Source organism: Rhizobium sp. RCC_161_2, assembly GCF_041355235.1.
Lineage (GTDB): Bacteria > Pseudomonadota > Alphaproteobacteria > Rhizobiales > Rhizobiaceae > Rhizobium.
The window spans coordinates 223,345-278,814 of record NZ_JBFUPL010000010.1 but is presented as its reverse complement, the minus strand read 5'-3'; the positions used below and the strand labels follow the sequence as shown (position 1 = coordinate 278,814).

59 protein-coding genes, 1 tRNA gene and 1 pseudogene (2 of these 61 cut by a window edge) are annotated in these 55,470 nt (G+C 60.2%); 33 read left to right on the top strand and 28 right to left on the bottom strand.

Going from position 1 to position 55,470, the window contains the following annotated elements:
• The 14 genes from AB6803_RS24865 to AB6803_RS24800 form a co-directional block, all read left to right on the top strand.
• On the top strand, positions 1-144 hold the 3' end of the coding sequence (locus AB6803_RS24865) for a GntR family transcriptional regulator (RefSeq protein ID WP_174161970.1). It extends 582 nt beyond the left edge of the window; only the last 144 of its 726 coding nucleotides appear in the window; its start codon lies beyond the left edge, outside the window; it ends in the stop codon at positions 142-144.
• Between the two features lie 58 nt (positions 145-202).
• Positions 203-1,450 (top strand): MFS transporter, encoded by a 1,248-nt coding sequence (locus AB6803_RS24860; protein ID WP_012652772.1) that lies wholly within the window; start codon positions 203-205, stop codon positions 1,448-1,450.
• Positions 1,451-1,575: 125 nt separating this feature from the next.
• A complete protein-coding gene (locus AB6803_RS24855) occupies positions 1,576-2,382 on the top strand; it encodes an amidohydrolase (RefSeq protein ID WP_371111385.1) in 807 nt (268 codons plus the stop codon).
• 93 nt (positions 2,383-2,475) lie between these two features.
• A complete protein-coding gene (locus tag AB6803_RS24850; protein WP_007694608.1) occupies positions 2,476-3,132 on the top strand; it encodes a response regulator transcription factor in 657 nt (218 codons plus the stop codon).
• Positions 3,129-4,508: a sensor histidine kinase gene (locus tag AB6803_RS24845; RefSeq protein ID WP_371111384.1), complete on the top strand. Its 1,380-nt coding sequence runs from the start codon at positions 3,129-3,131 to the stop codon at positions 4,506-4,508. The genes AB6803_RS24850 and AB6803_RS24845 overlap by 4 nt, the downstream gene beginning before the upstream one ends.
• A gap of 102 nt (positions 4,509-4,610) precedes the next feature.
• Entirely contained in the window at positions 4,611-5,294 is a 684-nt protein-coding gene (locus AB6803_RS24840; protein WP_371111383.1) for an MtnX-like HAD-IB family phosphatase, read from the top strand.
• A 20-nt stretch (positions 5,295-5,314) separates the two neighbouring features.
• Complete coding sequence (locus tag AB6803_RS24835; RefSeq protein WP_371111382.1) at positions 5,315-6,736, top strand: aspartate aminotransferase family protein; 1,422 nt, start codon at positions 5,315-5,317, stop codon at positions 6,734-6,736.
• A gap of 4 nt (positions 6,737-6,740) precedes the next feature.
• A complete protein-coding gene (locus AB6803_RS24830) occupies positions 6,741-7,694 on the top strand; it encodes an arginase (RefSeq protein ID WP_371111381.1) in 954 nt (317 codons plus the stop codon).
• Positions 7,691-8,044: an EamA family transporter gene (locus tag AB6803_RS24825; RefSeq protein WP_371111380.1), complete on the top strand. Its 354-nt coding sequence runs from the start codon at positions 7,691-7,693 to the stop codon at positions 8,042-8,044. The genes AB6803_RS24830 and AB6803_RS24825 overlap by 4 nt, the downstream gene beginning before the upstream one ends.
• On the top strand, positions 8,041-8,916 hold the full coding sequence (locus tag AB6803_RS24820; RefSeq protein ID WP_371111379.1) for a fatty acid desaturase: 876 nt from the start codon (positions 8,041-8,043) through the stop codon (positions 8,914-8,916). The genes AB6803_RS24825 and AB6803_RS24820 overlap by 4 nt, the downstream gene beginning before the upstream one ends.
• Positions 8,903-9,718: an alpha/beta hydrolase gene (locus tag AB6803_RS24815; RefSeq protein WP_371111378.1), complete on the top strand. Its 816-nt coding sequence runs from the start codon at positions 8,903-8,905 to the stop codon at positions 9,716-9,718. Before AB6803_RS24820 ends, AB6803_RS24815 begins: the two co-directional genes overlap by 14 nt.
• A complete protein-coding gene (locus AB6803_RS24810) occupies positions 9,699-10,847 on the top strand; it encodes a GNAT family N-acetyltransferase (protein WP_371111377.1) in 1,149 nt (382 codons plus the stop codon). Before AB6803_RS24815 ends, AB6803_RS24810 begins: the two co-directional genes overlap by 20 nt.
• Positions 10,847-11,275: an EamA family transporter gene (locus tag AB6803_RS24805; protein WP_371111376.1), complete on the top strand. Its 429-nt coding sequence runs from the start codon at positions 10,847-10,849 to the stop codon at positions 11,273-11,275. The genes AB6803_RS24810 and AB6803_RS24805 overlap by 1 nt, the downstream gene beginning before the upstream one ends.
• Complete coding sequence (locus AB6803_RS24800) at positions 11,275-12,606, top strand: class I SAM-dependent methyltransferase (RefSeq protein WP_371111375.1); 1,332 nt, start codon at positions 11,275-11,277, stop codon at positions 12,604-12,606. The genes AB6803_RS24805 and AB6803_RS24800 overlap by 1 nt, the downstream gene beginning before the upstream one ends.
• Here AB6803_RS24800 and AB6803_RS24795 read toward each other — a convergent pair.
• The gene (locus AB6803_RS24795) at positions 12,547-13,395 is read right to left on the bottom strand and encodes a MipA/OmpV family protein (RefSeq protein WP_371111374.1); all 849 of its coding nucleotides are present in this window, start codon (positions 13,393-13,395) and stop codon (positions 12,547-12,549) included. The two genes, AB6803_RS24800 and AB6803_RS24795, sit on opposite strands and share 60 nt — an antisense overlap.
• Before the next feature lie 91 nt (positions 13,396-13,486).
• Here AB6803_RS24795 and AB6803_RS24790 point away from each other — a divergent pair, with 91 nt between their 5' ends.
• A complete protein-coding gene (locus AB6803_RS24790) occupies positions 13,487-13,630 on the top strand; it encodes a hypothetical protein (RefSeq protein WP_371111373.1) in 144 nt (47 codons plus the stop codon).
• Positions 13,631-13,632: 2 nt separating this feature from the next.
• On the opposite strand, the gene AB6803_RS24785 is transcribed toward AB6803_RS24790, so the two are convergent.
• The gene (locus AB6803_RS24785) at positions 13,633-14,274 is read right to left on the bottom strand and encodes a DUF1007 family protein (RefSeq protein ID WP_371111372.1); all 642 of its coding nucleotides are present in this window, start codon (positions 14,272-14,274) and stop codon (positions 13,633-13,635) included.
• A 230-nt stretch (positions 14,275-14,504) separates the two neighbouring features.
• On the opposite strand from AB6803_RS24785, the gene AB6803_RS24780 reads away from it, so the two are divergent.
• On the top strand, positions 14,505-15,932 hold the full coding sequence (locus AB6803_RS24780; protein WP_371111371.1) for an aldehyde dehydrogenase family protein: 1,428 nt from the start codon (positions 14,505-14,507) through the stop codon (positions 15,930-15,932).
• Between the two features lie 46 nt (positions 15,933-15,978).
• Here AB6803_RS24780 and AB6803_RS24775 read toward each other — a convergent pair whose 3' ends face one another.
• The 5 genes from AB6803_RS24775 to AB6803_RS24755 all read right to left on the bottom strand — a co-directional run bounded on the left by AB6803_RS24775 (position 15,979) and on the right by AB6803_RS24755 (position 20,844).
• Positions 15,979-16,305, bottom strand: coding sequence for a hypothetical protein (locus AB6803_RS24775; protein WP_371111370.1), 327 nt, complete (start codon positions 16,303-16,305; stop codon positions 15,979-15,981).
• Between the two features lie 373 nt (positions 16,306-16,678).
• Positions 16,679-18,052, bottom strand: a complete 1,374-nt coding sequence (locus AB6803_RS24770; protein ID WP_371111369.1) for a cytochrome c — start codon at positions 18,050-18,052, stop codon at positions 16,679-16,681.
• A gap of 44 nt (positions 18,053-18,096) precedes the next feature.
• Complete coding sequence (locus tag AB6803_RS24765) at positions 18,097-19,737, bottom strand: GMC family oxidoreductase (protein WP_371111368.1); 1,641 nt, start codon at positions 19,735-19,737, stop codon at positions 18,097-18,099.
• 146 nt (positions 19,738-19,883) lie between these two features.
• Entirely contained in the window at positions 19,884-20,435 is a 552-nt protein-coding gene (locus AB6803_RS24760) for a sorbitol dehydrogenase family protein (RefSeq protein ID WP_371111367.1), read from the bottom strand.
• A 334-nt stretch (positions 20,436-20,769) separates the two neighbouring features.
• Positions 20,770-20,844 (bottom strand) — tRNA-Gly (locus tag AB6803_RS24755).
• Positions 20,845-21,089: 245 nt separating this feature from the next.
• On the opposite strand from AB6803_RS24755, the gene AB6803_RS24750 reads away from it, so the two are divergent.
• The 4 genes from AB6803_RS24750 to AB6803_RS24735 all read left to right on the top strand — a co-directional run bounded on the left by AB6803_RS24750 (position 21,090) and on the right by AB6803_RS24735 (position 23,815).
• On the top strand, positions 21,090-21,599 hold the full coding sequence (locus AB6803_RS24750; RefSeq protein ID WP_371111366.1) for a prolyl-tRNA synthetase associated domain-containing protein: 510 nt from the start codon (positions 21,090-21,092) through the stop codon (positions 21,597-21,599).
• A gap of 157 nt (positions 21,600-21,756) precedes the next feature.
• The gene (trxA, locus tag AB6803_RS24745; RefSeq protein WP_371111365.1) at positions 21,757-22,734 is read left to right on the top strand and encodes a thioredoxin; all 978 of its coding nucleotides are present in this window, start codon (positions 21,757-21,759) and stop codon (positions 22,732-22,734) included.
• A gap of 221 nt (positions 22,735-22,955) precedes the next feature.
• A complete protein-coding gene (locus tag AB6803_RS24740; protein WP_371111364.1) occupies positions 22,956-23,618 on the top strand; it encodes an LON peptidase substrate-binding domain-containing protein in 663 nt (220 codons plus the stop codon).
• An 8-nt stretch (positions 23,619-23,626) separates the two neighbouring features.
• Positions 23,627-23,815: a Trm112 family protein gene (locus tag AB6803_RS24735; protein WP_047466290.1), complete on the top strand. Its 189-nt coding sequence runs from the start codon at positions 23,627-23,629 to the stop codon at positions 23,813-23,815.
• Between the two features lie 287 nt (positions 23,816-24,102).
• Here AB6803_RS24735 and AB6803_RS24730 read toward each other — a convergent pair whose 3' ends face one another.
• From AB6803_RS24730 to AB6803_RS24720, 3 genes are all read right to left on the bottom strand, one after another.
• Positions 24,103-24,990 carry a hypothetical protein gene (locus tag AB6803_RS24730; RefSeq protein ID WP_371111363.1) on the bottom strand — a complete coding sequence of 296 codons (888 nt, stop codon included), beginning with the start codon at positions 24,988-24,990 and terminating at the stop codon, positions 24,103-24,105.
• A 33-nt stretch (positions 24,991-25,023) separates the two neighbouring features.
• On the bottom strand, positions 25,024-25,722 hold the full coding sequence (locus AB6803_RS24725; RefSeq protein ID WP_371111362.1) for a hypothetical protein: 699 nt from the start codon (positions 25,720-25,722) through the stop codon (positions 25,024-25,026).
• Between the two features lie 408 nt (positions 25,723-26,130).
• A complete protein-coding gene (locus AB6803_RS24720) occupies positions 26,131-27,345 on the bottom strand; it encodes a ubiquinone biosynthesis hydroxylase (RefSeq protein WP_371111361.1) in 1,215 nt (404 codons plus the stop codon).
• Positions 27,346-27,428: 83 nt separating this feature from the next.
• On the opposite strand from AB6803_RS24720, the pseudogene tesB reads away from it, so the two are divergent.
• The 6 genes and pseudogenes from tesB (at position 27,429) to AB6803_RS24690 (ending at position 35,003) form a co-directional block, all read left to right on the top strand.
• Positions 27,429-28,312: pseudogene (gene tesB, locus AB6803_RS24715) on the top strand (acyl-CoA thioesterase II).
• A 213-nt stretch (positions 28,313-28,525) separates the two neighbouring features.
• Entirely contained in the window at positions 28,526-28,876 is a 351-nt protein-coding gene (locus AB6803_RS24710) for a P-II family nitrogen regulator (protein WP_012652738.1), read from the top strand.
• A 28-nt stretch (positions 28,877-28,904) separates the two neighbouring features.
• Positions 28,905-30,263, top strand: coding sequence for an ammonium transporter (locus AB6803_RS24705; protein ID WP_371111360.1), 1,359 nt, complete (start codon positions 28,905-28,907; stop codon positions 30,261-30,263).
• A 281-nt stretch (positions 30,264-30,544) separates the two neighbouring features.
• A complete protein-coding gene (locus AB6803_RS24700; protein ID WP_371111359.1) occupies positions 30,545-33,214 on the top strand; it encodes a DNA translocase FtsK 4TM domain-containing protein in 2,670 nt (889 codons plus the stop codon).
• Positions 33,215-33,353: 139 nt separating this feature from the next.
• The gene (locus AB6803_RS24695; RefSeq protein ID WP_371111358.1) at positions 33,354-34,004 is read left to right on the top strand and encodes an outer-membrane lipoprotein carrier protein LolA; all 651 of its coding nucleotides are present in this window, start codon (positions 33,354-33,356) and stop codon (positions 34,002-34,004) included.
• A 195-nt stretch (positions 34,005-34,199) separates the two neighbouring features.
• Positions 34,200-35,003, top strand: coding sequence for an exodeoxyribonuclease III (locus AB6803_RS24690; RefSeq protein ID WP_371111357.1), 804 nt, complete (start codon positions 34,200-34,202; stop codon positions 35,001-35,003).
• Positions 35,004-35,224: 221 nt separating this feature from the next.
• On the opposite strand, the gene AB6803_RS24685 is transcribed toward AB6803_RS24690, so the two are convergent.
• Together AB6803_RS24685 and AB6803_RS24680 are read right to left on the bottom strand one after the other, a co-directional pair.
• Positions 35,225-35,680 carry a cyclic nucleotide-binding domain-containing protein gene (locus AB6803_RS24685; protein ID WP_371111356.1) on the bottom strand — a complete coding sequence of 152 codons (456 nt, stop codon included), beginning with the start codon at positions 35,678-35,680 and terminating at the stop codon, positions 35,225-35,227.
• Positions 35,681-35,689: 9 nt separating this feature from the next.
• The gene (locus AB6803_RS24680; protein WP_371111355.1) at positions 35,690-36,373 is read right to left on the bottom strand and encodes a response regulator transcription factor; all 684 of its coding nucleotides are present in this window, start codon (positions 36,371-36,373) and stop codon (positions 35,690-35,692) included.
• A 148-nt stretch (positions 36,374-36,521) separates the two neighbouring features.
• Between AB6803_RS24680 and AB6803_RS24675 the strand changes: the two genes are divergently transcribed.
• Both AB6803_RS24675 and AB6803_RS24670 read left to right on the top strand, forming a co-directional pair.
• Positions 36,522-37,070 carry a L,D-transpeptidase gene (locus tag AB6803_RS24675; RefSeq protein WP_371111354.1) on the top strand — a complete coding sequence of 183 codons (549 nt, stop codon included), beginning with the start codon at positions 36,522-36,524 and terminating at the stop codon, positions 37,068-37,070.
• A gap of 151 nt (positions 37,071-37,221) precedes the next feature.
• Positions 37,222-38,052 carry an aldo/keto reductase gene (locus AB6803_RS24670; RefSeq protein WP_371111353.1) on the top strand — a complete coding sequence of 277 codons (831 nt, stop codon included), beginning with the start codon at positions 37,222-37,224 and terminating at the stop codon, positions 38,050-38,052.
• A gap of 80 nt (positions 38,053-38,132) precedes the next feature.
• On the opposite strand, the gene AB6803_RS24665 is transcribed toward AB6803_RS24670, so the two are convergent.
• Positions 38,133-38,522, bottom strand: coding sequence for an ester cyclase (locus tag AB6803_RS24665; RefSeq protein ID WP_371111352.1), 390 nt, complete (start codon positions 38,520-38,522; stop codon positions 38,133-38,135).
• Positions 38,523-38,593: 71 nt separating this feature from the next.
• The gene (locus tag AB6803_RS24660; protein ID WP_371111351.1) at positions 38,594-39,220 is read right to left on the bottom strand and encodes an NADPH-dependent F420 reductase; all 627 of its coding nucleotides are present in this window, start codon (positions 39,218-39,220) and stop codon (positions 38,594-38,596) included.
• Positions 39,221-39,320: 100 nt separating this feature from the next.
• On the opposite strand from AB6803_RS24660, the gene AB6803_RS24655 reads away from it, so the two are divergent.
• Positions 39,321-40,217, top strand: coding sequence for a LysR family transcriptional regulator (locus AB6803_RS24655; RefSeq protein WP_371111350.1), 897 nt, complete (start codon positions 39,321-39,323; stop codon positions 40,215-40,217).
• A gap of 40 nt (positions 40,218-40,257) precedes the next feature.
• Here the strand turns inward: AB6803_RS24655 and AB6803_RS24650 are convergent, their stop codons facing one another.
• Positions 40,258-40,785 carry a MarR family winged helix-turn-helix transcriptional regulator gene (locus AB6803_RS24650; protein ID WP_371111349.1) on the bottom strand — a complete coding sequence of 176 codons (528 nt, stop codon included), beginning with the start codon at positions 40,783-40,785 and terminating at the stop codon, positions 40,258-40,260.
• 83 nt (positions 40,786-40,868) lie between these two features.
• On the opposite strand from AB6803_RS24650, the gene AB6803_RS24645 reads away from it, so the two are divergent.
• Positions 40,869-41,771, top strand: a complete 903-nt coding sequence (locus AB6803_RS24645; RefSeq protein ID WP_371111348.1) for an EamA family transporter — start codon at positions 40,869-40,871, stop codon at positions 41,769-41,771.
• A gap of 68 nt (positions 41,772-41,839) precedes the next feature.
• Here the strand turns inward: AB6803_RS24645 and leuC are convergent, their stop codons facing one another.
• The 7 genes from leuC to AB6803_RS24610 all read right to left on the bottom strand — a co-directional run bounded on the left by leuC (position 41,840) and on the right by AB6803_RS24610 (position 48,299).
• Entirely contained in the window at positions 41,840-43,249 is a 1,410-nt protein-coding gene (gene leuC / locus AB6803_RS24640; protein ID WP_371111347.1) for a 3-isopropylmalate dehydratase large subunit, read from the bottom strand.
• Between the two features lie 69 nt (positions 43,250-43,318).
• Positions 43,319-43,453, bottom strand: coding sequence for a hypothetical protein (locus tag AB6803_RS24635; RefSeq protein WP_371111409.1), 135 nt, complete (start codon positions 43,451-43,453; stop codon positions 43,319-43,321).
• A 65-nt stretch (positions 43,454-43,518) separates the two neighbouring features.
• The gene (locus AB6803_RS24630; RefSeq protein WP_371111346.1) at positions 43,519-44,343 is read right to left on the bottom strand and encodes an amino acid ABC transporter permease; all 825 of its coding nucleotides are present in this window, start codon (positions 44,341-44,343) and stop codon (positions 43,519-43,521) included.
• 34 nt (positions 44,344-44,377) lie between these two features.
• Complete coding sequence (locus AB6803_RS24625) at positions 44,378-45,175, bottom strand: basic amino acid ABC transporter substrate-binding protein (protein ID WP_371111345.1); 798 nt, start codon at positions 45,173-45,175, stop codon at positions 44,378-44,380.
• Between the two features lie 214 nt (positions 45,176-45,389).
• The gene (gene rplS / locus AB6803_RS24620; RefSeq protein WP_371111344.1) at positions 45,390-45,944 is read right to left on the bottom strand and encodes a 50S ribosomal protein L19; all 555 of its coding nucleotides are present in this window, start codon (positions 45,942-45,944) and stop codon (positions 45,390-45,392) included.
• Between the two features lie 317 nt (positions 45,945-46,261).
• Positions 46,262-47,134, bottom strand: coding sequence for an ornithine carbamoyltransferase (locus AB6803_RS24615; RefSeq protein ID WP_371111343.1), 873 nt, complete (start codon positions 47,132-47,134; stop codon positions 46,262-46,264).
• Between the two features lie 193 nt (positions 47,135-47,327).
• Positions 47,328-48,299, bottom strand: coding sequence for a threonine/serine dehydratase (locus tag AB6803_RS24610; protein ID WP_371111342.1), 972 nt, complete (start codon positions 48,297-48,299; stop codon positions 47,328-47,330).
• Positions 48,300-48,398: 99 nt separating this feature from the next.
• Between AB6803_RS24610 and AB6803_RS24605 the strand changes: the two genes are divergently transcribed.
• Positions 48,399-48,860: an Lrp/AsnC family transcriptional regulator gene (locus AB6803_RS24605; RefSeq protein WP_371111341.1), complete on the top strand. Its 462-nt coding sequence runs from the start codon at positions 48,399-48,401 to the stop codon at positions 48,858-48,860.
• A 117-nt stretch (positions 48,861-48,977) separates the two neighbouring features.
• Positions 48,978-49,367 (top strand): hypothetical protein, encoded by a 390-nt coding sequence (locus tag AB6803_RS24600; RefSeq protein WP_371111408.1) that lies wholly within the window; start codon positions 48,978-48,980, stop codon positions 49,365-49,367.
• A 108-nt stretch (positions 49,368-49,475) separates the two neighbouring features.
• Here AB6803_RS24600 and AB6803_RS24595 read toward each other — a convergent pair whose 3' ends face one another.
• The 6 genes from AB6803_RS24595 to ffh form a co-directional block, all read right to left on the bottom strand.
• A complete protein-coding gene (locus AB6803_RS24595) occupies positions 49,476-50,210 on the bottom strand; it encodes a phosphotransferase (RefSeq protein WP_371111340.1) in 735 nt (244 codons plus the stop codon).
• Between the two features lie 468 nt (positions 50,211-50,678).
• Positions 50,679-51,371, bottom strand: a complete 693-nt coding sequence (trmD, locus tag AB6803_RS24590) for a tRNA (guanosine(37)-N1)-methyltransferase TrmD (RefSeq protein WP_371111339.1) — start codon at positions 51,369-51,371, stop codon at positions 50,679-50,681.
• Positions 51,372-51,378: 7 nt separating this feature from the next.
• On the bottom strand, positions 51,379-51,951 hold the full coding sequence (gene rimM, locus AB6803_RS24585) for a ribosome maturation factor RimM (protein ID WP_371111338.1): 573 nt from the start codon (positions 51,949-51,951) through the stop codon (positions 51,379-51,381).
• Between the two features lie 123 nt (positions 51,952-52,074).
• A complete protein-coding gene (rpsP, locus tag AB6803_RS24580) occupies positions 52,075-52,437 on the bottom strand; it encodes a 30S ribosomal protein S16 (RefSeq protein WP_007693780.1) in 363 nt (120 codons plus the stop codon).
• A 110-nt stretch (positions 52,438-52,547) separates the two neighbouring features.
• The gene (locus tag AB6803_RS24575; RefSeq protein WP_007693779.1) at positions 52,548-52,850 is read right to left on the bottom strand and encodes a chorismate mutase; all 303 of its coding nucleotides are present in this window, start codon (positions 52,848-52,850) and stop codon (positions 52,548-52,550) included.
• A gap of 18 nt (positions 52,851-52,868) precedes the next feature.
• Entirely contained in the window at positions 52,869-54,434 is a 1,566-nt protein-coding gene (ffh, locus tag AB6803_RS24570) for a signal recognition particle protein (RefSeq protein ID WP_371111337.1), read from the bottom strand.
• A 414-nt stretch (positions 54,435-54,848) separates the two neighbouring features.
• Here ffh and AB6803_RS24565 point away from each other — a divergent pair, with 414 nt between their 5' ends.
• Positions 54,849-55,470 carry the 5' portion of a hypothetical protein gene (locus AB6803_RS24565; protein WP_371111336.1) on the top strand. 341 nt of this gene lie beyond the right edge of the window, so the window shows 622 of its 963 coding nt (coding positions 1-622); it begins with the start codon at positions 54,849-54,851; its stop codon lies off the right edge, out of view.

Below are 55,470 nucleotides of genomic sequence, written 5' to 3'. Positions count from 1 at the left end.
CAGGCACGCCTGCTGGGGCTGGAACCGGGATCGCCTCTGGTCGTCATCGAACGCGTTGCCTTCGATCTGGAGCGACGACCCATTGAATGGCGGCGTTCACGCGGTCCCGCTGACCGCTTCCGCTACCACGTCGACATACGCTGATCTGTAACCTTTAGGAAAATGAACTGGCGCGCTGGAAAAAGGCGCGGGGAGGAGAATAATGTCTAATTGGTACAAGGAGTGCTCGCCGGTGGAACGCAAGACGTTCTGGGCGAGTTTCGGGGGCTGGGGTCTCGACGCCCTTGATGTTCAGATGTTCAGTCTGGCGATCCCGGCGCTGATCGTCGCTTTCGACATCACGAAAGCCGATGCCGGTCTCCTCAGTTCGATTACCCTGTTTTTCGGCGCTATCGGCGGCTGGTTCGGCGGAGCCCTCGGCGACCGTTTCGGCCGGGTCAAGGCGCTGCAGATCACGGTCGCGACCTTCGCGCTCGCCACGTTCGCCTGTGCCTTTGTCACAAGCTATAACCAGCTTCTGGTGCTGAAGGCGATCCAGGGTCTCGGCTTTGGGGCGGAATGGGCCTGCGGTGCCGTGCTGATGGCCGAAATCATCCGGCCGGAAAATCGCGGCAGGGCGCTTGCCGCAGTCCAGAGCGCCTGGGCGGTTGGTTGGGGCGTGGCGGTTCTGCTGTCCGCCATCGTCTTCACCTTTGTCGAGCATGAGATCGCATGGCGCCTGCTCTTCGCGTTGGGGCTGCTGCCGGCGCTTTTGATCATCTTCATTCGCCGCGGCATTCCTGAGCCGCGGAGGGCAACGGCGAAAGCCGACCAGCCGCCATTCTGGCAGACGGTTGCCGGTATCTTCCGTCCGGACGTGCTGCGTTTCACCCTGATTGGCGCGCTTTTCGGTACAGGGGCACATGGCGGCTATGCGGCGTTGACGACGTTCTTGCCGACTTATCTCCGCGAGGTTCGCCAGCTCTCGGTGCTCGGTTCCAGCGCCTATCTCGCCGTGATCATCGTCGCCTTCTTCTGCGGCTGCATTGTCAGCGGGATGCTCAGCGACCGGCTTGGCCGGCGCGTCAATGTGACCCTGTTCGCGGGTGCCTGCGTGGCGACGGTTCTGATCTACATCTTCGCGCCGCTGTCGAACTGGCAGATGCTGATTCTGGGCTTTCCGCTCGGTTTCTTCTCGGCCGGTATTCCGGCGAGTATGGCCGCGCTTTTCAGCGAGCTTTACCCCGCCGGCGTTCGTGGAACCGGGGTGGGCTTCTGCTATAATTTCGGCAGGATTGTCTCCGCCGGCTTCCCGTTGCTTGTCGGGTACCTGAGCGACAGGATCGGGCTCGGTCCGGCCATCGGTATCGACGCGGCATTCGCCTATTCCCTGGTGCTGGTCGCCGTATTCATGCTGCCGGAAACGCGGGGCAAGGTATTCGAGCAGCCATCCTCTTCGGCGCAATCATAGGCTTGTAACCGAATGTCGCGAGATACCACCATGATTGAAAGCTCAGTCACCGCCGCCGTGGCTTGCTTCTCGATGGCCCCGGATCCATGGTCTCCATGGGTCCGGGCCGCATAGCGATCAACATCATGACTGTATCCTCCTTTCGTATCGATACCCACGCGCATGTCTTTGACCGCAGGCTGAAGCTGGCGTCGGGCAGGCGCTACGCGCCGGAATACGACGCCCCCCTCAACGCCTATCTGCGTCAGCTCGACGAGAATGGGCTGACCCATGGCGTGCTCGTGCAGCCGAGTTTCCTCGGAACCGACAATTCCTATCTTCTCGATTGCCTGAAAGCGGCGGATGGTCGACTGCGCGGTATCGTGGTGATCGACCCCGGCACCTCGCTGGAGCAGCTCGTCACCTATGACAAAGCCGGGGTGGTCGGCATCCGTCTCAACCTCGTTGGACAGGCATTGCCGGATTTCTCGACGCAGGAATGGCGGGACCTGCTCGCGAAATTGAAGCCGCTCGACTGGCAGATCGAGATCCAGCGCAACGCCGCCGACCTTGTGCCGCTCGCACAAATGTTGGCGGACAATGGGATGAACGTGGTCGTCGACCATTTTGGCCTGCCCGATCCCAAGCTCGGCATCGCCGATCCGGGCTTCCGCGCCTTGTTGGCGCTCGGTGCCTCGGGACGGGTCTATGTCAAGCTCTCCGCTCCTTATCGCAATGGACCGGAAGGGAGAGATTTCGCCCGGCAGGCCTATCCCCTGTTGCGTCATGCCTTTGGTCTGGACCACCTCATGTGGGGCAGCGACTGGCCGCATACCCAGCATGAGGCGGCGCAGACCTATGCCGGCAACCTGGCTTTTTTGGATGAGCTGGTGACGGGCGAGAGTGAGAAAAGCCAGATTCTTGCTATGCCGCGAAATCTGTTCAAGTATTGAGCCGGTGCGCAAGCTCGATGGCTTTGCCACAAGGCCGCTCCAATTGCGGTTCACATCGGGTCCATAATTCCCATCGGCGAAGCGAGATCGACCGTGCGTGTTCTGCTAGTTGAAGACGACAATATTCTGGGTTCATCCCTGAAGAAGGCCCTGGAGAAGCACGCCTACGGCGTCGACTGGATGCGCGATGGCGAGTCGGGTCTCGAAGCGGCCCAGCATTCGGATTTCGCGGCAATCGTGCTTGATATCAACCTGCCGCGGCTCAGCGGCATGGAGGTCTTGCGAGGCATTCGGCAGAGGGGCAATTCGGTGCCGGTCCTGCTGCTGACGGCGCTTGATGCCGTACGCCAAAAGGTCGAGGGGCTCGACGAGGGCGCTGACGATTATCTGGTCAAGCCGTTCGATCTCGACGAGCTGCTGGCCCGCATGCGCGCTCTGATCCGCCGTCGCGACGGACGAACCGAGAGCGTCATCCGCTGTGGCGATATCGAGGTCGACCCCTCGGCGATGGTTGCCCGCAAGGGCGATGTCCAGGTTCACACCACGGCTAAGGAATTCCACCTGCTGAAGCTTCTGATGGAGCGCAGCGGCCGATATGTGACCAAGAACGATATTGAGTATGCGCTTTACGATGCCGAAAGCACGGTCGAGAGCAACACGATCGAGGTGACGATCTACAATCTGCGCAAGAAGCTCGGCAGCGATTTCATCAAGTCGATCCGCGGCGTAGGCTACATGATCGAGCGATGACCAATTCCACACTTACCCGCAAGCTTTTCCTCAGGATTGCGCCGGTCGTAGTGGTGACGATCATTGTAGTCGGCGCTTTCGCATTCAACAGCGCGACGCGCGAAATCGACAATATCTACGATGCCCAGCTTATAAACGACGCCAATATTATTTGGGGCCTGCTGCGCCGGCCGCTGGAAAGGGAGCCCGACCGCGCCCCGAGGCAGATCGACGATATCGATTTCAACATGGACAATCAGCTCGCCTTCAACGAGGACGCGGATGACTATGCCGATGCCCATATGTTCCGCGCCTGGGACGACGGCCATATCCGCTTCTACAGCAGCACGGCGTTCCTGTCGGATGTGCCGCAGCAGAAGGTCGGTTTCACCACCATCACCTATCGCGACGAGGAGTGGCGCGTCTATTCGCTGCCGATACCGAATTCGACGATCGTGATGGAGGTCGGCGAAAAGATCGCCCTTCGCGAAACGCTGGTTTCCAACATCTTGCTCAATCTCTTCTTTCCGCTGCTGGTGCTGGTGCCGGTCATCGGCTTTCTCATCTGGCTCGGCATCAACAGTGGTCTACGAACAATCCACGGATTGGTGCGCCAGATCCGCACCCGGTCGCCCGACGATCTCTCGGCCATTCCCGTCGAAGGCCTGCCCCGGGACCTGTTGCCGCTCGGCCGCTCGATCAACCAGCTTCTCGAGAAGCTTGGCCATTCCCTGACGCTCGAGCGGCGCTTCTCCGATCTTGCGGCACATCAGCTGCGTACCCCGCAGGCCAGCGTGAAGCTGTTGCTGCAGATGCTGGGCAATAGCGACAGCGAGCAGGAGCGGCAGGCGATCGTCGCCGATCTCGTTGCCAGCAACAACCGCGCCATCCATCTGATCGAGCAATTGTTGCGACTTGCCAGGGTCAGCCATCATCCTCTCAATCCGACGCCGGTGCTGCTCTATCATATGGTCGCATCGGTGCTGGCGGAGTTCGGCAACATCATCAACAGCCGGCAGCTCGATGTCGTGCTGCAGGGTGACGAGACGGCACAGGTCAAAACGGATGAATCGCTGCTGCGCATGATGGTCAGCAACCTCCTGGACAACGCCATCAAGTACACACCGGTCGCCGGCAGGATCGAGGTCATAATCGCCGCTGGAAGCGGGCTCTGGCTGATATCGATCAGCGATAGCGGGCCTGGTATTCCGCCCGACGAACGGGAAGCCGTCTTCCAGCGCTTCTACCGGATCGATACACTGCATACCGACGGCGCCGGACTTGGCCTGGCAATCGTTGCCGATACGGCGGACCGGCTCGCCGCCACGATAGAGCTGTCGACACCGCGCTGGGGCTCGGGCCTGCGTGTCGACCTACGATTGCCCAATACTGAATAGAGTCAACTTTACCACGATTTCATTTTCGCATCATTCTGCCCTCATGCCTGGCTCATCCACGGTTGTTAAACGCAACCCAAGGACAAGGCGAAAGGGCGTTTCATGCAGGTGTTTTGCGATTTTGATGGAACCATCTCCATCGAAGACGCGACGGATATGGTGTTATCCCGTTTCGCCGATCCAGAGTGGGAAGACATAGAGCGGCAGTGGAAACAGGGGCTGATGGGGTCGGGCGAATGCATGCGCCGGCAGATCGCCCTCGTTGAGGCGAGCCGAAGTGATCTCAACGCCCTGCTGGACACTGCGAGTATCGATCCCGGCTTTGAAGCGTTCCTGGCGTACTGCCGCGGCAGCGATCTGCCCGTTACCATCGTCAGCGACGGCGTCGACTATTTCATTCGTCATATCCTGGCGCGCCATGGCATTGGCGACATACCGATCGTTGCCAACGTGCTCAGCTATTGCCTTGCCGATGGCCGGGAATCTTATTCGCTCTTTCCGTCGCCGACGGCAAGCGGCTGCTTGTCCGGCTCGGGCGTCTGCAAATGCCGGGTCGTCAAGAGCCCCGATCTGCAGATCTACATCGGCGATGGGCGAAGCGATTTCTGTGTGTCCGACAAGGTCGATCTCGTCTTCGCGAAAGCCAAGCTGATCGACTACTGCGAAGACCGCGGCATTCCCTATGTCGCCTTCGAAACCTTCACCGACCTGCTTCCGAAAATGAAAGCCGTTCTTCCCAGCGTTACGCGCGGACAGCGCGCGCCGCTGCATTCCAAGACTGCATGAACAAGACCAAGAGGCATCTAATGAAAACCAATGTAGCCGAAGCCTTCAGTGGCGAGACGCAATTGCCGATCAAGTCCGAAGAGGAACTGCGTATCCTCGAGGAGGCCTATTGCTCCCACGGTGATACCGTCCACTACACGGCAAAACCGAAATTCTTCGAAGAATGCGAAGGCTCCTTCGTCTACGACCGGTCCGGGACGCCGTTCCTCGACCTGCAGATGTGGTACTCCGCCGTCAATTTCGGCTATCGCAACGAGCGACTGAACAACGCTGCGCATCGCCAGCTCGACCGGCTGCCGCAGGTCGCCTCGCAGTATCTGCACCGCGAAAAGGTGGAGCTGGCGGCGATGATCGCCCAGGACGCCGAGCGCAAGTTCGGGCACAAGGGCCGGGTCCATTTCAACGTCGGTGGTTCGCAGGCGGTTGAAGACTCGCTGAAACTGGTGCGCAACTATACCGGCGGCAAGAGCCTGATGTTCGCCTTCGAAGGCGGCTATCACGGCCGCACGCTTGGCGCTTCGGCGATCACCTCGAGCTACCGCTATCGCCGCCGCTACGGCCATTTCGGCGACCGGGCGCAGTTCATCGAGTTCCCCTATCACTTCCGCGGCCCGAAGGGCATGTCGAAGGAAGAGTATGGGCATTACTGCGTCCAGAAATTCGCCCGCCTGTTCGAGAGCGAATATAACGGCGTCTGGGATCCGAAGGCTGGCAAGTCGGAATATGCCGCCTTCTATATCGAACCGATCCAGGGCACGGGCGGCTACGTCATTCCGCCGATGAACTTCTTCGTCGAGCTGAAGAAGGTGCTGGACGAACACGGCATCCTGCTCGTTGTCGACGAAATCCAGATGGGCGTCTACCGCACCGGCAAGCTCTGGTCGATCGAGCATTTCGGCGTCTCGCCGGACATTCTCGTCTTCGGCAAGGCGATCACCAACGGGCTCAACCCGCTTTCAGGCGTCTGGGCACGGGAAGAGATGATCAACCCGACGATCTTCCCGCCCGGCTCCACGCATTCCACTTTCGCAAGCAATCCGATGGGGACCGCCGTGGCTCTCGAAGCGATGAAAATGTTGGAAGAAGAAGATTTCGGCACCGCCATCATGGCCAAGGGCGCCTATTTCCTCGACGGGCTGAAACAGTTGCAGAAGCGTCATGCCATTGTCGGCGAGGTCGACGGGCTCGGCCTCGCGCTCAGGATGGAGATCTGCAAGGACGACAGCTACACGCCGGACAAGGCGACGATGGACTGGCTTTGCGATGAAGGCATGAAGGGCGATCTGCAGGTCGGCGCCAAGATGTACGGCTTGGTGCTCGACGTTGGTGGCTACCACAAGAACGTCATCACCTTCGCGCCCAACCTGCTCATTACCCGAGAAGAGATCGATCTGGCGCTCGCCCTGCTCGACCAACTTCTGACGCGCGCAGCCCGGAGATAAGACGGTGCAGCTCCTTCTTCTTCATCTTGATGATGCGTTGGAGCTGCAGCCCGATTTCGTGCGCGCCTGCAAGCTTGCCGGCGCGCACCAGTATTTTGACAAGGGAGCCGGCAAGGCGATCCGGCTCTGGGGCAGACAGAATGCGCTTGCCGAACTCGGTCGCGATATTGCCAAGAGCACACCTACGATCGGCAAGGATCCGCAGCTCTGCTTCATGGGCTCCGGCGACTTTCATCATGTGACGGCGCTGCTTCTCGAAGAAGCGTTGGAGCGACAGCCTGTTGCCACGACGCTCATCCATTTCGACAATCATCCGGACTGGGTCACCTTCGAAGGCGGCATGCATTGCGGCTCCTGGGTCAACAGCGCCCTTGCGAACCGCAACATCCAGAAGGTCATCACCATCGGCGTTTGCAGCCGGGATCTCCGTAGCCCCGAGCGCAAGGGTGCCAATCTGCACTGGCTCGGCGAAGGCAAGCTGGAACTTTACCCCTACGAGCATCCGCCGAGCCGGGTGCTCGCGGATTACGGCAGTGGTGCCAGCTATCGGCAGGACAAGGGCGCTCTGCATTGGAAATCCATATCCGAGATCGGCGAGGACAATTTCATCGATCGGATGCTGAGCCGGATTCGCACCGAGGCCGTCTACCTGACGATCGACAAGGACGTGCTTGCCGCTGACGATGCCGTCACCAACTGGGATCAGGGCCGCATGCGGCTCCCCTATCTGTTGGCGCTGATCAGCGAAATCGGTAGCCGGCATCGTATCATGGGTGCGGATGTCATCGGCGATTATTCCACACCGAGCTATGCCGGCGATCTTCGGACCAAACTGATGAAGCGGGCCGAAATCTTCATCGATCAGCCACGCATCCGGCCGAAGGTCGAGACGACCAGGAACATCAACAGCGCCGCAAATCACGCGCTGCTCGAAGTGCTGGCGGAGTATATGGGATGAGCGGCAGCCTGAGCCTTCCGATGCTCGGCCTCATTCTATTCTGCGTGCTGGCGGAAACGGCGCGCGAGGTCTGCTTCAAGCAGTCGGCGAGCCAAAGCGCATTGCTTGTTGCGCTCGCGAAGCCGGTCACATGGCTCGGTATCCTCTTCTGGGCGGTCGAGCTATTCGCCTGGACTGCGGTGCTCGAACGTGTGCCCCTCACCATCGCCTTTCCGCTGATGGCGCTGAGCTATGTGGTCATCGTGCTCGCCGGCGCTGTGATCTTCAAGGAAAACATCAATCTCCGCCACGCGATGGGCGTGTTCTTCGTGACCGCCGGCGTGGCCTGCGTGGGAGTAACCGGACTATGAAAATCTTTGCTCATACCAGATGGGATGCGGCGCCGGTTCTGGCCGCCGTGGCGCATCTCGCCTTCGACGTCTACCTGATCGTCGGCTTCGAAAGCCGGCCCTTGTGGCTCTCCGCGGTTCTTGGCTGCCTCTATGCCGTGTCGATTTCGTGGAACATCAACAGCATATCCCATAATTTCATCCACACGCCCTACTTCAAGCCGCGCTGGATGAACTATGCCTTCAGCCTGCTGGAATCGGTCGCGATCGGCTTCTCGCAGACCTATTATCATTGGGTGCATATGCGCCATCACTCCGGCAACAGCGACCGGCCGGATGAAAAGGGCGAGACGATCGACATGCTGTCGATCTACCGCCACGGTCGCAATGGCGAGCCGGAGAATGTGTGGTCCTACACCTTCCTGAGCTTCTTTCGCGACAGCCTCGGCGACATCCACAAGGCCATCGCCCGTCGCCGCCCCTTCGATGCGAAGTGGGGCCGGTTCGAGCTGTTCTTCTTCCTCGGTCTCGCCGCGATTGCATTGATCTATGATTGGAAGGCCGTGTTGTTCTTCGCGCCTTTCTATTATCTCGGCAATTGCCTGTCGTCGTTGAACGGCTATTACGAGCATCTGCACGGCGACCCGGACGAGCCGATCGCCTGGGGCGTCAGCAGCCACAAGCCTTTCTACAACTGGCTGTGGTTCGGCAATGGCTATCATGCCGAACATCACTACCGCCCGAAGACCCACTGGACGAAACTGCCGACCCTGCACGAGCAGATCAAGGAAGAGCAGGAAAAGGCCGGTACGCATGTGATCAGCACCTGCCACGCCCTCGGCTTCATGGCCAAGGAGAACCGGCAGTCGGAGCTTTCTCATGAAAGCCGATGAACTGAGCTTTTATCTGGAGGGCACCAATGGAAAAGGTGTCCTCCTGATCCATGGGCTGACCGGGGCTCCGGCCGAGATGAAGCTGGTTGCTCGCCACCTCAACCGCAAGGGCTACAGCGTCTACGCGCCGCTGCTGGCCGGCCATGGGGTGGATGCGGGCACGCTGCGACGCTCGCGCTGGGAGGACTGGCTGGAAAGCGTCATGCAGGCATCGTCGATGCTGGCTGAAAGAGCGCAAGAGGTCTTCGCCGCCGGTATCTGCGTTGGCGGCAAGCTGTCGATGCTGGCGGCTGAACGCCAGCCGGAGACGATCCGTGCCGTGGCCATCTATTCCCCTTGCTTTCATTATGACGGCTGGGATGTCCCGTTCTACTATCCGCTTTTGTCCTCGCAGATTAGCTGGCTGTCGCGCATCCCCTTTCTCGACCGTCTCAATTTCCGCGAGACCGCATCGCTTGGGATCAAGGACGAGCGCATGCGCCGGCTGATCGGGGCCATGGCGGGGGAGGGCGTTCTCGAAACATTTCCCGGCAAGGGGCTGGTCGAGATGCATCGGCTGGGCAAGACCCTGAGGGGCCGACTGCCGCAGATGAAGACGCCGACGCTGATCCTGCATGCCGAGGACGATGATCTGAGCAGCCCCAAACATGCGCGCTATATTTCCGACCATATCGGTGGGCCGCACGAGCTCAGATGGATCAAGGACAGTTACCATATGATCCATGTCGACCGTCAGCATCGCCAGGTGGCGGATTTCACGGCGGATTTCTTCGAGGCAAGCCATGCTCAAGCCCTTGCCTAGATACTTACCCGCGCCGGACCGGGACCCCGTCGCCGAGGTGCATTTCAGCATCCGCGCCATCGGCCGCGATGCCTGGAATGCCTGCTTTCGCGGTCAGGTCGAGGATTATGATTGCCTGCTGGCCATCGAAGAAGCTGATATCGCCGGCTTCGAATGGCGCTACATCGCCGTCGTCGAGGACGGACGGGTCAGCGCCGCCATGCCGGCCTTCCTTTGCCCTTACGCCTTGGATACGACATTGGAGGACGGCCGGCTCCGCAAAGCGGTACGCCGTGTGCGCCAACACTTTCCGGGTTTTCTGACGCTGCGTCTAGCCTGCCTCGGATCACCCTGCACCGAAACCGGCGCTGTCGGCTTTCATCCCGACGTACCGCCGGAACGGCGCGGTGTGCTATTTGCCGAGCTGCTGTCGTTCTTCGAGGAGCTTTCGGCCACGGAAGGCTGCTCGCTAATGGGGATGAAGGACATTCCCGAACCGGTCGCCGCCGAATTCGGTGAGGCGCTCACCGCGCGTGGCTATGCCTCGATCGGCGGCCTGCCGACCGCCTGGCTCGATGTGGATTTCAAGACGATCGATGAATATCTCGCCAGGCTTTCGGCCGGCACCCGCAAGGACATGCGCCGCAAGCTGAAATCCTTCGAACAGGTCAGGGTCGAAATGCGGACGGATTTCGGCGACTTCCTGCCGGAGGTGATGGCGCTCTACCATGACACGCGCAATCGCAGCGAATGGCAGTTCGAGGAGCTGACCCCGGATTATTTCGAGGGTATCCTCGCGCGCATGCGCGGCCGTTCCTTTTGCGCCTTCTATTTCGTCGAGGACCGACTGCTGGCCGCCAACCTGATCGTGCATGACGAAAACATCGCCATCGACAAGTTCTTCTGCATGGATGGCGAGGAGGGGCGTCCCTACAATCTCTATTTCCTGAGCTGGTTCACCAATCTGCGCTATTGCCTCGAGCATGGGATCGGCCGTTATCAGAGCGGCCAGGCCTATTATGAAAACAAGGTTAGGCTCGGTAGCAAGCTGACCGCCAACACGATGTTCTTCCGGCATCGCAATCCCGTTCTCCAGAAGATATTGCGGCTGGTTTCGCCACTGCTTTCCACAGACGAGGCGGGCCAGTGATGTCGTCGATGCGCCTATCCTGGCTTGCCGTGCCGGTGTTGAACACGCTGTTCCAGTTTTTCGTCAAGCACGGCGCCGAGCAATTGGGCGATGCGACCGGGGCCGGCTGGCTGTGGCAGGCGCTGGCATCGCATTGGATCCTGGCGGCGATCGCCGTCGAGATCGCCTGCTTCTTCATCTGGATGAACGTGCTGTCCGAACTCGACCTCAGCCGGGCCTTCCCGCTTTCCGGCATCAGCTACGTGCTGATCATCGCCACCGGCTGGCTCGTCTTCGGCGAACCGGTCGTCGGCCTGCAGGTGATCGGCAGCGGCCTGATCCTGACGGGCGTCTGGCTGATTGCGGGTGCTTCCCGCGAGGCGACGAGTGGCGACGACTGGCACGAGAAGCGCGGTTCGCTGCGCCCCCACAGCGGTGAGGATCGATAATGACCGGATTGCCAGCGGAAGATCGTCGTCACAATATATTGGCATTCAGCCTCGTGGATTGGAGCCTGAAGCGAGCGCTCTCGAGCATCGTGTCGCGGGGATCGCTGGTCGTGATGACGGCGGGCGGTCGCGCGCTGACGTTCGGCGATGGCACCGGCGAGCCCGTCTGCGTCCGCTTTACCGACAATCGCGCGCAATGGGCTTTTCTGATCGATGCCGATGCAAGGCTTGGTGAGCTTTACATGGACGGCCGTTTTCTTGTCGAACATGGCTCGCTCTACGATTTCGTGGCGATGATGCTGCGGGAGGCGCAGAACAGCACGCATCCTCTGATCGCCCGCATCATCGATCATATCCGCACGAAGCTGCGGATCTTCCGTCATCGCAACCTGCCGAGACGCTCGAAGACCAATGTCGCGCATCATTACGATCTCGATGGTCGGCTCTATGAGCTGTTCCTCGACCCGGACCGGCAATATTCCTGCGCCTATTTCGAGCATGCAGATCAATCGCTGGAAGAGGCGCAGCTGGCCAAGAAGCGGCACCTCGCCGCCAAGCTCCTGATCGAGCCGGACAACAGCATTCTCGACATAGGCTGCGGCTGGGGTGGTCTCGCGCTGCATCTGGCCGAGCAGGCGCCGGGCGGCTATGTCCTCGGGGTCACCCTGTCGGAAGAGCAGCATGATTACGCCTCGAAGCGGGTGCCGGCCGGCCTCAGTGGAGCGCCGGCGGAAGTGCAATTCGCGCTCAGGGACTATCGCAGCCTGACCGGCCGCTTCGACAGGATCGTCTCCGTCGGCATGTTCGAGCATGTCGGCCTGTCATCCTACCGGACTTTCTTCCGCAAATGCGCGGAACTGCTGGAGGACGATGGCGTCATGGTCCTTCACACCATCGGCTGCTCGGCGACACCCGGCTTCACCACGCCCTGGCTCGACAAATACATCTTCCCCGGCGGCTATATTCCGGCGCTTTCCGAGATCGTGCCCGAGATCGAGGCGGCGGGACTGACGATCACCGATGTCGAGGTGCTGCGCCTCCATTATGCCTACACGCTCGAAAGCTGGCGCGAGCGTTTCATGGCGCGCTGGGACGAGGTGGCGAAGCTCTATGACGAGCGCTTCTGCCGCATGTGGGAATATTATCTTTCGACCGCCGAAGCTGCCTTCCGCTACGAGGATCTCGTCGTTTTCCAGATCCAGATCACCAAGCGCAACGACGTCCTGCCGCTGACGCGGAACTACATCGCCGATCACGAAGCGTGCAGTAGCTCAAAAGTCGATGTTGAAGGTTCTATTGAGGGTAAAGCCGATAATATTCTGGTTGGGTGAGCCGAACTGCGAGGTGATCGGACTGTCGGCGGCGTCGCCCACCAGGCGGTTATATTTCTCATAGACCTGCACGCTCCATTGGGGCGTGATCGTATAGGTCGCGGCCACCGTGAAGCCGACGGATTTCAGGCCGCCGCCGGCGTCGAAGGTCCTGACATGACCGTTTCTCGCAGCTTGGCCCGCAGAGATTCCGAAGTTGCTGCTCATATAGGTCGAGTTTGCCAGCGACATGCGCGGCCCGGCGGACAGGACCAATTTGTCGCCAACCGGCTGAAACCAGTCGAGCGCCAGATCGGCGACCAGACCGTCGCCGCCCCAAAGGGACTGGCGCACTTCGGTCCGCAGCCGCAGCTTATTTTCCATCAGCCAGTATTGTGCGAAACCGCCGGCATCGAAGTTCCAGCGCACCCTGCGCTCGCTCTGCAGATGCAGATTGTTGAGATCCAGGCGGTCATCTCTCAAGCCGACGACGGGACCGATTTCAAGGCTGCCGAGGTCGAAGAGCGTATAGTCGAAATTGTCGTCCGGGGCACTGTATTCAGGGGTGTCACCGAAGCGATAAAAATCGAAGGACGGCAAGGCGCTGAAGGAATAATGCTTCGAGCCTTCATAATTGGGACCGTATTCCACGGTGGCGCCGAGCGTCACGACCCAGGTGCTGGATGTGGACTTCGTGGCGTCCTGCGCCATGGATGATGCGGGAAACGCGCCGATTGCGCACGCAGTCACCAGACCAATCCCGGTCAATGCCAGCAACCGGGCAGAGAAAGACGTCTCGACTACTAACACTCTGACAACACCCGATCCCTGGACGCCCCTGCGGCATTGTTAGCGCAGTTTACGGTTCCCAAAACAGCAAAAAGTTCAAAAGCAACCGGTCATGGACGAACTGATCCGTTCCAGCGCCGCGATTGCGAAGTCTACGGGCGAGAATAACGGCACAACATTTCATGAACCTGAAAAACCGGCGCTAAACACGACGCCATTGTTTTTTTCGCCGCGGCCGTCCCAAATAATCGCATGAGATCAACACTGGACTTCCAGCCTGGTTGCGACGAGTAGCGAGTAGTCCGTACCCTTGGGATCGCTGAAGAACATGCTGGTCAGCGCCGCCTGGTTCTCCGCCATGACTTCCTTGGGATTCGGCCTCACGACCTTGCGCTTGCAGCGGCCGGAGGCCGCCCCCGAGATGGTCATATCGTCGTCGGTGGCGAAATCGACCGCTGTATAGAGCGTCTTGTCATAAATCCCGAAGACCGTGGTTCCCTTGAGGAAGGTCTTCTGTTCGGGCTTCAGCGAAAAGGTCAGGGTCAGCGAACCGTCCTTGTAATCGGCCTGGATCGCATCTGGCTTGGCCATCGGCACCGCTTTGCCGTTGCTAGTGACGTTCGTGTAGTAATTATACTGCGCAAGCGAATCCCTGACCGTCTTGCCGACCGCTTTCAGTTCGCTCGCGCTCAGCGTCTGATTGTCGCCCTTGTCGAAATCCATGAGGACTGAGGAGGAAAAGACCTCGTCGAAGTGCCAGATGTTGCGCAGCTCGCTGATCGAGCCGTCCGGTGCGGCGACAAGCTCGAACTTGGCGTCGATGAAGATATGCGGATGGGCGAGAGCGGGGACGGGCAGGAGCGATAGCATTGCGAGCAGCAGGATTGTTTGTCGTTTCATGTAGGCTCTACCGTGATCCGTCCGCAGCTTGGTCGCTCAGACCTGAACGTTAATTGAGACTGATTTGAGACCCTGAAATGCGACTTCCGGGGGAATAATGAGCCGCGCAGTCGCGACTTCACGGAATCGTCTGCTGGCGATGGCCGATATGCGGCACCGCTCTCGGAATGGGTACGCTATTCTGCTATTCGGTCTGGAGAGACTGAGACGGTCAAGCGATGGAGACAGGCATGGAACACGCCCACAAATTCTATATTGACGGCAAGTGGGTCGATCCCGAGGTATTGAAGACCCTTGAGGTCATCGATCCGGCGACAGAGGAGTCGATCGGAACCGTCGCTTTGGGCTCGGCTGCGGATGCCGAGAAGGCGATCAACGCCGCCCGCGTCGCCTTCGACAGCTTCTCGCGGACGACGCGTGACGAGCGGCTGTCCCTGCTGAAGCGCATTCTTGAAATCCTGAGACGCCGCAACGACGAGATCGGCGACATCATTTCGCGGGAGATGGGGGCACCGCTCGCCATGGCGCGGTCGGATCAGGCCGGTATCGGCGTCACCCATTTCGAAAAGACGATCGAAGCCTTCGAGGCTTTCCAGTTCGACTATATGCAGGGTTCAACCCGGATCGTGCACGAGCCGGTCGGCGTCGTCGGTATGATCACACCCTGGAACTGGCCGATGAACCAGATCGCCTGCAAGGTCGCGCCGGCGCTGGCGGCGGGCTGCACCATGGTGCTGAAGCCCTCGGAAATCGCGCCGTTCAATGCCATCATCTTTGCCGAGATTCTCGACGAGGCAGGCGTTCCCAAGGGTGTCTTCAACCTCGTGCAGGGCGATGGGCCGACCGTTGGTGCGGTGCTGTCGAGCCATCCTGATATAGACATGGTGTCCTTCACCGGTTCGACCCGCGCCGGCATCGCCGTTGCGCAGGCCGCCGCTCCGACCGTCAAGCGCGTTCATCAGGAGCTCGGCGGTAAATCCCCCAATATCGTGCTGCGCAGCGCCGATCTCGAGGCAGCGGTCAGTGGTGGCGTGCGCCGCTGCTTCAACAATTCCGGCCAGTCCTGCAATGCGCCGACGCGCATGCTGGTGCCGGCGGAGCATATCGACGAGGCGGGCGCGATCGCGGCGCGGGAAGCGGCGTCGCTGGTCGTCGGCGCTCCCTCGGATCCGCGCACCAATCTCGGCCCTGTTGTCAGCGCGCTGCAGTTCGAGAAGATCCAGGCGCTGATCGCCAAGGGTATCGAGGAGGGCGCGGAGCTGGTGGCGGGCGGGCTCGGGCGGCCGTCGCATCTCAACGCAGGTTATTATGTGCGTCCGACGGTGTTCACGCGCGTGACCAATTCCATGACCATCGCCCGCGAGGAAATCTTCGGGCCGGTGCTGTCGATCATCGGCTACGAGAGCGAGGACGAGGCCGTGGCGATCGCCAACGATACGCCCTATGGCCTTGCCGCCTATATCCAGGGCGATCCGCAGGAGGCGCGGGTGCTTACCGGACGGCTGCGTGCGGGCACGGTCCGGCTCAACAATTCGGCTTGGGACGGGATGGCACCCTTCGGCGGCTACAAGCAGTCCGGTAACGGGCGCGAATACGGCAAGTTCGGCCTGCATGAATTCACGGAGATCAAGGGCGTCGTCGGTTATGACGATGCCTGAGCGGGCTCGACGGCGATGGCCCGGATATCGAATGGACGGCCGGGTATTAGGCAATCAAAAGGTCGTCGGAGATCGATTTTGGCGTCAGAAACTCGGTACTGTCCAAAGTCGCATCGAGCAGTTCCTGCGCATAGGCAATCGCTGAGTCAGCGTCAGACGTACCCAGATGAATATCATCGCATTTTGCCCGCATGGCTTTCCGGATGGTCGAAAGCACATGCTGAGCCGCACGTTTGTCTCCAACCTTAAGCAAGAGCCCGAGTGAAGTCATGGCCACAACCTCGAGAACGGTGATTCGGCCCTCGATGAGACCCATTGACGGGATTGCGCTTGAGGCGCCGCCGCCCTGTCCATCACGTTTCGCGTTGTACATTACATGTCACTCCATATTCACGAGGGTCATGCCTGAATGCACGGCTAACATTGTCGATGAGAACGGCTTTGATTTAAGAATTTTCCACCATCGCCACGTTGGCCATTTGGAGAGCCGCTTCAGTTGAAACGGCATTGGGCGCCATAGAGTTCCTTCGTTCGATGCGTTTGAACACCGATTTGTGAATAAGCATCGCGCAGCGACCCAAGTCACCTCTGCAAAAGCAATTGTTTATGGCGTCGAACGGCATCGGGACAGCTGCGCCGATTCACAGATGACGATGTTTCACGAAGGCAGCAGCTCCAACGACGGAACGTCTATCCGTCAGTTATCTGCGAAGGAGCTTCACCACCAATGGGCACGGAGAAACCCGCTAAACCGCCCGGGCCCGCCGGTGCCGCCAGACAACAAGCAACAGGACGATCCCCAAGGCCACAACAACGCCTACGGCTATGCCAATGCGTGCCAGAAGCAGGAGTGAAGACGAAGGGCCACCCGCCCGCACCTCAGCGACATCGGCAGGTGTGACCGGAGTGCCGGCGCGGCCGTAGTTGTCAATCATGTAGTTCGCCAGCGTGGCAACTTGACTGTCATTCAGAGCATTGATGTCATTCGCCTTGCCGCCGAAGCCAGGCATGAAGGCCTGGCCCTTGGGCGTCGTCCGGTTGACGCCGTTCAGGATCGTGGCGATGAGATTGCTGTGATTGGCCGCACCTGTCGCCGAATTGTGGAACAGGCTCGGATAATAGGTATCCTTGCTGCCTTGGCCGGAAGCCTGGTGGCAGGAGGCACAATTGCCGTAAAACAGCACCGCGCCGCTGGCTTGCGCGTCCGTATCCGAGCGGATCGGGTTCGCCCCACGCAAGCTTGCAAGCTGCGAGAAGGGCTTGCCGTAGCCAAACCGCGACTGCTCATCCGACGCATCATGCAGCGGTGCCACGGTTTTGATATAGGTTGATATCGCCGAGATATCGTCCGGCGTGAGTTGGGAGAAGCTGTGCTCGACGGCCTCCCCCATACTGCCTGCAGCCTGTGCCTTGCCGGGCAGCGAGCCGGTTGCCAGATAGCGAGCCAGTTCGTCCTTGCTCCAGCTTCCAATGCCGCTGGTGGCATCCGAGGTGATGTTTGGCGCATACCACTGGCCGACCTGCGCACCACCCAGATAGTGCGAAGACAATTCCTGCATCAGGAAGCCGCGCGGCGTATGGCAGGTGCTGCAATGCGCCGCCCCATCGACAAGATATTTGCCGCGATTCCACTCGGCCGATTGCGTGGCGTCGGCTTCATGGCCGCTGCCGAGGAACAGGAGGTTCCACGCCATCATCGACAGGCGAATATTCATCGGAAACGGCAGTGCCGTGCGCTGCGGCACCGTATCGACGGGTGCAACACCGTGCTGAAAGTAGGCGTAGAGGTCGTGGATATCTGCGTCCGACAGCACGTTGTATGATGTGTACGGCATCGCCGGATAGAGGTTCGCACCATCGGCCCGAACGCCTGCCCGCACGGCCCGGCCAAATTGCTCTTCCGTGTATTGCCCAATGCCCGCCGTCGCAGACGGTGTGATATTGGTGGTAAAGATCGTGCCCACCGGAGTGGAGATGGCCAGTCCGCCCGCGAATGGCTTGCCACCTGGCGCCGTGTGGCAGGCGGAACAGTCCGAGGCGGTGGCGAGATAGGCGCCGCGCTTGACCGATGCCGCTTGTGCATCATCGTCGGTGGCGAAGGCGGCCGAGCTCACGGACATCAGACAGATTAGAGCGCTAAAGAGCCGGAAGAAAGTGTCCACGTTCAGCCCCGCTTCAACTGGTCAACGATGGCATCGGCGGCCTTCACGGCCAAGGCCGCCATGGTGATGGTGCTGTTGCCGCAGCCGCCCGTCGTCATCGCCGCGCCGCCCGGCAGGAAAAGATTCGGATGATCATGCGCCCGACAGTCGACATCGACGACAGAGTTCGTGGGATCGGTGCCCATGATGCAGCTCCCCATCATGTGGTCGCTATTGGTGAAGGTCGTGGCGATGCTGCTTTCGACGGCGCCAAGCTCCGCGATCAGTTTCTTCAGCAGCGGCAGGGTATATTCCTGGTGGCCACGGCGGACATAGTCGCCGACATCATAGTAGATGTTCGGCTTGTTAAGGCCCAACCAGTCTTTCTTATCCGACAACGTCAGGCGGTTATTGGGATCCGCCAGGATCTCGTGCTCGATCGTCAGTCGCGCGGTGCAGGCCGAGAGCCTGCGTATCTCCGCGTCCAGCGCTTTGCCGACTAACCCCTTCGAGAGTGCCGCCAGACCGCCCACGGCGCTGAGAGCGGCATTTTCGCAGCGAAGCATCGCACCGCAATGTTCACTTCGGAAAGCGCCTTGCCCCGTCATCATGATGCTGCTGCCCTGCACGGGGCCGACACCCGTCCACATTGGCTCTGCAAGCACCATCTGCGCGCTGATCTTGGGCTGATCCATCAGATTGCGCCCGACCTGATCCGAATGATTGGCAACACCATTCGGGTTGCGATCATCCTTGGACATCAGGAGCAGTTTCGGCGTCTCGATGGCATTGCAGGCAATGACGAAAAGCCTGCCGGTTACCTTTTGCGTTTCCTTGTTCGGATCGAAGAAATGGACAGCCTGGATGTTTTGCTTTGCATCCGTCTCCACCCGGTAGACGACCGCGTTAGCGAGGATTTTGCCACCCTTTGATTCGATTCGTGGCAGCGCCGATGCAGCGTCGTATTTCGCGGAGATCGGACAGACTGGGAAACAGTTGTTGTTGCCGCAACAGGGTGGCCGGCCGTCATAGGAAACGCCGCTATTGCGAGCTTGAGGGGCGGGAAGATTGATGACGCCAACGCGTGCGGCGGCGTCTGTAAAGCGTTGCTCGCCCTGGCCTAAGGGAATACGGCCCATGGGATAGGGCTTGGAGCGCGGCAATGGCGGCCACTGCAGCTCGACCTCGGATGGGCCGCACACACCCAGCGCATATTCAGCGCGGGTATAATATGGTTCAAGCGTGTTGTAATCGAACGCCCAGTCCCGGCCGACGCCGTAAAGGCTTTTCATCCGCATATCATCCGGATGCAGCCGCCAACAGATGCCCGCCCAATGCCACGTAGCGCCGCCGGCGTAGCGCACATAACCCTGACGGTATGCACGCCCGTTCGGCCCCTCCAGCTGCAGGTAGTCGGTCGTGGCGTCTACCAATTCTGATTCAATATGCGGTGCCCAGGGCTTTGCCGGATAGGGCGCGTTCCAATTTTGCTTGAACCGCGGCGGTACGTTTCGATAATTTTCAACAATCTGCCAGCGCTCCACGCGAGGGCCGGCTTCCAGCATGAGAACGGACAGGCCTGCATCCAGCGCCTGCTCGGCGACGAGGCAACCGACAACGCCGGTTCCAACGACAATGACGTCTGCACTATAATCGTTTGCCATCTTATCGATTCCAACTAACCAAAGGCTCGAATAGGCACGTCAAACCCCGCAGCAAGCCGATCCCATGACAAAGTCCTCCACACGGGCGTCTCGCTCGATTGCTTGAAGCCGCCCGCAACGCGCCTTCGCGCACCGGGCGGTTCTCGTCAGAATGTCGGCATATTGCTGAGAGGCGGGGCCTCCGCATTCCATCCGTTCGGACCGGATATGGCGTAGGTCGGGATTGTCATGACGTCATGGGTCGGCTGATACATAAGCGCGGTTTCGAAGGCGAAGACTTCTGCGTTGGCGGAATTATCCACCACGCCCGTATACCAGGCCGAAATAATGGCCAGGGCCGTGTCCTTCAGGCGTCCTTCCGGAATGTCGGCGAAGAAATCCTCGACGATCCTGGCATTCTTTTTCTTCGCGATATCAATAATTGCGCCAATGTCCTGCGCAATTTCCGGATTTATCCGCAGCATGGCCGCAGCCATGCGTGCCCCGACCTCAGGGTCCAAATGATGGTCGATGAGGAGAGACGATACGTCCATGAAGCTTGACGAAACCTCCGGCGCGACCGCACCTAGAGTTTGGGCCGAAATCTCCGGAGACAGCAGCATGCCGCCAGCGAACAGGGCGCCGCCCAGCATCAATTTCCGACGTGTGAGATTGAATTCCTCGGGACAGTCATCGCGAGACGGGTGAGTCGTGTCCATCAAATGCCTCGTCAACCAGTTGCGGTCACACTTCAACGCAGGCGTACAGCAGGAATGTTACAGAAATCTAGGCACTCCATAGATTAGAGTCAATCCAACATTCGCGAAGCAAATTTAGTGGAATTAGGAGAATCAACTGTCGCTCAAGTCGCGTTGTTGAACCTCGCAACCACACCGCATAGAGCGATTGCTGGGGGCGACGTGATGGCAAGTCCGCAGCGAGCGGCCCTTAAGCGATCTCAGTCGCCTTAAAGCTATCAGTGGTATCTTACTGGGAAACATAAAACATGCTTCGCTCAACAAGAGAGCTTAGTCATTGTTTTTCTGAGAAAAATGGAGCGGGCGAAGGGATTCGAACCCTCGACCCCAACCTTGGCAAGGTTGTGCTCTACCCCTGAGCTACACCCGCTCATATCCACAACAGTCCGGGGTAGTGTGTTGGACCGTTCGGCGTCGTCTTGCGGCGACGGGCGCTATATGGCCCAATCGTTTTTCAAATGCAACAGGGAAATGACGAGGTCGCGAAGAAAAATTCGCGGTTTTTTTCAATGCCTGTCGGAAAGCCCGGAAACGCCGGGCTTTGTCGTCTCAAAGATTGCAAAGGAATTGTGAGCGACGTATCAGGAGCGCGTCAAATTTTCTTTGCGAGACGCCATGACAGAGAACAGCCCGAAAACCCGCGACGATCTTTTCCATTTTCTGGATGGATTGGGCATTTCCCATAGCACCAAGGATCATGCGCCGGTGTTCACTGTTGCCGAATCGGTATCGCTGCGCGACGAGATTCCTGGTGGGCATACGAAGAACCTCTTCGTGAAGGACAAGAAGGATAATTTCTTCCTGTTGACCGTCGAGGAAAATGCCGGCGTCGATTTGAAGACGGTGCACACGCTGATCGGCGCGGCCAGCAAGGTCTCCTTCGGCAAGCCGGAAAAGCTCATGGAATATCTGGGCGTCATTCCGGGCTCCGTCACGGCCTTCGGCGCGATCAACGACACCGGCGGCAACGTCACCTTCGTGCTCGATGCCGAATTGATGGCGCACGACATCGTCAATTGCCATCCCTTGTCGAACGATGCGACGACGTCGATTGCCAGCGGCGATCTGCTGCGCTTCATGGAAGCGACGGGTCACACGCCGCTAGTCTTGAAAGTGACGGGCTAACGCACGATTTTAACGCTATAATGCGACAGATATGACATATCTTCGAAGTGTGCTGTCGCTATGGCTATTTCATCGAGCATGATCTTATGCAAAGCGACGCCCCGTTTTTGGGGCTCATGTTTTAAAAGTCCGGAATGCCGGCAGGCGGGAGACATCTATGAGCGGTTCGAACAATCCCTATAACGCTTCCTTCGGTGGCCAGATGTCGGCCTCTGCCTCGTTTGGCGCCGCGCCGGCGGCCTCGGGCGGCGCTTCGCCGATCAAGGACACCACGACGGCGAATTTCGCCAAGGACGTTATCGAGGAATCGCGCAACCAGCCGGTGCTGGTGGATTTCTGGGCGCCCTGGTGCGGTCCGTGCAAGCAGCTGACGCCGGTGCTGGAAAAGGTCGTCAACGAAGCCGCTGGCCGCGTCAAGCTGGTCAAGATGAACATCGACGATCATCCCTCCGTTGCCGGCCAGCTCGGCATCCAGTCGATCCCGGCGGTCATCGCCTTCGTCGATGGCCGGCCGGCCGACGGCTTCATGGGCGCTGTTCCCGAGAGCCAGGTCCGTGAGTTCATCGATCGCCTCGGCGGTCCGGCTGGTGGCGCGGGCGATCCGGCGGCGGAGATTGCCGCGGTTCTGGAGGAGGCGAGCGGCCTTCTCGCCGGGGGCGATATCAATGGTGCGGCCGAACTCTTCGGCGCGGTGCTGCAGGCCGATCCGGAAAATGCCAAGGCGCTTGCCGGCATGGCCGAATGCATGATCGCCGCCGGCCAGAGCCAGCGTGCACGCGAGGCGCTGACGGACCTGCCGGAAACGCTTGCCAACGATGCCGGCATCCAGGCCGTGGTGAAAAAGCTCGATCAGATCGAGGAAGCCCGCAAGCTTGGCGATCCCGTGGCGCTCGAGCAAGAGCTGGCCGCCAATCCCGACAATCACGAGCAGCGCGTCAAGCTCGCCAAGATCCGCAATGTCGAAGGCAAGCGCGACGAGGCGGCCGAGCATCTTCTGACGGTCATGCGGCGCGACCGCGCCTTCGACGATGATGGCGCGCGCCGGCAGTTGCTGGAATTCTTCGAAGTCTGGGGTCCGAAGGACCCGGCGACGATCGCCGCGCGGCGCAAGCTGTCCTCGATCCTGTTTTCCTGAGGCGCGGTTCATGCGACGGCACCCTGTCAGGTGCCTTCGCTCGCCTCGATGGAACGGGAAAGCGAAACGCTTCGGAGTTTCGTCAGCAAAGGCTCTTGTGTTTTCGCAAGAGGGGGCCACATTGTTCTGTGGCGCGGCGTGGGATGGAGCAATCGCCGTCGGGTGTCGTTCCTGTGTATCTCAAGGGATATGCGGCACAGTGATGTAGCGGGACGGAAATCATGCAAGTCGGTAATGCCAGATATCTGAAGCCGAGCGATCTGCCGGAATCGGTGGTCATCTTTCCTCTTTCGGGCGCCCTGCTTCTGCCCACCGGGCAATTGCCGCTCAATATTTTCGAGCCGCGCTATCTCGCAATGTTCGATGCCGCCATCGCCGGCAACCGGCTGGTCGGCATCGTGCAGCCGGCGCTCGGTGAGCCGCCGGAAACGTCCAATCTTTCGCATGTCGGCTGCCTCGGGCGCATCACCTCCTTTGCCGAGACGGGCGACGGCCGCTATATCACGTCGCTCACCGGCATCTGCCGCTTCCGGCTAATGGACGAGGTCACCACCGGCCACCAGCCCTATCGCAGCTTCCGTATCGCCCCCTTCATGGCCGATTTGAAGTCGGCCGACGAGGAGCATACCGTCGATCGTGCCGCGCTGCTGTCGGCCTTCCACGCCTATCTCGACGCCAACAAGCTGGAGGCGGATTGGCAGAGCGTAGAGCGCGCCAGCAATATGACGCTGGTGAATTCGCTGGCAATGATGGCGCCCTTCGAGCCCGCCGAGAAGCAGGCGCTCCTGGAAGCACCAGACCTGAAGACCAGAGCTGAAACCTTCATCGCCATCATCGAAATCGTGCTCGCCCGCTTCGGCGACACCGATTCCGTGCTGCAATAGGATCCGTGATGGACATTACCGTCAGCAAGGTCGACCCGAAACTGCTCGACCTGCTCGTCTGCCCGCTCACCAAGGGGTCGCTGAGCTATGACCGCGAGAAGAACGAACTCGTCTCGGAAAAAGCCCGGCTCGCCTATCCGATCCGCGACGGCATTCCGATCATGCTGATCTCGGAAGCGCGGCGTATCGAGGATTGAGGGGTGTTTTCCCTTGGTATTGTGGAGTAGAGGCCGGCCGTCTCTCTCAAGGATCATGGAACCGCAACTTTGCGCTTCCATTTCCTAACCCGGTCCTAAAAGCTGTCGTTCATTGTGTCTGATGCCAAGCTCCCCATAGGGCTCGAAACGGCCGGGCTATGCAGGTGCGAGAGAGATTTCGAGCATGGCCCCAGCGGACATTCAAAAATCGATCTTGCCCCATGACCCGACGCGTGGACGAAACACAGACATTCAGCTGCCAGTCTCTTCGCCTCTACCACGGTCTATCATGTCGCACTGGTGCGGCGATGCGCTGGCAGATGGTCGATTACCGTTTGCTGGAGCTCCGGCTCCCAAAAGTAGTAGATACGAAGGCAGCGCTTTGGGTCGTGGCTATTTCCGCCATTCTTCACATGCTGATCCACCTCGTAGCGTCGTCCCTGCCAAACGGTCTCATAGGTATCGCCGCCGCAATAGGCATTCAGGATGCCTGGCTCGATGACTTCATCGCGGGTGCTGCCTCCTCCATTCAGGCGGCGTAGATGCTGGTCCGTCGCAAGCCAAGTTATGGCTCGTGCCACAGCTCCGACATCCTCAAACTCCGGATTTCGCACCAGTCGCCGAGCTGCCGGCGTAAGAACGACACGATCGGGAAAAGTATGATCGAGCCAATCGGAAAACTCTGACCAATCTTGTGGAAGAGGATGTTCGATGGGAGGTGTATCGTCTCCGCGTGCCGGCGCATCCTGCAACTGTCTGATCTTGAAGAGCAGCGAACGATTTTCTTGTTCCGCAGCCTTGGCGCGGTCTTCGGCAATTTCGACCTCGGCGACGTAGTCGCCAATTTCCTTGTCTTTCTCCGCGAGCTGCTTCTCGAGACCGTCAATCAGTTCTTGGGCAAGCGCCAGAAGCTGAGTATCAGGTGCCCTCTGTTCAGTAAGACTGTCTTTGCGCAAACGGCGACTGGCTGTCCGAACCGCGGCGAATTCAACGACATTCTTGCCCAGTCGCGTTGATGAAACGCTGAGATCAGCGGCAACGCGGCGCAGCCAAAGGCCACAACTGGCTGCGTTCGCACCATCATTCAGCCACGTCGCTAAGAACAGGCGATGGCGATGAGGATCATCGGCGCTCGAGAAACCGGGGAGGTAGGCCCGGACGGCGCCGTCAAACACGGACCGAAATTTGCCGAAGCGCTTGGTTAAGACCTATGTCAACGCTGCCGGAACACGAACCACCCGCGCAATTCCCGTCAATGCACGTGCGACCTCGGCATCATCTATCAGCGGAGCACTATCCTGACCCTCTGGGAGCGTTACGACAATGACAGGCAGGCGACGCTCTGGGTCTTCGAGGAGATCGCATAGGTCTCCGGCGTCAACTTCGCTCCGAAGCGTGCGCGGAACATCGGCGAGCTTCCTGCCCCCTCGCAACAGTCCCGGGGCAGTCGCCATTTGCAGAACCGGCCCCGGCACATGATGTTCGACGGTTAGATCTGGTTCAGCAGTGCTGACGATCAACCTCAGACTCAGATGCGGGCGCTTGTCGATCTCGCCGCCGATCACAATCTCGTTGGTCCAGACTCGCCCAGGCACATTTTCGTCAGGCACTTCCGCACGCAAGGCCCATAGGTCGGCGGTCTCGGTCAGAAAACGAACCGCCGTGCTATTTCGTCCCCCTGCTACAAGTTCAAATTCAGCGTGTTCCCATGCCTCCTTGGGAAATGTTCCGCCGGCGCGCTTGCGCGAGGATGCCCATTTCAGAACTGCGTCTCGTGCCGCTTTGGCCGAGGCGGCGAAATCATCACCGTCCAGAAAGGTGGCTACTCGCAAGATCTCGATGTCGCGCACCGGCCCCTGCAAGCGTTTGGCAAGAGGAAGAAGGGCTTCAGCAAAAGTTGTTGTCACAGAAATGCCATCCCAGATCAGGTTTCCGTGCGTCGCTCCCTAATTGGCTCCCGCGCGGCACCGCGACCTTATCAGATGTGGTCAAGAAGGGCTCGAAATACCGCACATGATGACTTTCGATATCTCCTGCAGCGAATATCTATTGCACAATTTTTGCGCGAGCGTCGAAACAATTTCGAGGGGCCTTAGCAAGTCGAACCGCACAAAAAATACTTGGTGCCAGAGCGAAGGGCCACTTTCGGAAAGCTGCACCGCGGTGCTGTAGCTTACCGCGAGCGATGGCAAAGGGCCGAAAGCCATGACGCGGAGATTGTCAGCTTCGACAAGTTGATGCCGGAAAACAGACGATCCGCGATTGACCGGTGGCAGGCATCTGCGGTGAATTACACCCCTTCAAATTTCCCGAGCTCAGATCGCCTCGCCCGCCAGCAGTCGCGGATTGTCCTTGGCATCCGTGCCTGCTGCCTGGCCGATGAAGAAGGATTTCAGCTTTGGCAGGCGATCGACGAGGCCGAGGCCGAAATCGCGGGCGACGCGTACGGGCGTGATGTCGTTGGAAAACAGCCGGTTCAGCACGTCGGTGGTCACCCCCATGCGGAAGGTGTCGAAGCGCCGCCAAGTCTGGTAGCGCTCGAGAGTGTTGATCGAGCCGATATCGAGGCCGAGCCGGTCGGCTTCGACCACGGTTTCGGCGAGAGCCGCCACATCCTTGAAGCCGAGATTGAGGCCCTGGCCGGAGATCGGGTGGATGCCGTGGGCGGCGTCGCCGGCAAGCGCGAAGCGCGGGGCGACGAAGGCGCGGGCAAGCGTCAGGCCGAGCGGGAAGGCGCGGCGGTCGCCGACCGTACGTAGCGCGCCGAGCTTGTGGCCGAAACGGCGCTCCAGCTCTTCCTCGAACAGCAGATCGTCGGAGGCGACCAGCCGGTCGGCGTCGGCGGTGCGCTCGGTCCAGACCAGCGAGGAGCGATTGTTCTTCAAAGGCAGGATGGCAAAGGGGCCGGAGGGCAGGAAATGCTCTTCGGCGCAGCCATTATGCGGCCGCTCATGCTCGACGGTGACGACGATGCCGGACTGGCCGTAGTTCCAGTTCACCGTCTTGATGCCGGCCATGTCGCGCAGCTTGGAGCGCACGCCGTCGCAGGCGACCAGTAGCCGCGTTTCCAGCGCACTGCCATCCGAGAGCGTCAGCGTGACGCCGGCGTCCTCGGTCTTGAAGTCCGTTGCGCTGACGCCGTGGCGGATAGCGATGCCGAGGCGCTCGCAGGCGCCGCGGAGCGCGCCGACCATGGCGACGTTCGGGATCATATGGGCAAAGGGCTGGCCTTCGGTCACTTCGCCGTCGAAGGTGAGGAAGACCGGGCGCACCGGATCGCTGGTGCGCGAATCAGTGACGATCATGCGGGTGATCGGCTGCGCCTCCGGTGCGATCTCGTCCCAGATGCCGAAGACCTCCAGCATCTTCGAGGCGGCGGCGATGATCGCCGAGGCGCGCATGTCCTTCTTCCAGGCGGTTTCCGGGGCTGCTTCGACGACCATGACGTCGAGATGCGGGGCTGCCTGCTTGACGGCGACCGCGGCGGCAAGACCTACATAACCGCCACCCACTACCAGCATGTCCAACATAGCGCTTCCCTGTGTCCTACTGTCACTTCCTGTTCTATATAGAACATCCCGTTCGTGGTTCCTACCGTTGGAGTTCATTCAAAATGTCGCGCGAGAACGAGAAACCGACCGCCATGCAAGTCACGCTCGCGACGCTGGACCTGGAAACGATCGAGATGAACCTGTTTCGCGGCAACAGCCCGCAGGTCGGTTGGCAGCGCGTTTTCGGCGGCCAGGTCATCGGCCAGGCGCTGATGGCGGCGCAGAGGACGGTGGCGGCCGACCGCTTTGCCCATTCCCTGCACGCCTATTTCATGCTTCCCGGCGACCCGAGCGTTCCGATCCTCTATCAGGTCGACCGGCTGCGTGACGGTTCGAGCTTCAACACGCGCCGGGTGCTGGCGGTCCAGCACGGCAAGGCGATCTTCGCGCTGACGGCCTCTTTCCAGATCGACGAGCCCGGCTTCGAGCATCAAAGCGAGATGCCGAAAGTGCCGGCGCCCGAGGAGTTGATGGACGAAGAGCAGGTCAAGGCGCGCTATATCGCCAATGCGCCGGAGGCTGTGCGCCGCTACTGGGAGCGCAAACGCGCGATCGAAATCCGGCCCGTCTCCATCGAGGATTATTTCTCCCGTTCGCGGCCCAGCCAACGGCAGGATATCTGGGTGCGCCTGACCGGGCCGGTGCCGGATGACAGGCTCTATCAGAATGCGGTGCTCGCCTATCTCTCGGACATGACGCTGCTCGATGCGGCGTTGCATGTGCATGGAACCTCGGTCTTCGATCCGCGACTGCAGGTTGCAAGCCTCGACCATGCCATGTGGTTTCACCATCCGTGCAAGCTCGACGACTGGTTGCTCTACAGCCAGGACAGCCCCAGCGCCTCGGGTGCCCGGGGCTTCACCCGCGGCAGTCTTTTTACGCGGAATGGTGTCCTGATTGCGTCGGTGGTGCAGGAGGGCTGATTCGTAAAAAGGCAAATGATTAAATAAAGTGCAAATTTATAAAATTGCACTTTATTTAAGCGATAGCTGCGTCGCGAATTGCCGCTTTATTAGGTTCTTAAAGTAATTCCCTTATATTTCAATTGGTTATAATTGTGTCACGAATCTGGCACGTCCTTTGAATGTGTATCCCTGGTCGCTGCTGAAACATGTCGGCGGCAAAGGAGAGTCGGCTCCGCGCCGAGGGTAAACAAAGGATGGGAAACCAGATGAAAATTGTGATGGCCATTATCAAGCCGTTCAAGCTCGATGAGGTCCGTGAGGCCCTCACGGCTGTCGGCATTCAGGGCCTGACTGTGACCGAAGTGAAGGGTTACGGGCGCCAGAAGGGGCATACCGAAATCTATCGCGGCACGGAATATGCCGTCAGCTTCCTGCCGAAGCTGAAGATCGAAGTCGCGGTCGCAACCGAAATCGTCGACAAGGCGGTCGAGGCCATCGCATCCTCCGCCAAGACCGGCCAGATCGGCGACGGCAAGATTTTTGTGTTTTCGATTGACCATGCCGTGCGCATCCGTACGGGCGAAACCGATTCAGAAGCGCTGTAAGACACGGCCGATCAGGGAGTTATTTGCAATGACGTTTTCCAAGCTTTCCTCCACTCTGGCACGGGTGGGTACGCTTTCTGCGGCCATGCTCGCGCCGGCGATCGCCTTTGCGCAGGATGCTACAGCCACTGCCGCCGCTGCGGCGCCGGTTCCGGACAAAGGCGACACCGCCTTCATGTTCATCTCCACCATTCTCGTTCTCTTCATGCTCGTGCCTGGCCTGGCTCTCTTCTATGGCGGCCTCGTGCGCGCGAAGAACATGCTGTCCGTGCTGATGCAGTGCACGATGATCGGTGCGGTCGTCATGCTTCTTTGGGTCTTCTACGGCTATTCCTTCGCCTTCGGCGGCGGCACCAGCCCGTATTGGGGCGGCACAGCGAAGATGTTCCTGTCCGGCGTTTCGACGTCGACGACAGCGGCTACCTTCTCGAAGGGCGTCGTCATTCCGGAATTCATCTTCATGCTGTTCCAGATGACCTTCGCAGCCATCACGCCTGCCCTGATCATCGGCGCCTTTGCTGAGCGCATCAAGTTCGGCGCGGCCGTCCTCTTCTGCGCGCTCTGGGCAACCTTCGTCTATTTCCCGATCGCCCATATGGTCTGGGATTCCAACGGCATGCTCTTCAAGATGGGCGCTCTCGACTTCGCCGGCGGCACGGTCGTTCACATCAATGCCGGTATCGCCGGTATCGTCGGTGCCCTCATGGTCGGCAAGCGCGTCGGCTTCGGCAAGGACATGATGGCTCCGCATTCCATGACGCTGACCATGGTCGGTGCTTCCATGCTCTGGGTTGGTTGGTTCGGCTTCAACGCCGGTTCGAACCTCGAAGCTTCCGGCGGCGCGATGCTCGCGACCGTCAACACCTTCGTTGCAACGGCAGCGGCCATCATCTCCTGGTCGATTGTTGAAACCTTCACGCGCGGCAAGGCCTCCATGCTCGGTGGCGCTTCCGGCATGGTTGCCGGCCTCGTTGCCGTTACGCCGGCTGCCGGCATCGTCGGCCCGATGGGCGCGATCGCCCTCGGTCTCATCGTTTCCCCGCTGTGCTACTTCTTCGTTTCCGTCGTGAAGAACAAGTTCGGCTATGACGATACGGCGGACGTCTTCGGCGTACACTGCATCGGTGGTATCTTCGGCGCTCTCGCGACCGGCGTATTTGCCAGTGCATCGCTTGGCGGCGTCGGCTATGCCGAAGGCGTCACCATGAGCAGCCAGGTCACGGTTCAGGCCACTGCCGTCATCACCACGATCCTGTGGTGCGGTATCGGCTCGGCCATCCTCTACAAGGTCGTCGATGTTATCATCGGCCTGCGTGTAGCACCGGAAGCCGAACGCGAAGGTCTCGACCTCGCGTCCCACGGCGAAGCCGCTTACCACAACTCCTAATCCAAGAGCTTGCGACGCCGGACAAATATCCGGCGTCGCTGAACATCCCGTCGCGGCCTATTTCATCAAAAGTAAGCCGCTCTTGGCCCGGACCTCGGTTCGGGCCTTTTTTTGTCGGCCAGCCTGTTCGCCAAACAGCCATAAATTCGTTGATAGGCCCGCCACCTCCTGCATGGTTAATATGCCATTAACCCTCCTCTGATTAGGTAGAGGTGACGTACTGGGTGAGTGGGCATGACGCCGATTCGCGTGTGCCTTCGACAACGAACGGGCTGGATATCATGGGCAGAAGCAATTCGGCAGCGCTGGGCGGTCCCCCCGACCGTTTCTCGCTTTCGGGCGTGGTTTGGCGGCAGGTGAGGGGCCTCATCGGCTTCGCGCTGCTGTTTCTGCTGGCGCTCGCGGTCGCTGCCCTGGCGACCTGGAACGTCATGGACCCCAGCTATTCCTACGCGACGAGCAATGCGCCGACGAACATTTTGGGCTTTCCGGGCGCTGCCTTCGCCGACATCCTGATGCAGGCGCTCGGTCTTGCCTGTATCGTCGTAATGCTGCCGGTCGTCGCCTGGGCTTTCGCGCTGATTTCCAACCGCAAGATCCATCGCCTGCCGGCCCGTCTCGGCGCCTGGGTCGGCGGCTCCATCGTTGCTGCCGGTTCCATCGCCTGTTTCCCAGCCCCTCCGACCTGGCCGATCCCCAACGGCATCGGCGGCGTCATCGGCGACATTCTCCTGCGCTTTCCCGCCCTCTTTATCGGCACCTATCCGAGCGGCGTCTTTGCCACCGTGTTCGGTACGGTCCTCGCCATCCCCGCTGCCTGGCTCATGCTGTTTGCCGCCGGACTGGTCGGCCGCAGCCTGCCGGAAGATGAGGAGAGTGACGAGGACTACGAGGAAACGCAGAGCCGCGCCCGCAGCGTCGGCGACGACGACGAGGATGACGACCGCGGCGGCTTCATGGCTTTCGGCGCGCTCATGCATTCCTGGTACAATGCGCAGGCCCGCCTTCGGCGCCTCTTCGGCATGGGTCCGCGCAAGCGTCGCGACCATGCTTTCGATGCGCCGTACGACTTCAACGATGACGAATTCGGCACGCTGAACGAGCCGGCGCGCGCTAAGACTCCGGTCGTCCGGGGCGAGCGCGTCGAGCCGTCGCTGGACGGCCCGGCCCAGCGCCGCGTGGTGTCTCCTCCGTCGATCAGCATGGGCGACGACGAAGACGAGGATGATGATGATGCGTCCTACGAACGCGAACCGCGTCGTCCGGCCGGAATCCTGCCGGATGACGAGGACGATGAATGGGCATTGCGGCCCGCGTCGTCGAAGGGTCCGGGCGGTCAAGCCGGTCCTCGCGTCATTCCCGCCGCCCCGCGGCCAAAGCCCGGCGTCCGCGCCGAGCGCGAGGCCCAGACCTCGTTCATCCGCTCCTATGGCTTCCAGCTTCCGGCCGTGCATCTGCTTGCCGAGCCGAAGACCATCGTGCGGGACGCGACGTTGTCGTCCGATGCGCTGGAGCAGAATGCCCGCATGCTGGAAGGCGTGCTCGAGGACTTCGGCGTCAAGGGTGAGATCATCCATGTCCGCCCCGGCCCGGTGGTCACGCTTTACGAACTGGAGCCCGCTCCAGGCATAAAATCCTCGCGTGTCATCGGCCTTGCCGACGATATCGCCCGCTCGATGAGTGCGATCGCAGCCCGTGTCGCCGTCGTGCCCGGCCGCAATGCCATCGGTATTGAATTGCCGAACTCCACGCGCGAAACCGTCTATCTGCGCGAGCTTGTCGCGAGCCGCGATTTCGAGACGTCCAAGGCAAAGCTGGCCATGGCGCTCGGCAAGACCATCGGCGGCGAACCCGTCATCGCCGATCTCGCCAAGATGCCGCATCTGCTCGTTGCCGGTACCACCGGCTCGGGCAAGTCCGTCGCCATCAATACGATGATCCTGTCGCTGCTCTATCGCATGACGCCGGAACAGTGCCGCCTGATCATGATCGATCCGAAGATGCTCGAACTCTCTGTCTATGACGGCATTCCGCATCTGCTCTCTCCCGTCGTCACCGATCCGAAGAAGGCCGTCGTCGCGCTGAAATGGACCGTCCGCGAGATGGAAGAGCGCTACAAGAAGATGTCGAAGATCGGTGTACGCAACATCGACGGCTTCAATACTCGCGTCGAGCAGGCCGTCGCCAAGGGCGAAGCGATCAGCCGTACCGTGCAGACCGGTTTCGATCGCCAGACCGGCGAGGCGATCTACGAGACCGAGGAATTCGATCTGAAGCCCATGCCCTATATCGTCGTCATCATCGACGAAATGGCCGACCTGATGATGGTCGCCGGCAAGGATATCGAAGGCGCCGTGCAGCGCCTGGCGCAGATGGCGCGTGCCGCCGGCATCCATGTCATCATGGCGACGCAGCGTCCGTCGGTCGATGTCATCACCGGCACGATCAAGGCGAACTTCCCGACGCGCATCTCCTTCCAGGTGACGTCGAAGATCGACAGCCGTACCATTCTCGGTGAACAGGGCGCCGAACAGCTCCTCGGCATGGGCGACATGCTCTATATGGCAGGCGGCGGGCGCATCCAGCGCGTCCACGGCCCGTTTGTTGCCGACGGCGAGGTGGAGGACATCGTCTCCTATCTGAAGACGCAAGGGTCGCCGCAATATCTCGACGCGATCACTGCCGACGATGAGGACGACGAGGACGGTCACGGCCCGGCGGGCACGGCCAATCTTGCCGATTCGGATGACCCTTACGATCAGGCGGTTGCGATCGTTCTGAGCGACGGCAAGGCCTCGACCTCCTACATCCAGCGGCGGCTCGGCATCGGCTACAACCGCGCCGCCTCGCTGATCGAGCGCATGGAGGAAGAAGGCGTGATCGGCCCGGCCAACCATGCCGGCAAGCGCGAAATTCTCGTTCCTACCAAGGCGGATATTCTGGATCGCTGAGGCCCCAGGCCCCTTTCGCGTCGTATATCCCGGCTATGTTCAGGGAAATTTGATTGCGGCCCACAACCGGACATGGGCCGCCGCGCCATGAAGACGCCGATTTTGCGCGCCATGGACAAAAAGCATGAAGGAGAATTCGATGACAAAGTTTGATGCGCAGCCGTCCAACCGACTTTCCCTGACGCGCCGGCATTTCCTCGGCGCCGTGGTCGCGGTCGGTGCGGCAGGCGCTCTGCCCGTTTCGGCCTTGGCGCAGGCGCAGGCCGCATCCCTCAATCCCAGCGTCGCGCAGCAGATCGCCGATCACTTCTCGTCGATCAAGACCATGAAGGGCGGGTTCCTGCAGATCGGGCCGCGCGGCGATCAGGTGAGCGGCAGCTTCTTCATCCAGCGTCCCGGCAAGATGCGCTTCAACTACGATCCTCCGTCGCGCATGCGCGTCATCTGTGACGGCAGCAACGTCCAGGTCATCAACGACCAGACGCGGACGAAGAACATGTATCAGCTGTCGAAGACGCCGCTGAGCCTGCTGCTTGCCAACAAGATCGATCTCTCCGCTGATATGGTGCGCAATGTCGACGCGCAGCCGGACCTCACCAAGATCACGCTCGGCAACCGTACCGTCTTCGGTGATTCGACAATCGCCATGATCTTCGATTCCAAGACCTACGACCTGCGTCAGTGGACGGTGATCGACCCGCAGGGCAAGACCACGGATGTCATCATCAACAATGTGAAGACCAATGTTTCCTTTGACGACAGCGTCTTCCGTATCGACTACACGCGCTGACCGCCGTCTCCGTCCCTGGCAACAAGGGAAGCGCGGAATGGCGCTTTCCTTTCGCTCAAAGCCGGTCTAAAGCCTTATCCTGACTAGATTGTTTCACGGAATCGCTGAACCACTCTAGCTGTCTGTTTTGACGCAATCCCGGACGGAAAACCGCTGCGCACTTTTCCTGGAATTGCTCTAAGGAAAGGGTTTGGCATGGGATTTTCGATAGCGACCTGGAACATCAACTCGGTGCGGTTGCGCATGCCGATCGTCGAGCAATTCCTGATGCAGTCCCGGCCCGACATTCTCTGCCTGCAGGAGACCAAGGTTCCGAATGAACTGTTCCCTTTTGCGCCGCTGAGGGCTCTCGGTTACGAGCACATCATCATTCACGGCCAGAAGGGCTATCATGGCGTTGCCATCGCTTCGCGTTTTCCGCTGACCGAAGATCATCGGCAGGATTATTGTAATGTCGGTGACAGCCGGCATATTTCGGCGATCTTCGAGCGCGGCGGCCGCCGCATCCGGGTGCACAATTTCTACGTTCCGGCCGGTGGCGATGAGCCCGACCGGACGATCAACCCGAAATTCGGCCACAAGCTCGACTTCATCGAGGAGATGAAGCACCTGCATGCCAATGCCGAGCCGAACACCTCCGCCATCCTCGTCGGCGACCTCAACATCGCGCCGCTGGAGCATGACGTCTGGTCACACAAACAGCTACTCAAGATCGTCAGCCATACGCCGGTCGAGACCGATGGCCTGCTTGAGGTGATGAAGCGCGGCGCATGGCTTGATCTGATGCGCCAGCATGTGCCGGCGAACGAGAAGATTTATACGTGGTGGAGCTATCGCGCCAAGGATTGGGAAGCGGCCGACCGCGGCCGGCGCCTCGACCATATCTGGTCGTCATCCGACCTCGGCCCGCTCTTGCAGCGCATCGATATCCTGAAGGCCGCCCGTGGCTGGGATCGCCCGTCCGACCATGTGCCGGTGACCGCGCATTTCAATCTTTGAGTCATTGGGGCCACCTCGATCCTTCGAGGCTCCAGCCTTGGGCCTCCGCTCCTCAGGATGAGGTGGTGAGAATCTCGCGGCTGGGCGAGACGATCAGCCCTGATGATGAGGAAGTAGCTCGCCCCGCCCTCATGGTGAGGTGCGCAGGCTCCTGAGCTTGTCGAAGGGGCCGGAGCCTCGAACCACGAGGGTCGGCCTCAACAGCCGCCAAGGCCGGAGTATCAGGAAAAGCGCCCAAGCAGCGCTGCCGTCTGTCTGGCGAGGGCAGCAAAGTTTTCGCGGATGCGGTTCTGGATCAGCAGGCCGGCGTCGGGATATTCTTCGATCAGCCGGTGAAACAGCGCCCGCGTGATGCGGATGACATTGGAATCCTCCAGTGCCACGGCGGTATATTTACGTTCCACCAGCGTTACCAGAGCGAGCTCGGACAGCATCGTGCCGGCCTGCACCGTGGCCTCGATATTTGACTGCCCGGCAGCATCGACAGTGCTCAGCTCGAAGCTGCCCTGGGTGACGACGTAGGCGCATTCAGCCGGCGACTTTTCCCGAAACAGAGTTTGGCCGGGCGCGACGTGACGACGGTCGGCGCCAAACGCAATCAGCCGCAACGGCTCTTCGCCCATGCCGTGAAACAGCGGCAGTTGCGACAGCAGGCGGATATCGTCGGTGAGCGCCATATGGATCGCCTATGGAATGATCTTGTAGCCGCCGTTTTCCGTTACCAGAATTTCGGCATTGGAAGGATCGCGCTCGATCTTCTGGCGCAGGCGATAGACGTGGGTTTCGAGCGTGTGGGTGGTGACGCCGGAGTTATAGCCCCAGACCTCTTCGAGCAGGATGTCGCGGGTCACGACCTTCTGGTCGGCGCGGTAGAGATAGCGGATGATCGCCGCTTCCTTCTCCGTCAGGCGGATCTTCTGGCCGTCTTCCGTGGTGAGCAGCTTCTGGCTCGGCTTGAACAGATAGCGGCCGACGGTGAAGGTCGCGTCCTCGCTCTGTTCGTGCTGACGAAGCTGCGCGCGGATGCGGGCGAGCAGCACGGCGAAGCGGAACGGCTTGGTGACGTAATCGTTGGCGCCGGCTTCGAGGCCGAGGATAGTGTCGGAATCCGTGTCATGGCCGGTCAGCATGATGATCGGCGCCTTGAATCCGTTCTTGCGCAGCAGCTTCACGGCTTCGCGGCCATCCATATCGGGCAGGCCGACATCCATAATCAGGAGATCGACGGGTGCAGCACGCGCGGTCTGTACGCCCTTGCCGGCGTTCACTTCCTGCAGAACCGTGAACTCCTCGTAAAGCGACAATTGCTCGACCAACATTTCGCGCAGGTCGTTATCATCATCCACCAGTAGAATGGTGCGTGCGGTCATGCCGTTCCGGTCCTTGTTCGTTTGTCCCCTAAGTCCTACGCCAAATTGCGTTTTTAGCAAGTCGGGAGGCGGCTCAGGCTTGGTCGTCCAGTTGAAACTGCTATGATTTCAAATCAAATCACGTGCAAAGCAAAAACATGTGAGGAAAATGGAAAAAACAAGGGTAGGCGGTAGGCGGACCGCTTCTGCAATCGTCGTGCGCCCCGCACCGGGAAAGCCGACGCGGGCGCTGGTACAGCTGGGGCCGCTGACAGTGCCCGCGGCAATCGGACGATCCGGACGCAGTGTACTGAAGCGCGAGGGAGACGGGGCGACGCCGATTGCCGCCATGAAGCTGCTTTACGGTTTTACGCGCGGCGATCATGTCCGCTTCCTGCGCACCCCTTTGCCGATGCGGCGTATCCGCAAGGACATGCTCTGGTGCGACCAGCCGGAGAACGCCAATTACAACAGGCTTGTCAAGGCGCCGTTCAAGCCGAGCCATGAGGAGATGCGGCGGCGCGACGGGCTCTATGATATCTGCCTGGTGCTCGACTGGAACATAGGCTCGCGCCGGCGTAACCGCGGCTCCGCCATCTTCTTCCATCTGATCAAGCCCGGCTACGAGCCGACCGCCGGCTGTATCGCCGTCAGTCTCAGGGACATGCAGCGCATCATTGGCTTTTTGCGAAAGGGCACGACGGTTCGCGTTTTTTGATCGACACGCTGGGGTGATAATCGGGCAGCCCTGCCTTATATAGGTTTTCGGAGGGCGCATCGGTTGCGGTGCGCGGGGAAATCCCAGGCTTGTCGTTCGGGTTCGTTCGCGCCTTCACTCCATCCACGCCCAATTCATTTGGAGAGATATTGTGACCAATCAATCGACAATCACTTTCAACGACGGCAATTCCATCCCGCAGGTCGGCCTCGGCGTCTGGCAGACCCCCGAAAACGTCGCGCCGATGGCGGTCAGCACCGCATTGAAGGCCGGCTATCGTCACATCGACACGGCTGCCATCTATGAGAATGAAGATGGCGTCGGCGAGGGCATGCGCCAGTCCGGCGTCGCCCGCAAGGACATCTTCCTCACCACCAAGCTCTGGAACGAAGCACAGGGCTTCGATTCGACGCTGAAGGCCTTCGACGCGAGCCTGAAGCGGCTCGGCACCGACTATGTCGATCTTTACCTCATCCACTGGCCGTCGCCGCATCGCGGCCGCTACCTCGACACCTGGAAGGCTTTCCTGCGTCTCAAGGAAGAGGGCCGCGCCCGCTCGATCGGCGTTTCCAATTTCGCCAAGGAGCATCTCGACCGTATCATCGGCGAAACCGGCGTAACACCGGTGCTGAACCAGATCGAGCTGCATCCGACCTTCCAACAGAAGGCGCTGCGCGAGGTGCACGACAAGCTCGGCATCAAGACCGAATCCTGGAGCCCGCTCGGCCAGGGCAAGCTTTTGACCAATGCCGTCATCGGCAAGGTCGCCGCCAAGCACGGCCGTACCCCGGCCCAGGTGATCATCCGCTGGCACATCGACAACGGCCTGATCGTCATCCCGAAATCGGTAACCCCGAGCCGCATCGAGGAAAACCTCAAGGTGTTCGATTTCAAGCTCGATGCCGAGGATCTGGCGGAGATTGCGAAGCTGGATTCGGCTGACGGACGTATCGGACCGGACCCGGTGACGGCGACGTTCTGAGCGGATCGATTGGCGGAAATTCCGCCTGTGTCAAAGGGGCCCGGAGCTTACGTTCCGGGCCTCTTTGAGTTTGGAGGCTATTACTTCGGAAGAGCTCCGATTTGTTGCATCAGTCCGAGAAAGTCGGGTTGGCCATACTCCTCCACGATCTGGCCATCGCTCAGATGGTAGATGTTGAGAGCCTGAACCGATATTTGCTTTCCGGTGGCGGGAACCCCGAAGAAGGTTCCTTTGTGCGTCCCGTGCATCATGAAGCGCACGGCGATCTTGTCCTGTTCGGTCACAGTTTCCTGAAGCGTCCACTGTATGTCCGGGAAACCGCCTCGCATCATATCGATGATTGCCATGTAACCGGACGGCCCTTTTATCGGCTCGGGACGGCCCGGCACGAAAAAAATCGCATTCGGAGATACAAGCTCTTCGGCCATCTTGGCATCGGCCGTATTTATGAAGTCGACGAAGCGCTTCATGAACTGGTTGTTTGTGTCAGTCATCTGGCACTCCCTTTTGCACGCTGATTTCTAAGTCTGCCCCAATGCTCTCAGACCTGAACCCAGGCCGGAGCCACCGAGGGACCCTTGCCGAGGAAGAAGCCGAAGTGGATGTTCATCTCGCCGATGGGTTCGATGAAGCGGGCGTTGGTCAGGTCACCGGCATTGACCGGTTCGAAGCCGATGGCTTTGGCGATGTTCGATACGGTTTCCTTTGCCGCCTCGTCATTGCCGGCGACGAACACCTGCAGGGTCTTTCCGTTGCGTGCCTCGATCGGCAGAAGTGTCGCGAATATCGTGTTGAACGCCTTCACCACGGTGGCCGTGGGCGCAAGCGCCTGAATTTCCTCGGCCGCCGACGTCGAATGACCGATCAGCAGTCCCCGGTAATCGGCCGTGATGGGGTTCGAGATATCGACAAGTACCTTGCCCGTGAGGTCTCCCGCCGCCTTCAATGCCTCTGCTATGGCGTCATAGGGCAGAGCCAGAATGACAACATCCGCCAGCTTGACGGCTGCGGCAATGCCGCCTCCTTCGACATTCGCGCCTAGTTCGGCCGCCAATTCGGCCGCCTTTGCTGGATCGCGGTGTCCGATGACCAGATCATAACCTGCTCCGGCCAGCGCGCGGGCAAGGCCCGCTCCCATATTGCCAGTGCCGATAATTGCGATTTTCATGTCCGTCGCTCCTTTGCGATTGTTGACGGCATGAATAGGATTATTCTCATATCAGGATAAATAGGCGCAATTACTCGACACTTGAAATGGATTGTTTCTAATGGATCGGTTCTCCAGCATGAGCATCTTCGTCAAAGCCGTAGAGCTGGGGTCGTTCAGAGCTGCTGCCGACGCCTTGAACATGTCGCCGCAGCTCGTCGGCAAACATGTGCAATTCCTGGAGCATCACTTGGGTGTCCGGCTTCTGAACCGGACCACCCGCCGGCAGCACCTGACCGAAGTCGGCAGTCTCTTCTACGAGCGCTCGCGCAACATACTGGCCGAAGTCGAATCCGCCGAAGCTTTGGCGGCGGAAACGCGAGCGGTCCCTCGGGGAAAGCTGAGGGTCAGCGCCCCTGTGACCTTCGGAATTAACGCCCTTGCGCCCAAATTGCCCGAATATTTGAAGGCAAATCCGGAGGTTTCGATTGACCTGTCACTGTCGAACCGATTGGTTGACCTGATAGACGAGGGATATGATGCGATCTTCCGCGTCGGGGAATTGTCGGACAGCGGATTGATCGCCCGGCGCCTGGATCCCTACCGCCTTATTATTTGTGCAGCCCCGAGTTATCTTAAGTCTCGTGGAACGCCACGTACGCCAAGCGATCTCGTAGATCACGAGTGCCTGATCTTCTCGCATACGCGATTGAGAACGCATTGGGCCTTCGAAGGACCGGACGGATATGTCGATGTTCCCATATCGGGGCGGTTGACGGTCGATAGCGGCGAAGCCTTGCTTCAGGCGGCGGTGGCAGGGCTTGGGATCATTTTCCAACCCCTCGAACTGATCCGTGCGAGCATCGAATCGGGGCACCTAGTGCCTATTCTGCCGGAGTACAGGATCCCGACGCGCCCATTGCACGTTCTTTATGCCCCTGATCGCCGCATCACTCCGAAATTGCGCAGCTTCCTCGATTTCGTATCTTCGGAGTTCGGCAGGGAGGTATCAGCCTAGTTGGGGCGTTGCTCGCGTCTTCGATTGGCTTTGGCTCAAGCTATTCATCCGGAGCTTCGATCGCGAGGGTTGTTCCCGAATCGGCAATCTCAAAGCCGGCTAAATACTTTTTAAGCAAGGCATCGAGCGCGCCCTTCTCTTCTTCCGAGAGGCTCGATACGAGCCGGGCCTGCGTCTCGACATGGGCAGTCACCGCGCTGTCGATCAGCGCAAAACCTTTGTCCATGAGGGATACCAGAAAGCTGCGGCCGTCGTCGGGATTGGGGCTACGGGCGACGAGGCCCGCTTTCTCCAGTTGATCGATGCGATTGGTCATCGTGCCGGAGGTCACCATCATGGTGGCGATCAGGTCGTTGGGGGAGAGGGTGTAAGGCGGGCCCGAGCGGCGCAGGGTTGCCAGCACGTCGAAAGCGGCACGGTTCAGATCGAACTGTGCAAAGGTCTTGCCCATCTCATGGCCAAGGTGGTGTGCGAGGTTTCCGATGCGGCCGATCAGGCCCATCGGGGCGACGTCGAGGTCAGGCCGTTCCCGGTTCCATTGGGCGAGAATTCTGTCGATGCGATCCATGGGGAGACATCGCCATGAAATTATCTTGACGTCAAGGCAGTTTGGATTATCTTGAGATCAAGATAAATTTGGAAGCCTGTGAAATGACCCGCAATTCCGACCTGCTGCTGACCGCGATCGCGCCGGCGATCTGGGGCAGCACCTATCTGGTGACGACGGAGCTCCTGCCGGCCGGCTACCCGCTGACGGTCGCCATGCTGCGCGCCTTGCCGGCGGGTCTGCTGCTGCTTGCCATCGTGCGGCGATTGCCGCATGGCATCTGGTGGGTGAGGTCGCTTGTTCTCGGCGCACTGAATTTCTCGATTTTCTGGTGGATGCTGTTCATCTCGGCCTATCGGCTGCCGGGCGGGGTGGCGGCCACCGTCGGCGCGGTCCAGCCGCTGATCGTTATCGTGCTTGCGCGCCTGCTGCTCGGTTCACCGATCCGCGGCCTTTCGGTTATAGCGGCGATTGCCGGGATAGCGGGTGTCGCGCTCCTCATTCTGACGCCGCAGGCAACGCTGGATCCAATCGGCATTGCGGCGGGCATTGGCGGCGCTTTTTCCATGGCGGCGGGCACGGTGCTCAGCCGCCGCTGGCGGCCGCCCGTCTCGCCGCTCACCTTCACGGCATGGCAACTGACGGCCGGGGGCCTGCTGTTGCTGCCTTTTGCTTTGATGCTCGAGCCGCCGCTTCCGCATCTGACGGGCGCCAACATTCTGGGCTTTGCCTATCTCGGCCTGATCGGCGCCGCGCTCACCTATATTCTCTGGTTTCGCGGCCTGTCACGGCTGGAGCCGTCGGCCATCTCGCCGCTCGGGTTTCTGAGCCCGACGACCGCCGTAATCCTCGGCTGGTGGGTGCTGGGTCAGCAGCTGAGCCCGATACAGATATTCGGCATCGTCATCGTGCTTGGCAGCGTCTGGCTCAGTCAGCGGGCGCAACTGGCTCCGTCCGCTGAAAAAGCACCGCTCGCCGCGCCTTCCACACTTGCGTCGAAGCGATAAGGCCTGCTCAAGTCCAATAAAAAAGGCGGCCCGGAGGCCGCCTTCTGCATTCGATCAGTCGAAACCGATCAATTCCATTCGCGGATGTCGACGAAGTGTCCGGCGATTGCCGCTGCCGCTGCCATGGCGGGCGACACCAGATGGGTGCGGCCCTTGAAGCCCTGGCGGCCTTCGAAGTTGCGGTTCGAGGTCGACGCGCAGCGTTCGCCCGGCTTCAGGCGGTCGTCGTTCATGGCCAGGCACATGGAACAGCCAGGCTCGCGCCAGTCGAAGCCGGCGGCCTTGAAGATCTTGTCGAGGCCTTCGGCTTCCGCCTGTTCCTTGACCAGACCGGAGCCCGGAACGATCATCGCATCGACGGTGGATGCCACCGTCTTGCCTTCGACGACCTTGGCGACGGCGCGCAGGTCTTCGATGCGGCCGTTGGTGCAGGAGCCGATGAAGACGCGGTCGATGTTGATCTCGGTCATCGGCGTGCCCGGCTTCAGGCCCATATAGTCCAGCGCGCGCCACTTGGAGGTACGCTTGTTCTCGTCCTGGATCTCGTCCGGGTTCGGAACGATGCCCTGGATGGAGACGACGTCTTCCGGCGAGGAGCCCCAGGAAACGATCGGCGGCAGGGCGGCGGCATCGAGCACGACGACGCGGTCGTAATGTGCGCCTTCGTCCGACGCAAGCGTCTTCCAGTAGGCGATCGCCTGTTCCAGCGCTTCGCCGGTCGGCGAGCGCGGCTTGCCCTTGATGTATTCGAAGGTGGTCTCGTCGGGGGCGATGAGGCCGGCGCGGGCGCCGCCTTCGATCGACATGTTGCAGATCGTCATGCGGCCTTCCATCGACAGCGCGCGGATGGCTTCGCCCGCATATTCGATGACGTAGCCGGTGCCGCCGGCGGTGCCGATTTCGCCGATGATGGCAAGAATGATGTCCTTGGCGGTGACGCCGGGCGGCAGCTGGCCGTCGACGCGCACCAGCATGTTCTTCGCCTTCTTCTGGATCAGCGTCTGGGTTGCCAGAACGTGTTCCACTTCAGACGTGCCGATGCCGTGCGCCAGCGACCCGAAGGCGCCGTGGGTCGAGGTGTGGCTGTCGCCGCAGACGATGGTCATGCCGGGCAGGGTGAAGCCCTGTTCCGGGCCGATGATGTGGACGATGCCCTGACGCTTGTCGCTTGCCGAATAATATTCGACGCCGAATTCAGCGGCGTTGGTGGCGAGCGCCTCGACCTGGATGCGGCTTTCCTCGTTCTTGATGCCAAGATGGCGATCGGGCGAGGTCGGAACGTTATGGTCGACGACAGCAAGCGTCTTTTCCGGGGCGCGGACCTTGCGGCCGGTCATGCGCAGGCCTTCGAATGCCTGCGGCGACGTCACTTCATGGACGAGGTGACGGTCGATGTAGAGAAGACAGGTGCCGTCGTCCTGGCTGTCGACGAGATGGTCATCCCAGATTTTGTCGTAAAGGGTACGTGGAGCGCTCATGGCTACAGATCCATATTGGCATTGTCGAAATGGGGGTTGACGGATCAGGACCGCCGGCCTTGGGTGTGATCAGCGAAGTCGGCTGTTGAGCGCGCCCGAAATCATCGCAAAGAATCGTGCCGGCAGGCGCTTGTGGTCCTGCAGCACAAAAATCGTGACGAACTGTCCGTCTTTGCTCATGATCCTATTCATGGCGTTGCTCATATCAATTTTCCGAAGTCTCGGCAATGCTGACGTTTGGCCGCAGAGGCTAGTGATGATGCCCTGCATCAGCGCATATGCCGCTCACGCATCCGCTTTTCGAACTTTCGCAGCACCAGCGACAGTCCGATCGTCAGGATCAGGTAGATATAGGCGAGGATCGAGTAGCTTTCAAAGTAGCGGAAGGAGCCGGACGAATAGATCTTGGCAAACTGGGTGATGTCGGCGACGCCGAGAACCGAGACCAGCGAGCTGTCCTTCACCATTGCGATGAAATCGTTGGAGAGCGGCGGGAAGATGACACGGAACGCCTGCGGCGCGATGACATGGCGGAAGCGCCGGTAGCGCGACAGGCCGAGTGCCTTTGCCGCCTCGATCTGGCCCGGGTCGACAGACTGGATGCCAGCGCGAAAAACCTCGGCGATGAAGGCGGCATAGGCGATCATCAACGCCACGATCGCCCGCCACATCAATGGCACGTCACGCACCACCAAGGGGTCGGTCCAGCCGGCTGAGACGAGCGGTGAGGTGATGGTGTTATAAAGCGCGACGAAGGCGGGCGCGCCGACGAAGGCGATGTAGGACAGCAGCACCAGGATCGGGATGCCACGAATGACTTCGACATAGAAGCGGGCGGTCTGGCGCAGGATCAGGCTGTCGGAGAGGCCCAGCAGCGCAATGCCGAGGCCGAGCGCCATCGCCAGTGAGAAGGCGACGAGGGTGACGAAGATGGTAGTGCCGATGCCCTGAACAATCGTCGTAAAGACCTGGGCGTAAAGATCGCTGGTGACGATGGCGACTGCGGTGGCAATGCCGATGAAAACAAGGACGACCAACCACCAGGGAAAGTCGTCCTTGCTATGGTGCCCGCTAGGGCCTGCTTGCAGCGCCATCAGAGCGGGTGTCCGATTTCAAACCGCATCCGGCTTACTGACCCATCTTGTAGTCGAGAAACCATTTCTTGTTCAGTGCCTCGAAGGTGCCGTCGGCCTTCAGGCTGGCAATGGCGGCGTTGATCGGGGCAACGAGATCGGAACCCTTCGGGAAGATGAAGCCGAAGTCCTCGGTGCCGAGCGGGCCGCCGATCAGCTTCAATCCACCATTCGAGGTGTCGACATAGCCCTTGCCGGCGGTGCCGTCGGTCAGAACGACGTCGACGTCGCCGGTCTTCAGCGCCTGTACGGTGGCGCCGAAGGTTTCGAACAGCTTGATGCGCGGGTTCTGCTCATTGCCGTCAAGCACTTCGTAGACGGCGGTGTAGAAAGGGGTCGTGCCCGGCTGCGCGCCGACCAGACCGTCCTTGAAGGCGGAAAAGCTCTTGGCGTCGGTGAAGCGTTTTTCGTCACCGCGTACCAGCATGAATTGTTGCGAGCGCATGTAGGGGTCGGAGAAGTCGACCTTCTGCTTGCGGTCTTCCTTGATGGTGATGCCGGTCATGCCGATGTTGTACTGGCCCTGGGATACCGCCTGGATCATCGCGTCCCAGCTGGTGTTCTGATACTCGACCTTGAAGTTCAGCCGCTTGGCGATCTCGTTCATCGCGTCATATTCCCAGCCGATGGCCTTGCTGGTCTTGGGATCGACGAATTGCAGCGGCGGATAGGCATTCTCGGTGACGACGACGACGGTCTTGCCGTTGAGATTCGGCAGGTCGGCGGCGAAGGAGGCGAAAGGTGCAAGCACGAGGGCGGTAAGGCCCAGAAGAAACGAACGACGGAATGCCATGGAAATTCCCCTTATAGTGTGTTGGAAAATTGTCATATTTTCAAAGCCGATGGCAAGGCTGTTGCCGTGGTCGTCACGATAAAAACAGAAAAGCTGCTCCAAACCCGCTGGCTTGTGGAGAATTTTTCTTCGCGCCCACCCGCCCTTGGTCGCCCCAACAAAAAAAGGCGACCCGAAGGCCGCCTTGATTTTCACAATCCCAAAGGATCGAGATTTATTCTGCTGCCGGTTCAGCGGCGGCGGCTGCTTCTGCAGCAGCTGCTGCTTCGGCTGCGGCCTTTGCTTCGGCGGCTTCAGCTGCTGCCTTTTCGGCTGCGAGAGCCTGGGCTGCGGCAACCTTTTCGGCTTCGATGCGAGCCTTCTCGTCGGCAGCGGCCTGGCGCTCGGCGTCGTTGAGCTTGCGGGCGCGGGTGCCGGTGTTTTCAACGATACGGGCAGCCTTGCCGCGCAGGTCGCGGAGGTAATAGAGCTTGGCGCGACGGACCTTACCGCGACGAACGATTTCGACGCTTTCGATCATCGGCGAGTAAACCGGGAATACGCGCTCGACGCCTTCGCCGTAAGAGATCTTGCGAACGGTGAAGTTTTCCTGCAGACCGCCGCCGGAGCGGGCGATGCAGACGCCTTCATAGGCCTGAACGCGGGTACGGGTGCCTTCCGTAACCTTCACGTTGACGCGAACGGTGTCGCCAGCGGAAAAGTCGGGGAGCGTGCGCTTGGCTTCGATCTTGGCAGCCTGTTCGGCTTCCAACTGCTGAATGATGTTCATGTTATCAACCTCGTTGTTGCTTCAACAGCCAGAGCGCCCGGAGTGCTCTATCCTTGGTCGGACCCTTAAGATCTCGCCTTGGATATATGCCTATAAAGGCAGGGGCGAATGCGTCTGCTTTTCTTTGGTGGTTGATGGGAAATTTCCCATGCCGGGCGCGCACATATCCTATTGCCGCGCCTTTGTCACCCCTTGGCGGGGAATTTCATGCGCGAGAGGCCGCTTTTCGGGGTTTTCTCTGTGTGAGCGGCGCCCGGGCCGCTTGAATGCCAAGAAGTGGCTGTCTACGTCGAATTTGGTGTCGGTGTCAAAAGACCTCAAGCAACGATCCATTCCAGCAGCGCGTTCTGCGCATGCAGGAGAAAAGCCTTGGCCTCTCTGCTCTGGCAGCTTGGATGGGTCATCGCGTCCGTGGTGACTTCCTGCCCTCGGGCTACGGGCGGGCAGGGGAGGAAGATCGTGTCGGGGCGGCATTGGTCGAGGATGGCGGCCGATATCCGATAGTCGCGTAACTCGGCTTGTGCGGTATCGTCCAGCCAGCAGTCCGTGACGATCACGTCGGCGTCCAGCAGTTCTCTCATGTCCGTGCTGGTGCTGAAGTTCGCGTTCGAAAGATCCCGGTCGCGGACGTGCCATTTTTCCGGATAGACCTGCGTGACCTTGATCGGCAAGGCGAGCGAAGCCTCGACCCACGATCGCAGGATATTGGCATCGGGCGCGACGCCGACGACCTTGAGGCCGCCGACGCGGCCTTTCCGGCTTTTGACATAGGCAAGGTCGCCCAGCGTTTCGCAGGGGTGGTTCGATTTTGTCCGGGCATTGATGACGGGCGCGTCCGCGGTCGCCGCCAGTTCGCGCAGGGCGGTCAGCAGCTTTGTGCGGACAATCAGGACATCGAACCAATTGTCGAGATAGCCGGCGAGGTCGGCGGTTTCCTCACGCGCGTTGAAGCTGATCGGCGCCTGCACGCAGATACCGCCCATTGCCTGTACGCCGAGGCTGAAGGCGGTAGTGTTCCGCCAGCCGCTATCATCGGCGATCAGCGCGACATGCTTTCCCTCCAGGCTCCGCGGCATGTGGCCGTCCGCCCAGGCGCCGGCCAGGACGTTGGCGCGGTCGAGAAGCGAAAGGATGATGTCCGATGGCAGATCGTGGAATTCGAGAAAGCTTTTTCCGGTTCTGCCAGGCATCTTCGCTCCGATACATGAGACATGTCCATGTCGTCATTAGCATCTGAAAATGATCGGCTCGCAAGAGTATTCAGTGCGTGGGCGCTGCCGTTGCCGGAAGATTATCTCTATGGTTCCGGCCAGGAGGCGTGAGATTGGAGAGCGGATACGAGCTTCGATGACAGCTCTCGGCCCGAAGCGGCCATTCGATAGTCTACGGGACAAATCCCGCATCGGCTTTTGGCAACCACTTGGCAATTTGCTCCGGCGTAAGATTTGCTCCGCACAGTATCGTTGCAACCCTCGCCCCCTGCATGGTGGCGGCCGTCGACAAAACACCGGCCAGCCCCGCGGCACCTGCCGGTTCAACCAGCCTGTTCCATTTGGAATGCGCAAACCGCATGGCATCGATTATAGAGGGATCGTCGACAAGCACGATGTCATCGATCGTCGTGGCCAACCAATCGACGGCAACCGGAACCGGATCGCGCACGGCGATCCCATCCGCGATCGTCGTCGCCTTATCTGTCGGAACGGGGTGGCCTGCCTGCCATGAAAGCTGCATGCAGGGAGCCCCTTTCGCGGCGACAGCGATGACTTTGGTGGCGGGCGATGCTGTTTTGAACCAGCAGCCGATCCCCGCTGCCAGCGCACCATTTCCGAGGGGCACAAAAACCGCATCGATATTGCCGAATGCCTCGGTGAGTTCGGCCGCGATCGTTCCGGCACCTTCCGCGATGCTGGCGCTTGCACCATCCTCCACGAAGGTTGCCCCTCTTTCCGAGGCGTATTCCCGGGCTCTTGCTTTCGCTGCGTCGAAGTCATCCCCAAACAGAATGACCTCCGCCCCGAGCCTGCGCATAGCCTCTATCTTCAGCGGGTTTGCGGAAAGGCTGGCGAATACGGTGAGTTCGCGGCCCGATTTTGCCGCACCATAGGCGAGCCCCTGGCCAAAATTGCCTGCCGACGCTGTGACGAGCGGCCCTCTCTCCGCGCTGGTGCACGCCAGATAATAACTGGTGCCCCTGCCTTTGAAGCAACGGATCGGATTATCCGTTTCATCCTTGGCCGCGAGCGTCAGACCGAGTGTCGCGTCGGTGAGCAATGCCGAGTTCAGGAAGATCGGATCGATCCGACGTCTGGCATCGGCGATATTCGAAGAGGATAGCTGAGATTGTTTTGTCATGGGGGCAATGATAGATCTCATCGATGCGGGAAATCATCGATCTCTACAAAAATACGCTGTTTTTCCGCGTATGAGATCATATCTTCGGGGGTATTGCGCTTGGACGAGAAAGATCGCGAAATTCTGTCGATTCTGCAGGACAATGCTGACCAGCCCGCGAAAGCCATCGCGCAAGCCGTCAATCTTTCGCCTTCCGCGGTTGAACGGCGTATCAGCAAGCTTAAGCGCGAGGGCGTGATCGACCGGATCGTCGCTGTCGTGAGCCCTCCGGCCGTCGGTCGGAGCCTCAGAATTTTGGTCGAGATCGAAATCCAAAACGAGTATCGCCACAATCTCGAAGCTTTCCAACGTTGGCTTATCCAGGCACCGGAAGTCCAATCCTGTTGGTACGTCACCGGCGATAGCGACTTTGTCTTGTCGGTAACGGTGCGGGATATTGAAGAATACAACGCCTTCATCGAGCGGATGATGACAGATCAGCGAGAGCTTGTACGCAAGTACAAAAGCCTGATCGCGCTCAAAACGATCAAGCATGGGATGGCTCTTTCGGTGAACGAATAGGGCGCCGCCGGTCGTTGTCGCCCTCTTTCGGTTCTAAGGGAACCCTTGCGTTACCCCGCCTCCTTTATGATACGCATGCATCGTCTCAGCATGGCGAACGAGAAGGTGTCAGCTGCAATGAAGTGCCTGCGTATCTATGCTACCCCGGATGGCGAGTCGCATTTCGACGAAGTCGAATTGCCGACGACGAAGATGTCGGTGCACCCCGATGCCATCCAGTTCGATGTTACGGCCAGTTATCCGGCGTCCCGCGTCCGCCTCACTTATATCCCAGCCGGCATGCGCGAGGTCGCCTGGCATAAAGTTCCGGAGCCGGTGCTTACGGTCAGGCTGGATGGTTCGGTTGATTACGAGACGAGCGACGGAGAGGTGCGCCACGTTCAGGCGGGTAGCTTCGTGTTGGTGGAGGACACTCACGGCAAGGGCCATCTGTCACGCCATTCCCCGGAGGCGCAAACTGTTATCTGGATTTCATTGCCGAACGGTTTCAAATTACCGCCGGCATAATCCGTCTGGGCGCGCTGTCAGCGCCGCGATTGAGAACGATCGCAATTGGCGCAATGTGATCACCGGAGGTTCAGACATGGATATGGCCCGTCTATCCGCCAGAACTGCTTAGACCGCTCGAACTTCGGCAAGCCGCTTGACTGCATACTCGTCCTGCCAGCAAACGGCGGCTTCCCATGCGGCCGACGCTTGCGCGGCGTTGTCATGCGCGCCGTCCTCAAGATCGGCAGCGTTGCCGGGCAGCACGAGGTCAAGGTCGGGCACGTCGACATGTGACTCATCCCAGTCGATCAACGCCACCCGATCTGCGGTCATGAGAACATTGCCAGGGTTGTTGGGGTTGCCGTGGACAACGCATGTCTGACGCCCGATTAGCCGCGCCCACGCTGCTCGACATCGTCTAACGCCCTCGGGCGGCATCGCGGCAAGGTTGATCCTCGTTCCGGTCTCGGCATGGAGGAGGTCGGTCGACGATCGCCAGCCCGGGCGCTGCGGCCAGCCCTGCGTCAACCGATGCAGCTCGCGGAGCGTGTCGGCCACGCGACGCCAGTCGGTTGTTGTCTCGGGCGGTCCGCCCTCCATGTATCTCATCACGACCAGACCGTCCACGAACAGCCGCCCGTCAGTTGTCGGGATCGGCGCTGGAACGGTCATACCTTTACGGTCGAGGTGTTGGAGCAGCTCGGTTTCCCATGCGAGATCAGCATTGCTTCTGGAACCGAGGCGACCGACCGCGATCTGCCCGCTGACGCGGACGCTCCATACGTCGTTGGCAACCCCACCAATGAGCGGTTCGATGCGGATCGCGTCTTCACCCCATTGCCCGAGTGCTTCCCATCCCATTGCTGATGTCCTTGGGTTTTGATGACAGCTGCAGGCCCATTGCGGACTGAATGGGCGGCGCTTCTCTAGTCGGCGGGCGCTTACGGTCCGCTGGTTTCGTTATTTCTTCTTCTCTTGATCGCGATGCCACTTGATGGCGAAGAACATGCCCGTGCCTAACACGAGAAGCTTGAGCGGAAAGAAGACTATAGGGAACCAATCCCACATTTCGGATATTTCCAGGCTATTACTTGACACTATCTATCGTGAGGGAGCACTACCTCAAAACTGCTGCATACAACATCAGCCATGTTGACGCAGATGAGATCATAACATTCCCACCACACGGCATGAGTGGGCTTGCCCCATGTTTCCGGACAGGTTGTTTAACCTAACAAGCTGGTGAGCGCTTTTGCCGCAAAGCAGCCCCATGCTGCCGCCTAGCGCGGCGGCATCGAATGCCATCGTATCAGCACCAGTCTATCGCTGCTATGTCTTCGGTTGCTTCTCCAGCAGATCCGGCCGTCGCTCTTTCGTCAGCTTTTCTGCTTCCTGCTTCTGCCATTTGGCGATGGCGCCGTGGTTGCCGGAGGTCAGGACGGCGGGGATTTCGCGCTCTTCCCAGACTTGGGGCCGCGTATAGTGTGGGTGCTCCAGCAGGCCGCCCTCAAAGCTTTCATGCAGGCCGGAGAGGTCGTTGCCCATGACGCCGGGCAGGATGCGGACGATGGCGTCGAGCAGGATCAGTGCTGCCGGCTCGCCGCCGGAGAGGATGTAGTCGCCGATCGAGACCTCTTCGAGATCGCGGCCGTCGATCACCCGCTGGTCGACGCCTTCAAAGCGGCCGCAGACGATGATGACGCCGTCGCCGGCGGCGAGTTCGCGCACGCGCTTCTGCGTTAGCGGCTTGCCGCGCGGGCTCATCAGCAGGCGCGGGCGATTGTCGTTTTCCGAGGCATGGTCGATGGCACGGCCGAGCACATCAGGCTTCAGCACCATGCCGGCGCCACCGCCGGCGGGCGTGTCATCGACGGTGCGGTGCTTGTCGGTGGCGAAATCGCGGATCTGCACAGCGTCCAGCGCCCACTGCCCGCGCTCCATCGCCTTGCCGGCGAGCGACGCGCCGAGATGGCCGGGAAACATCTCGGGGTAGAGCGTCAGGATGGTCGCCCGAAAACTCATGAGCAGATCACTTCTTCGTCTTGCCGGGCGGCTTCGGCGGCTTGCCGGTGAGATCGTCGGGGGTGTCGATCAGGCCGGCGGCCATCGGATCGATCAGGATCTTGCCGCCTTCAAGGTCGATTTCCAGTACGGCCGCCTCGGAGAAGGGGATCAGCACCGGACGCTTGCCCGGCCCTTTCAGCTCCAGCAGATCGCCTGCGCCGAAATCATAGATGCCGCTGACCGTGCCATAGGCGGTGCCCTTGTCATCGACCGCTTCGAGACCTTCGAGGTCGGCATAGAAGAACTCGTCGTCCTCCAGCTCGTCATCGGGCAGGTTGTCGCGTTCGATATAGAGTTCCAGCCCGTTCAGCGCCTCGGCGGCATCGCGGTTGTTGACGCCGCGAAAGCGCACGACCACAACGTTCTTGGCCTCGCGGATTTCCAGCACTTCGAAGATGCGGCCGTCCATGCTGTGCAGATGGCCGTAATCGCCGAGCGCAGTCGGGTCCGAGGTAAAGGCGCGGGCGCGCACTTCGCCCCGCAGGCCCTGCGCGGCGCCGATGGTTGCCATCAATACCGGGTTTTCAAGTTTCGTCATGGTCTCGTTGCCGACTGCCGGAGGATCGATTGCGTTCTCTCATAAGATGAAGCGCTCGAATAGGAAACAAAAAACGGGCGGCATGTCGCCATGCCACCCGTTTCAGATCGTCGTTACGGCTGATTATTCAGCAGTAGCAGCGGCGGCGTCAGCAGCCTTCTGTGCCTTTTCAGCGGCGCGTTCCTGAGCGCGCTTGCCCGGCTTTGCCTTTTCCGGGTTGCTCTTGACTTCGCGCTTGGCAACGCCGGCTTCGTCGAGGAAGCGCAGAACGCGGTCGGTCGGCTGAGCGCCGTTGTCGAGCCAATGCTTGATGCGGTCGGCGTCGAGTTCAACGCGCTTGGCGTCGTCCTTGGCGAGCATCGGGTTCCAGGAACCGACCTTCTCGAGGAAGCGGCCATCGCGCGGCGAACGGGCGTCGGCGATAACAACGTGGTAGTACGGGCGCTTCTTGGAACCACCGCGGGCGAGACGAATTTTCAGTGCCATGTTTCTTACTCCTTAGGCTTTTTGTGACCGCTTTTCTGGGGCGGTATGGTTACTTGCTGTTTTTGTGTGTCGCATAATCTCTTCCGAAAACCGCTTCACACTTTTCGGGATCATGCTTTGAGATCAGCAGCGATCTGTTCGTGATGCCGGATGACTTCCTTGATGACGAAGTTCAGGAACTTCTCGGCGAAATCCGGGTCCAGATTGGCGTCCCTTGCCAGAAGGCGCAGGCGTTCGATCTGGAATTCCTCGCGCGCCGGGTCGGCCGGCGGCAGATTGTATTTGGCTTTCAGCACGCCGACCTCTTTGGTGCAGCGGAAGCGTTCGGCCAGCATATGCACCAGAGCGGCATCGATATTATCGATCGACTGGCGGTAGTTGCCCAATTGGGCCTTGACGTCTGGATCAATCATGGGGGTCAACGATCCTTCTCACTTCTTCTTCGGCAAACCGGGCAGTCCCGGGAAACCACCACCGAGGCCGGGCAGCTTGGCGCCGCCGAGACCTGGCAATCCGCCGCTGCCCAAGCCCGGCAGGCCGCCGGGACGGCCGAGGCCGGCGGCTTCGGCCTGCTTCTGCAGGGCTTCCAGCTGCTTGGGGTCGATGTTCGACAGGTCGGGCATGCCGCCCATACCGCCGCCAAGACCCATCTTGCCGGCGAGGCCGCCCATCATCTGCTTCATCATGCCGCCTTTGCCCTTGCCGCCCATCATCTTCATCATGTCCGCCATCTGGCGGTGCATCTTCAGAAGCTTGTTGATGTCGGAGGCGTCAGTGCCGGAGCCGGCGGCGATGCGCTTCTTGCGGGAATGCTTGAGCAGATCGGGATTGGCGCGCTCTGCCTTGGTCATCGAGGAGATGATGGCGATCTGGCGCTTGAACAGGCGATCGTCGAGGCCGGCAGCGGCCATCTTGTCCTTCATGCCCGACATGCCGGGCATCATCCCCATGATGCCGCCCATGCCGCCCATCTTCTGCATCTGGCCGAGCTGGTCGGCCAGATCGTTCAGGTCGAACTTGCCCTTGGCCATCTTGGCGGCCATGGCGGCCGCCTTTTCGGCGTCGATGTTCTCGGCGGCCTTTTCGACCAGCGAAACGATATCGCCCATGCCGAGGATACGGTCGGCGATACGGCGGGGATGGAATTCTTCCAGCTCGCCCATCTTTTCGCCGACACCGATCAGCTTGATCGGCTTGCCGGTGACGGCGCGCATCGAAAGGGCGGCACCGCCGCGGCCATCGCCGTCCATGCGAGTCAGCACGAGACCGGTAATGCCGACGCGGTCGTCGAAGTTGCGGGCGAGGTTGACGGCATCCTGACCGGTCAGGCTATCCGCGACCAGCAGGATTTCGTGCGGGTTGGACTTCTTCTTGATGTCCGCCATCTCGACCATGAGCGGCTCGTCGATATGTGTACGGCCGGCGGTGTCGAGGATGACGACGTCATGGCCGCCGAGCTTGGCGGCCTGCACGGCGCGGGCGGCGATATCGGTCGGCGACTGGCCGGCGATGACGGGCAGCGTGTCGATACCGGCCTGGACGCCGAGCTGGCGCAACTGCTCCTGCGCTGCCGGACGGCGCGTGTCGAGCGAGGCCATCAGGACCTTCTTGCGGTCGCGGCTGGTCAGGCGGTGGGCGATCTTGGCTGATGTGGTGGTCTTGCCCGAGCCCTGCAGGCCGACCATCATGACGACAACCGGGGCCGGCGCGTTGAGGTCGATGCCGACACCTTCGCCGCCGAGCATCTCGATCAGCTCGTCATGGACGATCTTGACGACCATCTGGCCGGGCTTGATCGACTTCAGGATCTCGGCGCCGACGGCCTTTTCGCGGACGCGGTCGGTAAAGGAGCGTACGACATCCAGCGCCACGTCGGCTTCCAACAGCGCGCGGCGAACCTCGCGCAGCGCCGCGGAAACATCGGCTTCCGAAAGCGCGCCGCGGCCTGTCAGTCCATTCAGAATGAAACCAAGACGGTCCTGGAGGTTTTCAAACATCGTTTCTTCCTTATCGATCGCTTAGGGCTTTTGATTTGCGCCTATGCCTTATCTTTCTCGGCTCCGCCTCGAAAGGGACATGCGCGGGTCATCGCCCGAAAACGTCGTGCTTTTCCATGACGAAAACAAGACGCAAAGCCAAAAAGCACCCGAGGGCGCAACGCGCTGTCGGGTGTTGACCTCCGGGATCTCTTTATACCTTGTAGGGTCCCGGTCGGTGGCTCGGAGGCTTGTGCTCGTCGCAGATGAGCGCGGATAAACAGGAAACGGCCGGCAAAGTCAAGCCAAAGGGCAAAAATGCCACAGCCTGCCAATGTGACCAGCCGGAGCCGCGAATGGGATTTCGCTGATAGCACAGTCCGCTATTGTTGTGCCCACCCGCCGTGACAATGTGATTCCCCGAGACAGACGCGAATGAACGATGCAGCCCTGACCAATCTCCTGACCGCCTGCCGCGTCTATGGCGGCGGTCGTGTCGATGCGCGTTTCAACGAAGCGGCGCAGGCCTTTTATGCAGGGGCCAAGGCGCAGCCGAAGATCGTGTCGCGGGCGGCGCGCGAGCTGCGCGGCCTGCCGCCTCCGGGTGCCGCGATCCTTGCCAATATGCTGGGCACCATTGCCGAGACGGGCGGTTCGCCGGAGCGCAGCGGTGCGGCGGTGTGGGAACTCTATCTTGCCTGGCTACCGCAGATCCATCGCGGTTTTTCGAGCCGCAAGCCGCTCAGTCCCCGGCAGCAGCAATTGCTGGAGGCTTTCCAGCTTGTCGGCCAGTCGGTTGTTTCGCATCTCGCCATGATGCCTAGCGAACGAAAGTTGGCGCGGGAAAATGCGGGCCTTATGCGGCAGCTTCAGGATCTGCAGGATCATACGCCGGGTGCTGCCTGGGTGCGGCAGATGTTTCTCTGCCACAGCGATGAGTTGATCGTTCTGCACCAGCCGAGCGGCCGGGGTTTCCGGCTGCGCTATGAGAACATCGCCAATTGCTGCCATCTCTTCACGCTGATCCAGGCGGCCTTCGGCGAAACCCTGCCGGGCG

Excerpts from the sequence above, each read along its gene's own strand:
- AB6803_RS24600 (WP_371111408.1), top strand. The coding sequence starts at position 48,978 with ATGAAGTGCCTGCGTATCTATGCTACCCCGGATGGCGAGTCGCATTTC.
- AB6803_RS24660 (WP_371111351.1), bottom strand. The coding sequence starts at position 39,220 with ATGAAAATCGCAATTATCGGCACTGGCAATATGGGAGCGGGCCTTGCC.
- ffh (WP_371111337.1), bottom strand. The coding sequence starts at position 54,434 with ATGTTTGAAAACCTCCAGGACCGTCTTGGTTTCATTCTGAATGGACTG.
- leuC (WP_371111347.1), bottom strand. The coding sequence starts at position 43,249 with ATGAGCGCTCCACGTACCCTTTACGACAAAATCTGGGATGACCATCTC.
- AB6803_RS24835 (WP_371111382.1), top strand. The coding sequence starts at position 5,315 with ATGAAAACCAATGTAGCCGAAGCCTTCAGTGGCGAGACGCAATTGCCG.
- AB6803_RS24860 (WP_012652772.1), top strand. The coding sequence starts at position 203 with ATGTCTAATTGGTACAAGGAGTGCTCGCCGGTGGAACGCAAGACGTTC.
- AB6803_RS24575 (WP_007693779.1), bottom strand. The coding sequence starts at position 52,850 with ATGATTGATCCAGACGTCAAGGCCCAATTGGGCAACTACCGCCAGTCG.
- AB6803_RS24625 (WP_371111345.1), bottom strand. The coding sequence starts at position 45,175 with ATGGCATTCCGTCGTTCGTTTCTTCTGGGCCTTACCGCCCTCGTGCTT.
- AB6803_RS24845 (WP_371111384.1), top strand. The coding sequence starts at position 3,129 with ATGACCAATTCCACACTTACCCGCAAGCTTTTCCTCAGGATTGCGCCG.
- AB6803_RS24820 (WP_371111379.1), top strand. The coding sequence starts at position 8,041 with ATGAAAATCTTTGCTCATACCAGATGGGATGCGGCGCCGGTTCTGGCC.
- AB6803_RS24690 (WP_371111357.1), top strand. The coding sequence starts at position 34,200 with ATGGGATTTTCGATAGCGACCTGGAACATCAACTCGGTGCGGTTGCGC.
- AB6803_RS24800 (WP_371111375.1), top strand. The coding sequence starts at position 11,275 with ATGACCGGATTGCCAGCGGAAGATCGTCGTCACAATATATTGGCATTC.
- AB6803_RS24790 (WP_371111373.1), top strand. The coding sequence starts at position 13,487 with ATGGACGAACTGATCCGTTCCAGCGCCGCGATTGCGAAGTCTACGGGC.
- AB6803_RS24765 (WP_371111368.1), bottom strand. The coding sequence starts at position 19,737 with ATGGCAAACGATTATAGTGCAGACGTCATTGTCGTTGGAACCGGCGTT.
- AB6803_RS24645 (WP_371111348.1), top strand. The coding sequence starts at position 40,869 with ATGACCCGCAATTCCGACCTGCTGCTGACCGCGATCGCGCCGGCGATC.
- rplS (WP_371111344.1), bottom strand. The coding sequence starts at position 45,944 with ATGAACATCATTCAGCAGTTGGAAGCCGAACAGGCTGCCAAGATCGAA.
- AB6803_RS24700 (WP_371111359.1), top strand. The coding sequence starts at position 30,545 with ATGGGCAGAAGCAATTCGGCAGCGCTGGGCGGTCCCCCCGACCGTTTC.
- AB6803_RS24655 (WP_371111350.1), top strand. The coding sequence starts at position 39,321 with ATGGATCGGTTCTCCAGCATGAGCATCTTCGTCAAAGCCGTAGAGCTG.
- AB6803_RS24825 (WP_371111380.1), top strand. The coding sequence starts at position 7,691 with ATGAGCGGCAGCCTGAGCCTTCCGATGCTCGGCCTCATTCTATTCTGC.
- AB6803_RS24635 (WP_371111409.1), bottom strand. The coding sequence starts at position 43,453 with ATGAGCAACGCCATGAATAGGATCATGAGCAAAGACGGACAGTTCGTC.
- AB6803_RS24855 (WP_371111385.1), top strand. The coding sequence starts at position 1,576 with ATGACTGTATCCTCCTTTCGTATCGATACCCACGCGCATGTCTTTGAC.
- AB6803_RS24735 (WP_047466290.1), top strand. The coding sequence starts at position 23,627 with ATGGACATTACCGTCAGCAAGGTCGACCCGAAACTGCTCGACCTGCTC.
- rimM (WP_371111338.1), bottom strand. The coding sequence starts at position 51,951 with ATGACGAAACTTGAAAACCCGGTATTGATGGCAACCATCGGCGCCGCG.
- AB6803_RS24750 (WP_371111366.1), top strand. The coding sequence starts at position 21,090 with ATGACAGAGAACAGCCCGAAAACCCGCGACGATCTTTTCCATTTTCTG.
- AB6803_RS24760 (WP_371111367.1), bottom strand. The coding sequence starts at position 20,435 with ATGGACACGACTCACCCGTCTCGCGATGACTGTCCCGAGGAATTCAAT.
- AB6803_RS24695 (WP_371111358.1), top strand. The coding sequence starts at position 33,354 with ATGACAAAGTTTGATGCGCAGCCGTCCAACCGACTTTCCCTGACGCGC.
- AB6803_RS24805 (WP_371111376.1), top strand. The coding sequence starts at position 10,847 with ATGTCGTCGATGCGCCTATCCTGGCTTGCCGTGCCGGTGTTGAACACG.
- trxA (WP_371111365.1), top strand. The coding sequence starts at position 21,757 with ATGAGCGGTTCGAACAATCCCTATAACGCTTCCTTCGGTGGCCAGATG.
- AB6803_RS24710 (WP_012652738.1), top strand. The coding sequence starts at position 28,526 with ATGGGAAACCAGATGAAAATTGTGATGGCCATTATCAAGCCGTTCAAG.
- AB6803_RS24650 (WP_371111349.1), bottom strand. The coding sequence starts at position 40,785 with ATGGATCGCATCGACAGAATTCTCGCCCAATGGAACCGGGAACGGCCT.
- AB6803_RS24775 (WP_371111370.1), bottom strand. The coding sequence starts at position 16,305 with ATGTACAACGCGAAACGTGATGGACAGGGCGGCGGCGCCTCAAGCGCA.
- AB6803_RS24615 (WP_371111343.1), bottom strand. The coding sequence starts at position 47,134 with ATGCCTGGCAGAACCGGAAAAAGCTTTCTCGAATTCCACGATCTGCCA.
- AB6803_RS24705 (WP_371111360.1), top strand. The coding sequence starts at position 28,905 with ATGACGTTTTCCAAGCTTTCCTCCACTCTGGCACGGGTGGGTACGCTT.
- AB6803_RS24720 (WP_371111361.1), bottom strand. The coding sequence starts at position 27,345 with ATGTTGGACATGCTGGTAGTGGGTGGCGGTTATGTAGGTCTTGCCGCC.
- AB6803_RS24680 (WP_371111355.1), bottom strand. The coding sequence starts at position 36,373 with ATGACCGCACGCACCATTCTACTGGTGGATGATGATAACGACCTGCGC.
- AB6803_RS24685 (WP_371111356.1), bottom strand. The coding sequence starts at position 35,680 with ATGGCGCTCACCGACGATATCCGCCTGCTGTCGCAACTGCCGCTGTTT.
- AB6803_RS24770 (WP_371111369.1), bottom strand. The coding sequence starts at position 18,052 with ATGTCCGTGAGCTCGGCCGCCTTCGCCACCGACGATGATGCACAAGCG.
- AB6803_RS24595 (WP_371111340.1), bottom strand. The coding sequence starts at position 50,210 with ATGGGATGGGAAGCACTCGGGCAATGGGGTGAAGACGCGATCCGCATC.
- trmD (WP_371111339.1), bottom strand. The coding sequence starts at position 51,371 with ATGAGTTTTCGGGCGACCATCCTGACGCTCTACCCCGAGATGTTTCCC.
- AB6803_RS24780 (WP_371111371.1), top strand. The coding sequence starts at position 14,505 with ATGGAACACGCCCACAAATTCTATATTGACGGCAAGTGGGTCGATCCC.
- AB6803_RS24785 (WP_371111372.1), bottom strand. The coding sequence starts at position 14,274 with ATGAAACGACAAACAATCCTGCTGCTCGCAATGCTATCGCTCCTGCCC.
- AB6803_RS24810 (WP_371111377.1), top strand. The coding sequence starts at position 9,699 with ATGCTCAAGCCCTTGCCTAGATACTTACCCGCGCCGGACCGGGACCCC.
- AB6803_RS24630 (WP_371111346.1), bottom strand. The coding sequence starts at position 44,343 with ATGGCGCTGCAAGCAGGCCCTAGCGGGCACCATAGCAAGGACGACTTT.
- AB6803_RS24840 (WP_371111383.1), top strand. The coding sequence starts at position 4,611 with ATGCAGGTGTTTTGCGATTTTGATGGAACCATCTCCATCGAAGACGCG.
- AB6803_RS24740 (WP_371111364.1), top strand. The coding sequence starts at position 22,956 with ATGCAAGTCGGTAATGCCAGATATCTGAAGCCGAGCGATCTGCCGGAA.
- AB6803_RS24815 (WP_371111378.1), top strand. The coding sequence starts at position 8,903 with ATGAAAGCCGATGAACTGAGCTTTTATCTGGAGGGCACCAATGGAAAA.
- rpsP (WP_007693780.1), bottom strand. The coding sequence starts at position 52,437 with ATGGCACTGAAAATTCGTCTCGCCCGCGGTGGTTCCAAGAAGCGCCCG.
- AB6803_RS24665 (WP_371111352.1), bottom strand. The coding sequence starts at position 38,522 with ATGAAGCGCTTCGTCGACTTCATAAATACGGCCGATGCCAAGATGGCC.
- AB6803_RS24675 (WP_371111354.1), top strand. The coding sequence starts at position 36,522 with ATGGAAAAAACAAGGGTAGGCGGTAGGCGGACCGCTTCTGCAATCGTC.
- AB6803_RS24610 (WP_371111342.1), bottom strand. The coding sequence starts at position 48,299 with ATGACAAAACAATCTCAGCTATCCTCTTCGAATATCGCCGATGCCAGA.